This window comes from Candidatus Avelusimicrobium aviculae, assembly GCF_949292495.1.
Classification (GTDB): Bacteria; Elusimicrobiota; Elusimicrobia; order Elusimicrobiales; family Elusimicrobiaceae; genus Avelusimicrobium; species Avelusimicrobium aviculae.
Window position 1 is genome coordinate 57544 of sequence record NZ_CASEZB010000017.1, and the last position, 47847, is coordinate 105390.

Here is a 47847-nt window from a genome sequence, read left to right on the forward strand (position 1 = left end):
ACATATAATACACCGGCGGATTCTGTTTTTTAAGGGTTTTAAAATTGCGCATCAACTCATCTGACAAAATAGAAAGGGTAGAGTCTTTCTGCGCATTACACTCTGCCCCTTGGGCCGAAAAGCCGCACACACAAAGCAACAGCAATAAACAAATTTTCTTCATAAATCCCCCTTTTTTGTATTGTAGCATAATACCCTTGCGGCGTTTTGGTTGGCCTTTGACCTTAAAAATGATAAAATAATTTAAATTTATTGCGCCGAGATAGCTCAACTGGCAGAGCAACGGTTTTGTAAACCGTAGGTTGTGGGTTCGACTCCCATTCTCGGCTTTCTTCTTTTCCCGCTTCGTGGCGGGTTTTTTATTGTTTACCCCCTAAAAGCAAAGGAAAAGTTCTTTTTCCTAAATTGCTATAATATAAAAGCATCTTAACTTTTGGAGAATAATTTAATGGAACCTGTCAGCACTTCCGTTTCGGTGGCTATGTGGATTGCCTTTTGGGTAATTGTACTGGCCGCTTTATTTATTGATTTAGCCGTTTTAAACAAACACCACGGCAAAGTAACCATTAAAGAAGCCGCCGTGATGGTTTGCGCTTGGGTGTCTTTGGCCGTTTTATTCGGCGGAACCATTTGGTTGGTGGAAGGCCCCAACCACGCGCTGGAATTTTTTACCGGGTATGTGTTGGAGTACTCATTGTCCGTAGACAATATGTTTGTGTTTATTATGATTTTCGGGTACTTTGCCATACCGTCCCACTTGCAGCCTAAAGCCTTGCTGTGGGGTATTTTGGGCGCGGTGATTATGCGTTTTATCTTTATCTTTATAGGGGTAAAACTTATTTCCGCCTTTTCGTGGACGATATACGTCTTCGGCGCGCTGCTCATTTTTACCGCCGCCAAAATGCTATTGCAAAAAGAAGACGACAATTTTGACCCCAGCCAATCTTTCATATTAAAAGTATTCAAAAAAATCATGCCCATTAAGACCGATTACCACGGCGAAAACTTTTTCATCAAAGAAGCCGGTAAATGGTTTGCCACCCCGCTGTTTGCCACGGTGCTGGTAATTGAAATGTCTGACTTGATCTTCGCGGTGGACTCTATCCCCGCCGTTTTGTCCATTACGCAAGACACGTTTTTGGTGTATTCCTCCAATATTTTTGCCATTATCGGGCTGCGCTCGCTGTATTTCCTGCTGTCCGGCATGGCCACCAAATTCCCGTATTTGAAATACGGTCTTTCGGTCATTTTATTCTTTGTGGGCGTAAAAATGATAATCAGCCGCTTTTTCCATATACCCGTAGTGGCGTCTTTAGGCGTTATTGTGGGCATTTTGGTATTGTCCGTTTTGGCCAGCCGCTTCTTCCCCCCGAAAGAAGAACAAGCCGGTTGACAGGGTAGACAAAACGGCCCGGATTTAATAGAATATAAGGACCAAATTTAATTCAGTTATAAGGAAGGAAACTATGGCGTATAAATGTGCTGTGTGTGGCAAAGCCCCGGTATCCGGCGGTTCTTACAGCCACTCTAACATGAGAACAAAAAGAAGCTTTAAGCCCAACTTGCAAAAACAAAAAGTGATGTTGGACGGCAAAGCACAGACTGCGTATGTTTGCACTGTCTGCATCAAAAGCGGCCGTGCAGCCAGACCCACCAAATAGTCATACTTTTTGCGCATTCAATCAGCCCGTGCTTTCTATTAGTGCGGGCTTTTTTTGTTAAGTGAGGGAACGGTTTGATTAACTTTTATAAAACAAGCATAGCTTTAGGGGCCGCTTTGCTGCTGGTGCAGCCCGTATTTGCCGCTGAGGTCTTGGAAGAAGAAGTAGACCCCAACGGCCCGTGGATGATTTGTGAAATTGACGCAACTGGCCTTCGCAATATATCCAAAAGTACCGTTACCAAAGCCGCCAACGCCAAAAAAGGCACCCTGTACGAACGGTATACCGTTTCTGATGATATTCATGATATTTCCGCTTTAGGCAATTTTGATAAAGTGGAAGTAGACATTTCCCGCATATCCGGCACCAAAAAAGACAAACAGTTTTTTCAGGAATATCCCTGCCACCGCATTACCTACATGGTGGAAGAAAAACCCATTTTTGACCGCTTAACCTACGAAGGCAGAAAACACCTGGGCAAAGGCGCCATCACCCAGGCCATGACCTTAAAACTAAAAGACCCTTTCAACCAAGCCAAGCTGGATTTGGACCTGGAACGCATCAAAGCCAAATACGCAGAAAAGGGCTACGTCAGCGCCCAAGTAAAGTACGAGCTGACTGCCGTTGAAGACGAAAACACCGTAGAAGTAAAACTGATTATAGACGAAGGGGAACGCACCCGCGTGGAAGCCGTAAACATAAACGGGTTAAAAGAAATCCCGCTGGAAAAACTTATCAAAAAATCCTCCAACCGCCCGGGCAAAGTGTATAAACCCCAAAACCTGCCCAAGGATTACGTAAAAATGATGCTTTTCGGGCGCGATAAAGGCTACGCCCAATTTATGATGAGCCAGCCTAAGCTGGATTATAATGAAGATAAATCCCGCGTAACCATTACGTATGACGTTACCGAAGGCCCGAAGGTGGATTTTGGCAAAACCTCTTTTGAGGGCAGCAACGTATTTACCACCGAAGAACTAAACGAAAAAATCTACTACCGGGAAGGAAAACTCTACAACCAAAAAGATTTTGAAGACACCGTGGCCGCCATTCAGGAAGCCTACGCCGACAAAGGCTACCTGCAAGCCCGCGTAGAGCCCCAATATAACGTGCAGGACGGGCTGTTAAACATCCGCTTTGACATCTCCGAAGGCGGCATATTTTACATTGACAATGTAGACGTAACCGGATACGGAAAAACCAAAAAATACGTTTTTACAAGGGAGCTTTCCATTAAATCCGGCGATTTGTACGACGCGGCAAAAATACGCCGCAGCCAAACCAAAATCATGAATTTGGGCTTTATTAACGACGTACAAATAGACCTTCAACCCACGGCAGACCCGCAAAAAGTGGACCTGGGCTTTAACGTGGTGGAAGGCCGGCCGGGCATGTTCCAGGCGGGGTTGGCCATGTCCTCCATGGACGGGCTGTACGGGGAAGTATCTGTCAACCATTTGAACTTTTTAAACCGCGCCCAGCGTTTAACTTTGCGTACGCTGTTTGGGGAAGACATTTTGGACTATACCGTCAGCTGGTCTACCCCGTGGATTTATGATAAGCCCACTTCCCTAGGAGTAGATTTGTTCAGCACCCGCCGTTACCGCTCTTTTTCTACTGACGACCAAGCCTATACAGAAAAGCGCACCGGCGGCCGCTTGAGAGTAGGCCCCCGCTTTAATGACGATATCTACCAACTCAGCTTTGGTTATTCTTTTGAAAACATTGATATTTATGACATTGACGAACAATTCCAATGGGCGGAGGGCAAAAAACCGGGCAGCTATTTGGAAGAGGGAGATACCAATGTATCCACCATCAGCACAGATTTTGCCGTAGATACCCGCGATAATATTTGGGATCCCACCTCCGGCTGGCGCAACTCCGTTGGGTTGGCGTTGGCTGGCGGCCCCATCGGCGGGGATTTGGATTTATGGTACTTTAACGCCCGTTCCGTACTCAACTATACAGTGCTGAACGTGGGCGGCAATTACCCCATTGTGTTTGTATTGTCCAATAAAATAGGTTCCGTACAGCCGTACGGCCGCACGAAAGAAGTGCCCCCTTATGAAAAATTCTTCCTGGGCGGGGCCGACACCATCCGCGGTTATGACCGCGCCGGCGAAGTGGGTCCGGAATACGGCGGCGATATGTATTATGTCATGAACGCGGAGCTGCGCTTCCCCATCGCGCGGGAAGGACGGCGCAATATGGCGCAGTTTGCGTTCTTCTTTGATTTGGGCAACTCCTGGAATAAATTTGACGAAATTGACTTTAGCCTCGGCCCCGATTCGGACCAGTTTAAAGCGGGCGTAGGCGTGGGGCTGCGTTTTACCACCCCGGCCCTGCCCATACGCATAGACTGGGGCTACGGTTTAAACCACAGAGACGGGCAGGACAAGTCCCACTTCTATTTCAATATGTCTAATATGATGTAACAGGCAGAAGGCATGAATAATAAAAAGGGTGTTTTTACTTTACTGGTTTGTTTGGCGGCTTTAAACGCTTGGGCGGAGGACGACTTATCCCTCACCCCGCAGGAAGCCGCCATCGTGCAGGCCATTAAAGCGCAAAACGCCTCGGGTACGCTCTCCGCCGCGCAAGCCCCCGCGCCTGACGCGGGCACCCAGCCGGTGGATGAAGACGCCATCCAACTGCCGGAAAGCACCAAACAACAAGCCTTTGCGGAAACGCCTTCCCCCCTGCCGCCGGAACCGGAACAAGAACACGGTGCCGTACAACCAACGCCGGAAGTGGCGCCCTTCGCCGAGGAGCAGGCGGCCCCTTCTTCTATAACGGAAAACGCCGGGCTGCCCGCGCAAGAACCGCAAACGCCCGCGGAAAACGCGCCGCGGCAGCCTTTAGCCGAAGCGGAACCGGAAGAAGACCTTTCCCAATATGAAAACAAATGCCTGACGGTGGCCTATGTGGATATAGACGAGGCCTTCAACAAACACCCGCGCACGGTGGCGGTAAAAGAGCAAATCCACCTAAAAATTTTAGCCAAAGAACAAGAGGTGGAAAGCGCCAAACAAATCATCTCCGCCCTAAACGCTGAAAACAAAATGCTGGCGGCGCAGCTTTTGCAGTTAAAACCGTTTTATGAACGCATTGTGGTGCAACCGCAGGAATTTGAACCCAAAATTGAGGAAAAGGCGGACTCTTTACTGCTAGGCAATATCATCAACCGGCTGTTGTTCTCCGGGGCGGAAGTAATTACCACGTCCCCTTTAAACACGCCGGAAGAACTGGAAGACATTACCGCCCGCATATCCGCCAACAAAAGAATTATTGCGGAAAGAACCTTTTTTATTGATAATTATAAATATGCCACCCGGGAAGAAATTTTAAAGCTGGAAGAAAAAGAAGTAAAAGAAATTTTGAAAGACATTTATACCGAAATAAAATCCTTCGCCAAAAAAAGAAACATCGGCGCCGTGGTGCGTAAAGACGAAGTGCTATACGGGGAAAAACCCGTCAACGTCACTAAGGATTTTATCAACCGGTTAAAAAAATCTAAAAAGTACCGCAAAAAATAGTGCGGCCAAGAGGTATTATGGACATCACTTTAAAAGAAGCCGCCCGCATTGCCCAGTGTGAAACCGCGGGAGATGAAAATTTTGTTCTGCGCCAATTATGCGCCTTGGACGAACCGACAGAAGACGGTATTTGTTATTTAACAAATTTAGAAAAGCCGGAAGTGTTGCAAAACTTAAAAGCGGGCTGCGTGATTTTGCCGCTGGAAGCCAAAGGGCAGGACTTGCCTTTTAAAGGCAACATCTTGTACGCCAAAAACCCGGAATGGGCCTTCATCCTGCTGTTAAAATATGTGGATTCCCTGCGCGTAAAATATACGCCCGGCATTCACCCCACGGCCGTGGTAAGCCCCACGGCTAACATCGGCGCCAACGTAAGCATTGGGGCGTACAGCGTGGTGGAGGAAGATGCCGTAATCGGGGAAAACACCGTTATTTATCCGCAATGCTATATAGGCAAAAACGTAAAAATAGGCAAAAACTGCTTAATCTACCCCCAAGTGGTCATACGGGAAGACTGCGTTTTAAAAGATTTTGTTATTTTACAGGCGGGAGCCAAAATAGGGTCCGATGGGTTCGGCTTCTCTTTCCACGAAGGGCGGCACCAAAAAATACCGCAAATCGGCAATGTCATTATTGAAAGCGATGTGGAAATCCAATCCAACACCTGTATAGACCGCGCCAAAATTTCCAGCACGGTAATCGGCGCCAACACCAAAATTGACAACTTAGTGCAAGTGGGCCATAACGTAAAAGTAGGTATGAGCAGCATCATGTGCGCCCAGGTAGGCGTCGCCGGCACAACGGACATCGGCAACGGGGTGGTGTTAGCCGGCCAAGTGGGTTTGGCCGGACACATGAAAATAGGGGACCGCGCCCAAGTAGGCGCCCAATCCGGCGTGATGAACAGCATCCCCGCCGGGCAGACCTATTTTGGTTATCCGGCCATGCCGCAGAAAGAAGCCTTCCGCCAGTTGGCTATTTTGCGTAAACTGCCGGAAATGTATAAAGAGATAAAAGAATTTAAAAAGCAATTATCCCAAACCAAGAAACTTTCTCTCTTGGGTAAAATTAAAAAATTGGCAGGCAAATAATTTATGAGAAAAACACTTCAAAAATCCGTATCCGTAAGCGGCGTTGGGCTGCATACGGGCGTGCCGTCCACCATGACGTTTAACCCGGCGGAAAACGGCATTTCGTTTTTGCGCACCGATATTCCCGGCGCAGAGCCCATAGCGGCGCTGGCGGCAAACGTCAGCTCCACCCTGCGCGGCACCAATTTAAAAAACGCTACGGCCGAAGTATGGACGGTGGAACATGTACTTTCCGCCCTTAACGCTTTAGGCATAACGGACGTATTGGTGGAAATGGACGGCCCCGAACCGCCTATTATGGACGGCTCCTCTTTATTGTTTGCCAAAGCCGTGCAAGAAGCCGGCATAAAGGAACTGGAGAATAACCGCCCTACCCTGAAAATTAACCGCAAAATCACCTACTCCAGCGGCAATATTTCCTACTCGGCGGAGCCGGCGGATAAACTGACGTTGAGTTTTGAGTACATTCACAACCATCCGTTGGTGGGCCGCCAAACGTACACCTTGGAGCTTACCCCGGAAAATTACCTAAATCAAATCGCCCCTGCCCGCACATTTGGGTTTGAGGAAGAACTGGAGTTCTTAAAAAAACACGGCTTAGCCAAAGGCGGTTCTTTGGAAAACGCCGTAGTGGTGGGCAAAGACAAATTTTTAAACGAACTGCGCTTTCCGGACGAACTGGTGCGCCATAAAATTTTAGACCTGGTGGGAGACTTGAGTCTTACCGCCCAAAATTTGCCGCCTTTAAAAATTGTTTGCTCCTGCGGGGGGCACAAACACAATGTAATTTTTGCTAAACTGTTACTAGAAAACTCGGAGGACAAATGAGCGAAAGACGTGATACGCTTAAACATTTTTTAGAATTGCCTGTTATTAAAACATTAAACAAAGCAGACATTGAAGCCAGTATTCCCCACCGAGACCCGTTTTTATTGGTGGACGAGGTGCGCGTACTGGAAGAAAAAAAGAAATACTTAGGAATAAAACACGTCCGGGCGGATGAGTACTATTTTAAAGGGCACTTTCCGCAGAAGCCCGTTATGCCGGGCGTGCTGATAGTGGAAACTATTTCCCAAGCGTTTGGCGGAGCCATTATGAGCCAAATTTCCAAAGAAGGGGGAATCCCCCTGTTTTTAAGTATAGACAGCGCCAAATTCCGCGGTATGGTTGTGCCCGGGGACACGCTGGAAATGCCCATAGAAATTTTACGTCTTGGAAAGATTTCCAAAATTTATGCCGAGGCTTACGTAAAAGGCAAACTTTGCACGCAAGCCTGTTTGACTTTTATTTTAGGAGAAAACCTTCATGCCTAATATACATCCCACCGCTGTTATAGATCCTTCGGCCCAAATAGACCGCTCCACCCAAATAGGCCCTTTTACCGTAATTGGGCCCAATGTCATCATCGGAAAAGATAACATCATCGGCCCCCACTGCGTTATAGAAAACACTACTATGGGTGATAAAAACCGCATTATCGCCAGCGCGTTTATCGGCGTTATGCCGCAAGATTTATCTTATAACGGGGAAGACACCCGCGTCGTAATGGGCAACGGCAACCAAATACGCGAATGCGTCACCATTCACCGCTCCACTAAGCTGGACGTTCCCACCTCTATCGGCAACAACTGCCTGCTGATGGCAAACTCCCATGTAGCGCATGACTGCCATTTAGGCAATAATATTATTGTTGCCAACAGTACCGGCATCGCCGGACATGTTATTGTGGAAGACCGGGTGGTAATGTCGGGCATGGTGGGCATACACCAATTTGTACGCGTGGGTACTATGGCTATGCTTTCCGGCGGAGCCATGCTGCCGCTGGATATTCCCCCCTACTGCATCGCCCAAGGGGAACGCGCCCGCCTGGTGGGCCTCAATATTGTAGGCATGCGCCGCGCCGGCCTTTCGCGCGAGACCATTATGGAAATCCGCCGCGCTTTTAAAACCTTGTTCCGCGGAACCAAACGTCTGGAAGAAGCCATGGCCGAACTGGAGGCCGAGCACCCTTGCAAAGAAGTGCAGCATATGATTGATTTTTGCCGCGCCTCTTCCCGCGGGGTGGCCCTGGCCAAACGCAAAGTGAACGAAGCTGATAATGACTGAGAAAATAGGAATCATCGCGGGTGAAGGAAAAATGCCCCTCTACATAGCCCAAAAAGCCGCACAAAAAGGCTATGAGGTGGTTATTGCCGGCATTAAAGGCAACGCCCGTGAAGAGGACTTCAAACATATTACCGGCGTTTTTCGTCCGCTTAGGCTGGGGCAGTTGGGCGCCGGACTGGAATTTTTTAAATCCCACGGCGTTAAAAAAATCTTAATGGCGGGAAGAGTACAACATACCTCTATATTTGCCAATTTAATGCCGGATTTGCGGGGCGCCAAATTTTTGGCTTCCCTAAAAAATATGGGCACCCAGTATTTATTATCCCGCGTAATAGACGAGTTTAAAAAAGAAGGCATAGAATTTACCAATTCCGCCTTGTTTTTGGAAGATTTCATGCCGGGCAAAGGGGTTTTGACCAAACGCCCTCCCACCCCGCAGGAAACGCAAGCGGCCTCTTTTGGGTTTAAAATAGCCAAAACCGTGGCCGGGCTGGATATTGGGCTCACCTGCGTGGTAAGCCAAAACGCCACTATTGCGGTGGAAGGGATGGAAGGAACGGATAAATGTATTCTGCGCGCGGGGGAATTATATAAAAAATCCGCCGATAAAGAATCCGCCGTGGCCGTGGTGAAAGTGGCCCGCCCCCAGCAAGATGAACGCTTTGACTTGCCCGTCATCGGCAAAGGCACGGTGGAAAGCCTGAAAAAAGCCGGTTTTAAGATGCTGGCTTTTGAGGCCGGGAAAACCTTGGTTTTAGACTTAGAAGACGTAATACGCCTGGCGGATAAATACGGCATTACAGTGGCCGCTATTTAAGAAATAAATTTTCTCTTATCCAACCCGGCTTATATGCCGGGTTTTTTATGGTTTTTAAACTTTTTTACAGGCTTTTCAAAAAGCCCCTTATTTGATAGTATTTAATAGGATACTTCCCCCCTTTTGCGGGAGGATATTTTGCCGTATTTTATTTAAGAGGGAAAAACATGACTAAAAGAACACCTATCATCGCCGGAAATTGGAAAATGCATAACACGCTGGCGGAATCCGCCGCGCTGATTGAAGGCTTAACCAAAAATTTTGAAAATAAACAAAACGCAGAAGTAATTGTGGCCCCGTCTTACACTTCTTTGGCTAAAGTGGCCGAATTGTGCAAAGGCACGGCTATTCAAGTAGCCGCCCAAGACGTACACTGGGAAGACAAAGGCGCTTTTACCAGCGCAGTTTCCCCCGTGCAGGCTAAAGATGCCGGCGCCACCCACACCATTATCGGCCACAGCGAACGCCGCAGCGTATTTGGCGATACCGATGAAATCTTAAACAAAAAAGTAGCCGCCGCTTTGCGCCACGGCTTAACCGTTATCTTCTGCGTGGGCGAAACCTTGGAAGAACGCGAAGCCAACAAAACCCTTAGCGTAATTGAAAGCCAGCTGGAAGGCGGCTTGAAAGGTTTCAGCGAAGCGGATTTGAAAGGTTTAATTATCGCTTATGAACCGGTATGGGCTATCGGTACCGGCAAAACCGCCACGCCGGAACAAGCGCAGGAAGTACACGCCGCTATCCGCAAATATTTATCCGGTAAATACTCCGACGCTTTTGCCCAAGCCACCCGCATTTTATACGGCGGCAGCGTAAAAGATTCCAATGTGGACGAAATTATGGCAAAAGAAGACGTGGACGGCGCTTTGGTGGGCGGCCAGTCTTTAATTGCGGAAAAATTCCGCCGCATTATTAACTTTAACTAAAAGAGGCTTTATGAACTTGGCCAAAGTGATAGACCACACCCTGTTAAAACCCACGGCTTCCCTGGCGGATATAGAAAAACTTTGCCGGGAAGCGTTGGAATACGGTTTTTACAGCGTTTGCGTGAACCCCTGCTGGGTTAGCGCGGCGCACGCTTTGTTAAAAGACAGCGATGTAAAAACCTGCACGGTGATTGGTTTTCCCTTAGGGGCCAATACTACGCAGGCCAAAGTTTTTGAAGCTAAAAACGCGTTGGAAAACGGCGCCGACGAACTGGACATGGTCATCAACATCGGCGCCCTGAAAGGCAAAGATTATCAAACCGTCTCCCAAGACATACGCCAAATCCGCGGCTTGGGGGACGGCTTTATTCTAAAAGTAATTATTGAAACGTCCGAGTTAACAGACGAGGAAAAAGTAAAAGCCTGCCAGCTGGCGGCTGAAGCAGGGGCCGATTTTGTAAAAACCTCCACCGGTTTCTCCAGCGGGGGAGCCACCGTAAAAGACGTTGCTTTAATGAAGAAGTCTATCCCCGCCGCCATGCAGGTAAAAGCCTCCGGCGGCGTGCGTACGCGCGCGGATGCGGCGGCTATGCTGGCAGCGGGAGCCTCCCGTTTGGGCGCTAGCAGCGGCATTAAAATTATTGAGGGCAAATGATTAATAACTGGGATATTATCTCTCATATTGATCCGCAGACCAAGAGTTTGCTTTACAGCCTGGTAACTGACGGAACAGAGCATGACGCCCGGCTTATAGCAAAAAAGCTGGAAGGATACGCGCAGCCTCCGGTTCCGGCCGTGGCCCCGTTTGTGTATCAGTTTGATTTGCCGTCTGATATGGACGAGGGCATGTTGGATAAAATTCGCACGGCTGTGGCGGAAGGCGTTGCCCAAACCAATAAAGTAAACCAGTTTGTTCCGGGCGGCGTATTGGGGGAACCTCTCTTTAACCAAGAGGTTACCAAAGAAGACAAAGATTTTCCTACATTTTTAACCTTAGATCCCTCTGCCAGCTTTTTCCAACCGCAGGACAGCCAGTCCGACGGGAAAGAAAACAAAGAACGCCGCTCTATTAATTTAGAAAACGCGGCTGATTTAAAATTGGAACAACAAACGCTGCAAACGCCGGATGTATCTGTTAAGGATACGCCCCAACCGCCAGTTCCTTCTGCGCCCCGGCAAGAACAAACGCAAGAAGAAAAATTTCCCACTTCGCCGGAATCGGCGGAGCCTTGGCCCGCCGCTTCAGCGCCGCAACCTCCGCAACCGGCCGCCCCCGCGGAGCAAGAAGAACTCCTTCGCGAAGAAGCGCCGTCGCAAGAAGCTTTGCAAGAAGAAACGCAAACCGGAAATCCCATTAACGACAAAGACATGTTAATTAAAGACATGGAAGGGACGTTGCTTGACCAAATGCCGCTGGAAGATATTTTTGAAGCCAGAACAAAATATGATATGTTCTTGGACGTGAACGACCCGCAAGCCAATCAGCAGGCCGCCCAGCTCAGAGAACAAAGAATAGACAATCTGGCCGACGGGAAAGACAGCCTGGAAGAAACCTTTAATGTTTTTGAACAAAAACTAAGAGAAGAAACCAATTTCATGGACGTTAATGATATTTCTGAATTGGAACGCATACCGCGCAAAAAACAGGAAATTTCCCTTACGCAGATTTCATCTCATAATGTGGATCAGTCCAAAACACCCAAAGAAGTAAAACCGGAAGACAGTCTTCCGCCCGACGCCCCAGACAACGATTCCCTTAAGTTGCACGGCCGGGTTGCACAGGAAGGAGAAGGGACTATTCAAATTCCGCAAGAAATTCCCACTGTTTCCAATGTTCCTCCGGCCGCACCGCAAACCCAAACGGGAAACACTTTAAAATTAAACCGCCGGGAAGATACTTCTATGCAGTCTGTTTCGTTCAACCAAGTACAGAACGTGCCCGAACAGGGTTTTCAAGACCAACCTGGGGGGAAACAACTGCCGGATGAGGTGGAACTATTAAATACCGTTCCTCCCGTTCCGGGCGCTACGGTGCGCCATTTTAATGCCACCCAACACCCGCGTCCCCCCCAAAGCGCTCAGCCGGAAGGGGATCTGCCGGAAATTACCATACGGGAAAAAATAGATTCTTTAGACAAAACTTTTAATTTGGAAACCACCATGAATACGGAGGTTTTGCGCCGCACGTTCCAACAAACGCTAAGCGGCACGACCCCTCCTGCCGAGGCACAGGAAAAGCCGGCGCAACCCGCGCCTAAACAAACACAGGCGCCCGCGCCCGCTCCTAAGGAAATTAAACAAGAAAAAGCGGCTCCTTTGCCTGAGCAAAAAACTGCTAAACAACCGGAGAAACAAGAGAATTTACAGCAAATTCCAGTTTCTCCCAAGCAGACTTTCCGTATCCGGCTGAAAAAAGCCCCGGCGAAGGAAACCCCGACTAAAAATTTACAAAACGATAAAAAGGCGGAACAACATATGGAAGAAAATAACGAAGAAAAAACAACTTTTCGCATTCGGCGTAAAATAACGGCTCCGCAGCCGCAGGCGCCGCAAGCACCGGCGCAACCGCGTATTCCGGCCCAGCCGGCGCCCCAGCGCCCCGCTGAACAGCAACCGCGTATTCCGGCCCAGCCTCAAACGGCTCCCGCGCAACAACCGCAGCCGGGCATGTCTTTGGGACCGAATTCTTCCGGGTCAAAAATAGAAAAAACCAAAACCATTGACCATTCCATTGAACTGCCTTTATCGGAACTTAAAAAACATAACTGGCCGCTGGAAGTTCCGCTGGTGCCCACGTTTACGTTAGAGAATATGGTCATTTCCGTCAATCGTTTTGCGCACGCTACCGCCATCTCCGTTATTGATTCCCCCGGTAAGTTATACAATCCGCTTGTTTTGTACGGACCGACCGGCACCGGTAAAACCCATTTCTTAAACGCCATCGGCTACGCCATGAGCCAAAAAATGGGCCAGGAAAATATTTTTATGACCAACGGGGTGCGTTTCTCCCGCGGGATCCAGCGCTATGTAATGGAAGGGAATATTGAGAAGTTTGAGAAATTCATGGATTCCGTTCAAGTATTGCTGATTGACGATATCCATTTGGTAGCCGTCAACGAACAGAACCGGGTGTATATTTCCAAACTGCTTAACAAGTTTTTGCGGGAACAAAAACAAATTGTCATTACCTCCAAATACCCGCCTGAATCCCTCGCTAAATTAGAGGAATTAATCAATTTTAAATTAGATTCCGGCTGGATATCCGAACTCAAAACCGCTCAGGGGCCGGCGCATTTTAAAATCGTCAAAAAAATGTTGTCCGACAACGGGGTGGATTTAACGGATAACCAAGTAGAATCTTTCTTCGGCGCCCCGAATATGACGCTTAGCACCGTATCGCGCAGCATACGGCGCATCAAAGTATTGGAAAACGTCATTTTCCCCGGCTTGCCCAATGTGGACCGTTCCCAAGCCATGATTTTAGAGAAACTCCTCGCCACCAAAGGTGAAGACAAAGACAGCATGGTGTGGAAACGCGAGATAGATGAAATAACCACCCTTCCCCCGTTTGGGAAAGGCGAATGGGGAAGAATAGGGTTCTTCTACCCGCATAATAATTCCCAAATGATGAATTGGATGGTATACGCATTATCCGAACGGGCCAAAGAGCTGGGCGTAGAGGGCAGCTTTGAAATTGCCGTGCGCTCCTCATACGCTACGGAAAATATTATTTCCTCCGCCTTTAAAATCGCCAACCTGTGCGACAACAAAAAATTAAAAGGCGCGGTTATATTAGGTCCTTCCGTACAGACGTGCGACCCTTCCGTACGGGAAAATTTCTATGACATTTTAACGCATATGTTAGAGGTTATGTTAATCCGCTGCGGCATTATTAATATGGAAGACGTAAAACTGCCCAGCACATATGTCAAACTGATATCGGAATTATTGAGGTAGAACATGAAACGCATTTGTTTGTGTATCGCCGCGGCACTGGCTTTATGCGCCTGCGCAAGCGGGATGAAATCCGCCGTAAAAGACGGCAAAATAGCGCCGGAATTTAACGATACTTTGGTAGACAGCGAGTATTTATGGGTCAGAGGTTTTGGCGCCGCCAACCCGGACCACAAAACCGAATCCCAACGCCGCATCATGAGCCGCGAGGCCGCCATCGCCCACGCTTACCAACGCGCCATTGAAGTATTGTACGGCGCCAATTTAGATGCAGACGTGCAAGTGGTAGACGCGGTTTCCTCCGGGTCTACCATTCACTCCTCCGCGGAAGGTTTGGTAAACGGGATGGAACTGGTTTCCACCGAATATTTGGCCGATGACGGCTGCGCCGTTATCATGCGCCTGCCGCGCCAGCGCATCAGAGAAGCCGGTATTAACTTAAAGGAAAACAACTAATGAAACATTTTATTATTTCTTTGTTAGCCCTCAGCATTTTTACGGCCGCCTGCGGTTCCATACGCATAGGCCCCAAAGGGGAAGGGGAATACGTTATTGCGGAATCTTTGGTTCCGTATGACGAAAACAATCTGCGTCAAATGAAAAAAGACGGCGAGCTGGAAGCCCAAAAACAGGCGGTTGAAAAAGTAGCCGGCGTGTTTATCTCCTCCACCGCCACGGTAGACCAAGCCCAGCTGGTGGAAGACAAAATCACTTCTAAATCCGCCGGGTTTATCCGCCGTTATCACACTCAAAAAGCCTACCGTAAAAACGACCAATGGTACACCCGCATCAAAGCCATGGTGCTGGTAAAAGACATTGGGGACGTGATCAAACAGTCCGAATCGGACGCGTTTGCCAAAAAAACAACCATTTTGGTGGCCTCCCGTGAAACGGTGGGAGACGAAGTATCTTTAAAGCAAGACTGCAAACAAGCCGTATACCGCGCCATGAAAGAACAACCCTTCGCCTTGGTAAACGGGGATAATTTAAGCCAAAATAATTTAGAAAGCCCCAATCAAACCATAGACAAAGCCCGCCGCGACGGCGCCCGCTTTTTAATTATTGCGGACGTGGAAACCAAACCCTTAACCACGCTGGCTACCGGGCTCACCTCTCCGTTCAAAACATACCGAGCCAGCGTAAACATGAAAGCCGTTTCCACCAAAAATTATGAAGTGGTGGCGGAAGCTTCCCAACAGTTAAGCGGCTTGGACCCGCTGGAAGACATCGCGGCGCAAAAATCCATCTCCGCCGCGTGCGAAGCGGCCGCCAAGCAACTGCTGGAGCCGCTTAACGCGTCTATCAATTCCGCCTTAAAATACAATTTGCGTGTGGAAAACGTAAACAATATTGAACGCCTGCGCCAACTGCAGGACATTTTAAAAGAACTGCGCGAAATTGAAGATTTCAATTTGGTAAAGTACAGCAATTCCGCCGCGTATTTTGAAATTTCCGCCAATATTTCTTCCGGGGAAGAACTGGTGGCAAAAATTCTGCGCAAATACAACCAGAATTTCACGGTCATGGGCGTATCCCCGCAAGGAATTGTACTCAACTTTATTTAAATGCTCTCTAAGGTAAACGCTTGCGCCATTAAAGGCATAGACGGGTTTTTAGTATCGGTAGAGGTGGACATTGCCCCAGGCATGCCCACCTTGTCCGTCGTTGGGCTGCCGGACACGGAGGTAAAAGAAAGCAAAGAACGCGTGATAGCCGCGCTTCGCAACAGCGGGTTTGACTTTCCGCTCAAACGCATTACCGTAAACCTAAGCCCGGCCGAACAGCGCAAAAGCGGCACCCAGTTTGACTTGCCCATAGCCGTTGGCATTCTAGCCGCCAGCCAGCAGCTTTCCCCCGCCGCCAGCCAAACGTTAGCAAACTATCTTTTTGCCGGGGAACTGGCGTTAGACGGCGCCCTGCGCCCCTGCGCCGGGGTTCTGCCTATGCTTATTTCCACCAAAAACGCCGGTAAAACGGCGGTTATCCCCCCGCAAAACGTGCAAGAGGGGAATATATCCTCCGTCCCGTTTATTACCCCGCACACATTAAGGGAACTGGCCGATTTTTTGGAAGGAAAACTTTCGCAAGAAGCGGTGCAAATAAACTTTATTCCCCCGCTGGCGGAGCCGGAAGAACCCGTGCTGGATTTTTGCGAAGTAAAAGGCCAACCGCTGGCCAAACGCGCGTTGGAAATAGCCGCCGCCGGCGGGCATAATGTGCTGATGATTGGCTTGCCCGGAACGGGTAAAAGCATGCTGGCAAAGCGTTTCCCGGGCATACTCCCCCCGCTCACCCAACAGGAAGCGCTGGAAATTACCAAAATTTATTCCATTTGCAACTTAATGGGCAAAAGCCGCCTGATCACCAAACGTCCGTTTAGAGATCCGCACCACACCATTTCAGACGCGGCTCTTATCGGAGGCGGCACCAACCCGCGCCCGGGGGAAGTATCCCTGGCGCACAACGGCGTGCTGTTTTTGGATGAATTTGCCGAGTTTTCCCGCTCCAGCCTGGAAGTATTGCGCGAACCCTTGGAAAACGGCGTGGTGACCATTTCCCGCGCGAAAGAAAGCGTTACTTTCCCGGCGCGCTTTACGCTTTTGGCGGCCATGAACCCTTGCCCGTGCGGCAATTTGGGACACCCGCACAAAGCGTGCACCTGTTCCCCCACGCAAATCAACCGCTACCGCGCCCGCATATCCGGCCCTCTGTTAGACCGTATCGATTTAACCGTTAACTTAAACCCCGTTTCTTATGGGGACTGGAACCAAAAAACCGAAGGGGAACATTCCTCCTCCATCCTTGCGCGCGTATTGGCCGCGCGGCAGCGCCAGGCAAAGCGTTTTGCCGGTTCACCCACCACCGCCAACGCGTTTATGACACCGGCCGAAATTAAACAATTTTGCCCGCTTCCCGCCGGGGCGGACACCGTGCTGGAAGCCGCCATGCGCAAACTGGGTTTAAGCGCGCGCAGCCTGGACAAAATTTTGAAAACCGCACGCACCATTGCGGATTTGGAACAAAAAGACCAAATAGAAACCCGGCATATTATAGAAGTGCTGCAATACCGCCCGCTGGACCGGAAAGGAGTGGCAGACATTTAATGAACAATACCATTTCCGCCGCCGAAAGGCTGGCACGTATACAAGTGAACGCTTTTCCCTACTTTCGGGCGGATTGGCTGGAGCGGCTGATACGCATTTTCGGCTCCGCGCAGGAAATTTTGCGCCAAGACGCCAAAACCCTGGCCCAAGAAGCGCAAATGAACCCCGCCACCGCCCAGCGTTTTTTAAAAGAAGCCTTCTCCATAGACCCGCAGCAAGAGTGGGATCGCACCTCCCAGCTGGGCGGGCACATTTACCTGCCGGAGGACGAAGAATATCCCCAGGCGCTAAAATCCATTAAAGAACCGCCGATTGTTTTATATGTATTGGGCAAACTTCCCCCGGCCGAACAGGCCGCCGTGGGTATGGTGGGCACGCGCAAAATTACCCCCTATGGCCGGCGCGCGGCGGACAAACTGGCCACAGAACTCACCCAATGCGGGGTAACCGTCATCAGCGGGCTGGCCCGCGGGGTGGACAGCGCCTGCCATGCCGCCGCCGTACGGCTTAAAAAACCCACCGTGGCCGTCATTGGCACCGGGGTAGGGCGATGCTATCCGGCCGAAAACCGCCCCCTGGCTAAAGCCATTTTGGAATATGGCGGGGCGATTGTATCTGAACTGCCGGTAAACAGCCCGCCCAGCGCTTTTCATTTTCCGCGCAGAAACCGTATTATTGCCGCTTTGTCCCATGTGGTAACCGTGGTGGAAGGGGAAATTAAATCCGGCGCGCTCATCACCGCCAAGCTGGCCTTGGAAATGGGCAAAGACGTGTTGGCCGTACCCGGGCCGATAGACGGCCCCCAATCCGCCGGCCCCAACCAGCTGATAAAGGACGGGGCGGGGGTTGTTTCTTGCGTGCAAGATATAATAGACTATATACCGGAGCCGCTGCGCTTTGGCATCAGCGCGCACGCGTTGAAAGCCCCCCTTATCGCTAAAGAGGAAGAAGCGGGGCTGGACGATTTATCCAAGCAGGTACTGGAAATAATAGGCCCCGGGGAAGCCAGCCTGGACGCAGTGGTGGAAGCCCTGCAAATAGACGTGCCCCAAGCGGCCGGCCTGCTTTTTGAACTGGAAATAAAAGGCATACTGGCCTGCCGCAACGGCCTGTACAGCCGAAACAAATTTTAATTATTAAGGATGTGACCCCATGGCAACAACAAACGTAAAAGGAAAAAAGCTGGTTATCGTAGAATCACCCACCAAGCAAAAAACCATCAGCAAAATTCTCGGGAGCGACTTTATTGTGCGCAGCTCTTTTGGCCATGTGCGGGACTTGCCTTCCAAAGACATCGGCGTGGATATTGACCATAACTTTACCCCCACCTATGTGGCGGTGGAACGCGCCAAAAAATTAATTAAAGAGCTGGAGCCTTTAGCCAAAAACGCTAGTGAAATTTACCTGGCTACCGACCCTGACCGCGAAGGGGAAGCCATTGCCTGGCACTTGGTGGAACTGCTAAAAATTCCGCAGGACCGCTACCAGCGCATTTATTTTCACGAAATTACCCCTTCCGCCATTAAAGAATCCTTTTCCCACGCGCGTAAAATAGATTTAAACTTGGTAGACGCTCAACAAGCCCGCCGCATTTTGGACCGCATTGTAGGGTATAAACTTTCCCCCCTGCTTTGGAAAAAAATCACCTCCGGCTTATCGGCCGGGAGGGTGCAGTCCGTAGCCGTGCGGCTGCTGGCGGAACGCGCCAAAGAAATCGCCAATTTTAAAGAACAGGAATATTGGACTTTAAACGCCCAGTTTGAAAAACCCGGCGCCGCCCCTCAATTCTGGGCCCGCGTTTTAAAGTGGGAAGGCAAAAACGTGGAACAAACCACCACCTATCATTTGTTTGCCGAAGATTACAAAGTAAAAACCACCGTATTTAATAAGCCCGAAACGCTGGCCCCCGTCAGCGCGTTGTTGCGCAAAGCGCCCAGCACGGTATTAAAGGTGGAAAAGAAAGCCGTTAAACAAAAACCCAAACCGCCTTTTATCACCAGCTCCATGCAGCAAGACGCTTACAACAAGCTGGGGTTCTCTTCCCAAAAAACCATGATGACCGCCCAAAGCTTGTATGAAGGTATTGCCATTTCCGGCCAAACGGTGGGGTTGATTACTTATATGCGTACGGACTCTTTCAACGTGTCCAAGCTGTTGCAGGAACAAACCAAAAAATTTATTGCCGCCAAATACGGGGAAGACTTCGTCCCCGCCAAGCCGCCCGTATATAAAAGCAAAGTGATGGGCGCGCAGGAAGCGCACGAAGCCATTCACCCCACGGACGTAAACCGGACTCCGCAGGCTATGAAACCCTATCTGACGGCGGACCAATATAAATTGTATGAACTGATTTGGCTTCGCTTTGTGGCAAGCCAAATGGCCGACGCCGTATTCAACACCGTAACCATAGACATTGCCGGCGGCGGGGACGAAAAACAATGCGTGCTGCGCGCGACGGGAAGAACGGTAAAATTTCCGGGGTATTTGTCCATTTACAAAGACGATGAGGACGATTCCGACAAAGAAGAGGGTTCCGCCCTGCTTCCCGTGCTGGCGGAAGGGGACCGGTTGAACCTGGTGGAACTGGCCAGCAAAGACCACAAAACCACTCCGCCCCCGTGCTATAACGAAGCCAGCCTCATTAAAACGTTGGAAAAACACGGTATTGGCCGCCCGTCCACCTATGCCCCTACCATTAAAACCATTTTAGACCGCAAATACATCGCCCGCCAGCCCAAATCCAACAAACTGATTGCTACGGAACTGGGCATTACGGTAACGGAAAGCTTGAAAGGATTTTTTAAAGAAATTATGGACCTTTCCTACACCGCCGGAGTGGAAGAACAGCTGGATAAAGTGGCCGAAGGCAACGAAGGATGGGTAAGCCTGCTGAACGGTTTTTACGACAACTTTAAAAAAGAGCTGGACGAAGCAGACAAGGGCATGCAGCGTCCCGCCGCCAAAGAAACCGATGAAAAATGCCCCATATGCGGCAAAATGATGCTTTTAAAGCACAGCCGCTTTGGGCAGTATTTGGTATGCAGCGACTCCGCCTGCAAAGGCAAAATCAATTTAACCAGCGAGGGCCAAAAAGTACAGCCCGAAGCCACCAACGAAGTGTGCGACAAATGCGGAGCCCCCATGGTGATACGCACCGGGCGCCGGGGTAAATTTATGGCGTGTTCGGCCTATCCTAAATGCAAAAACACCTATTCCATAGATGCCGAAGGGCATAAAGTGGCTTCCACCGGCCCCATTGTCACCAGCGTTTTGTGCGAAAAATGCGGAAAACCCATGGTGCTAAGAAGCTCTAAACGCGGATACTTTTTAGGCTGTTCCGGGTATCCGAAATGCAAAACCATTGTGAATATTTCCGATGAAGAAATAGCCAAAATAAAAGCGGAGCACGAAAAGAAAAACTCCGCCCAGTAAACATATGGAAAAATGGGTACAGGCGTTTTTATTGCATTTGGAAAATAAAAACTTTTCACCCAATACGGTAAAAAGCTACCGGGCTGACTTGCGTGAATTTACGGACTATACAAAAAAACGCAAGGTGAACGATTTAAAATTTTTTACGTCAGCCGTTATCCGTTCTTTTTTAGCGTCGCTTCCCAAAGAAGACGCCCGCAACACGGTACTTCGTAAGATAGCGGCTTTGCGCAGTTTTGCGGCATACTTAATGCGCCAAGGGGAATTGGCGCGCAACCCGTTTAAATTGTTGCCGGCACCCAAACGCCAGAAGCTGTTGCCCAAGTTTTTAACCCAGGAAGAAGTGGAACGTTTATTGGGCACCGCCGCCAACAGTCATTTAGCCGCGCGCGATAAAGCGCTGTTTGAGCTGATGTATTCCAGCGGATTAAGACGCAGCGAAATCACCGGGCTTAAAATAAAAGACGTGGACTTTTTTAACGGGCTGGTAAAAGTTTTTGGTAAAGGGAGCAAAGAACGCCTGGTGCCCGTAACGGACGAAGCATTAAAAGCGTTAAAAAATTATCTGTCCTGCCGGGTGAACCCAGCGCCGGAGGACGCGCTCTTTTTAAACAACCGCGGGACCCCGCTTACCGGGGACGGGCTGGCCTATATTTTTAAAAATACGGCCATCAGCGCCCATTTGGCCCGGCGGGTTACCCCGCACAGTTTGCGGCATTCATTTGCCACGCATCTTTTAAATAACGGGTGCGATTTGCGCAGCCTGCAGGAAATGCTGGGGCATAAAAGCTTAGCGGCTACGCAGGTATACACACATGTGTCACTGGATAAATTAAAAAGCGTATACCAAAGCGCCCACCCTAAAAACAAGGAGAACTGATTTTATGATTGGTATCGGCGTAGATATTGGAGGAACCTTTGTAAAAGTGTTTGTGATGAACGAACACGGGGAAATTTTCCGCCAAGAAAAAATGGAAACGGATTACAGCAAAGGACCAAAATTTTTTCTGCAGCAAATAGCGGATTATATTAACAAAATCCAAAAAGAATTTGCCGACCAAAGAGTAGCGGTGGGAATCGGCGCGCCGGGAGACGTGGATAACCAAAAAGGGATTTTGCGCTATAACCCCAATTTAAAATTTAAAGACGTGAGCGACTGGCCCATCGCCCGTATTATTAAAGATTTAACCGGCATCACCCCCTCCGTAGCCAATGACGCCACCCTAGCCGCCTGGGGCGTATATGAAAAAGAATTGAACCGCCAAGGAACCAATGTGCTGGTAGTTACTTTGGGCACGGGCGTAGGCGGCGGAATGATTGTAAACAGGGAGCTCTTTCAAGGTTCCAACGGCACCGCCGGAGAAATAGGCCACACCAAAATAGCGGACGTACATAACGGCCCGCTATGCGGCTGCGGAGCCAGGGGATGCCTGGAAGCGTTCGTGGGCACCATTGGCATTAAACGCCGGGTTATGGAAGCGGTAATGGACGCGCCTGAATCCGAACTGGCCAAAATGGTGGAAGCGGAAAAAGATTTTAAAATAGAACTGGTTTCCCGCGCCGCCAAAAAAGGCTGCCCCGCCGCTAAAAAAGTGTGGGAAGACACCGGCTTTTATTTGGGCATCGGGTTGGCCAACTTCTGCCTGATGCTGGACGTGGATACTATTGTGCTGGCGGGAGGCGTGTCCGGCGCGTCTGAATATTTTATGCCTTCCTTAAAACGCGTGTTGGAACAACAACAAATACAAACCCCGTTTAAAAAACTAAAATTGATTACTTCCTCCAACCCCAATATTGGAGGCATCGGCGCGGCGATGTATGCGATCCACCAGGCTTTAGTGCACCCATGAAAAGAATAATCGCTTTTTTGTTTGCCTGCATACTATCCTGTGCGGCTTACGCGCAAGAAAAGAAATTGCCCGCCCCTCCCGGGGAGGACGGGTTTGTGTATTTCACCGCGGATAACGCCAATGTAGATCCTGTTGCCAAAACAGTCAACCTGGAAGGCAACGTAACCATTGTGCAGGAAACAAAAGATAAACAACGCCGCGTAGTAACGGGTGAAAGTATTACCTTGGACCAAGCCAGAACGGAAATTTCTTCCGTAGGGCCTATGACGGTAAAATCCTCCGGCGCCACACTGCAAGGGGAAAACATGTCCGTCAATTATACGACCAAAGATTATTGGGCGGAAAATATTACCACGGAATATCCCCCGCTGCGGGTTATCAGCGCCAAAGAAATATCTTCCGTAGGCGGAAAAGAAACCCTGCGGGACGCCACCCTGACTTGCTGCGACAATCCGGACCCGCACTACACCCTGTCCGTAGGGAAATTGACCGTATCTCCCAAGAAACGCGTTTTCGGCACCAACGCCGTCATGCGGCTGGACGGTTTCCCGGTAATGTATTTGCCGGTTTTTTGGCGTTCTTTAAAAACGGAAAAGCCCTTTGCCACTCATGTGGATTTTTCTCAAAGCAACAAAGTCGGGTTTGCTATTTTGACTTCCACCGTTTTTGACCCCGTGCTGGGATTTAGACCCAAATTAAATTTAGACTATTACACCAAATCCGGCCTGGGTATCGGCACGGAAATTACAGCCATCACCACCCCTACTTTAAAAGGCAGCGGAGAGTTTTATTATATTCATGATAAAGCCAGTCCCATTGAACTAGGTAAAGAGGAAATAAACCGCTGGGGCCTGCGCGGCGGATATTGGTGGGAAATTGCGGATTCTTCTGACCAATTAAATAATGAAACAGGCTCTTTATACCAGTTGCAGACGCAGTTTCGCATGGTGTCTGACCCGTATTTTAACGACTCTTTCTTCCGCGGCAACCCGTATATTTTTATGCCGGACCAACAAACCAGCTTGTCTGTGTCGCGCCAAACGCGCCACTCTACCTTGCGTGTCAATTATGACCAGCAAGACATCTACAACCGCAACCAAAATAAATTTATTGCCAAAACCCGCACATTACCGGAAATAAAATACATTATGCACCCGGTAAATTTTTTGGGGTTGGCTAACCGCATAGAAGCCAATTTCAGCAACACTTCCTATATGGAAGAAGAATTCCGCCAAAGCGGAAACGCCCGCTGGACCGGGGAAAGAGCTTTCCGCCTGGCCCGCGGATTAACCATCACCCCGGCCGTGTTTTATGACCAAACCATTACTTTCGCGGACCCGCAATACCAAGATAAAGACGCCTGGGTGGGCCGCATAGGGACGGATTTTAACGTACAGACGGAAACCTTCCTGGGCACGACAGACTTTGGATATCGTTTTACCAAACGCCTTTCCACCGGAACGCTTACTTCAGACCAGGACTCCTTAGATAAAGGCATTGAAGAAAATATTTTGTATTTAACCAATTATTACCGCCCCACGTTTGACACGTACGTTCGTTTTGGTACCGGGTTTAACCTTTCCAACACTAAGCTAAACCTGCAAACCGGGCAGCTGCAACAAGTAAACTGGGACCACCTAAAAAGCCGCATTGAACCTTTACTGTTGGAAGCGGGTTATAACTCCCCCGGCGGGGCGTTCCGCTTCTTTGTGCAGGACTTATATGATTTGGAAGAAAAGAACCAAGCGTTTATTACACAGATGGACTTTATTTATAAACGACAGATTTTCGGCATCGGCTTCAATAATTTTGCCGATCACCAGGACCCTAACTCCCGTTACCGCACATATTCGGACGAATACACATTTACCACTTCGTTGGGAATTCGCCCCAATAGCACCAAATGGCTTATGGACGCGGGGATAGATTTCCGCATTAAAGACGACAGTTTAATAGGTTTTAACAAAATGCTGCGTTTCTCTTATACATTTCACGACGCGAGGGCCGAATTTACCGTGCGGGACCGCAATGACAACCTCTCTTTCGCCTTCCGCATTAATATCCTGTGCGGAGGAGACCCCCGCAAACAAAAAGCCCTGCCGGAAGATAACTACTGGTATCCTTGGCGCGGCGCCAACGATTTAAGAGATATGTAAAAGGACGATTACTATGGCAAACCCATTGATGTACCACAAACAAGGGTGGATAGAAGTAATTTGCGGCTGTATGTTTTCCGGAAAGACGGAAGAACTCATCCGCCGCGTGCGCACGGCGCTGATCGCCAAGCAAAAAGTGCAGCTGTTTAATTCTAAAATAGATACCCGCTACGGCATAGACAGCATTACCAGCCACAACCAAAACAAAGTGGCCGCCACGTGCGTAAAAACAGCGGCGGAAATACTTCCTTTGGTACAAAAAGACACGCAAGTGGTGGCGATAGATGAAGTAAACTTTTTTGATAAAGCCATTGTGGAAGTATGTGAGAAATTGGCAAAATCCGGCAAACGCGTTATTGTGGCCGGCCTGGATACGGACTACCGCGCCGAACCATTTGAGGTTACCGCCGCTTTAATGGCTAAGGCGGAATATGTAACCAAAAACTTGGCCGTATGCACCAAATGCGGCAACCCGGCCAGTTTCACCCAACGTATCACTAAAGACACCAAGCGTATAGTGGTAGGCACTACGGACGCCTATCAGGCCCGTTGCCGCCGCTGTTATAAAAAACCGGCAAAATAACCCCTTTTAAAACAAGGAAAAATGCGGTTTTTATGTATAATAAATAAAAATTTTAAAAAAATTACAGGAGACTTCCTTATGCAAAACCCGTATGCAAACTTTTGGCGCCGTGTGGCGGCGTTTTTAATAGACAATATTGTTTTGGCCATTCCCATGTGGATGTTAACCGGATTTTTTTATATGTATTATATGCCGCAGGTTATGCTTAATAAAACAGAGGAAGAGATGGCAGCGGTTTTCCCGTTATTTTTTTTATTTACCATACTGTCCAATTTATTCTTTTTTGTTTTATTTATACTCTATACTTCCATTATGGAAAGCAGTTCCAAACAAGCTACCTTGGGCAAAATGGCCCTGGGCATCAAAGTGGTGGACAAAAACGGGCAGCGCCTGCGTTTTTGGCACGCCGTAGGGCGCAACTTGGGGAAAGTGGTCTCCTACTTTATTATGTATTTTGGGTTTTTTATGGCCGCTTTCACACGCCGCCGTCAGGGCCTGCACGATATGATGGCCTCCACCTTTGTGGTAAATGAGGCCTATCAGCCCGGCCAGCCGCTGCCGGAAGAGCCCTTCCGCACCGGCTGTTTAGTCAGCACAATAGCGGTTATTCTTCTCCCGTTTGTCTTGGGAATCATCGCCGTTATAATGATTCCTTTCTTGGTGGAAACCGCCAACACTCAAACAGCCTACGTACGTTTATTGCAGACGCAAATGGACGCGCTGCGCGGAGAGGATATAACCCAAGACAATCCGCTGCAAATTAATAACATTTCTTTTTATATACAAGACGGGGACGTATACGCCGCACAAACACAGCCGGAAGCTTTCACCGTACGTCTGCCCTTGGGAGAAAAACACATTTGCTGCGTGGAAGAGGAGGGGAATTTCTGCCAGCTTAATGAAATTAAACCTTGTATGTAAAATTCCTTTTATAAATACAAAAACCCCGCTTAAACAGCGGGGTTTTTATTTTCTTCGCAAAAAATCTACCAACAAGCCTCCACACAAGATTGTGTTGTATGAACCGTTTTGCGGCAAACGGGTAAACCCTCGCCATACATTGCTATCTGCCCCCCTCAGCGCGCGCCATTTCGGCATAACAAAAACCCCGCCTGATGAAAACAAGCGGGGTTGTAAAAATATACACTATGTTTTAAAAACTCCAATGCGGGGTGTAGGAATTCCCCTTTAAATCCGCTATCAGGTGCGGGGCGCTGCCGTCCGCGTCCATCACATACAGTTGGCGTTTGCCGCCGTTGCGCGTAGTGGTAAAGGCGATAAAGCGCCCGTCAGGAGACCAGGTAGGGTCTTCGTTAGTGCCGGCGTCCGTCGTTAAACGGCGGATTTGTGTACCCGTTAAATCCACCAGGAAAATATCCATGGGGTGGAACGGAGCCTCCCTCCCGGCAAAAACAATCCATTCCCCGGTGGGAGACCATTGGGGAGTATCGGACCAGTTAAAACTGCGCGTTAAGGGGCGGGTTTCGCCCGTTTCCAAATTCATAACATAAATTTGCGGGTTTCCCGCGCGGTTAGACACAAAGGTAATGTACTTTCCGTCCGGTGAATAGGAGGGAGAACCATCTACCGAAGTTTTATTGGTCAAACGCGTCTTTTTATGGGTTTCCAAATTATAGACATAAATGCTGGGGTTTTTGCCGCCGGAACTGGTAAATACCAGGGCTTTGCCGTCCGGAGAAACCCCGCCGATGAGCGACAGTCCCCCGCGTATAATTACCGGGGCTATTTTCCCTAAACGCATATCAATGGCAAAAATATCCGGGTTATCATACTTATAGGTGGTGTAGTAAATACGCCCGTCTTTAGACCAGCGGGGCAAAATGGCAATGTTCTTGTCATTGGTTAATTTTTGCAGGTTATGGCCGTCATAATCCACCACATAAATTTCTTTATGTTTGGTGGCGTCATTAGCGAAAGCTATTTTGGTATCCGCAATACCCCGCTTGCCAATAAGGGCAGACACTATCTGGTCCGCCGCCACATGCGCCAAACGCCGCAGGCTGGCTTCCGTTCCTTTATACGCTTTGGCAAAAACAGCGGTACGGGTGCTTACGTCATATACATACAAGCGAATAGTATAATTGGGGGCTTCATAAGAGACACTGCCGGAAAGCACATAAGCCGCGCCTTGTTTTCCCCAGGAGCTTACACTGTCAGTAATATGTTTGTTATCAAAAGCCGGGCCGTTTTCCTGCACGTCAAAATAACGCATATACATTAAATCGGCGCGAAGCACTTCCTGCACTTCCTGCGCGGCTTGCTGGGCTTCCAGCCCCTGCGCTTCAAAAGCGGGAAGGCCAAACCCCGGCACTTTTTGGCTTCCGTAAGAAGTAATGCCTATATACACATCGGCATTGGGCCGCCCATAGGCGGCGGAAAAAGCTCCGGCGGCGCATACCGCCAGCAATAACAATTTGGCAAGATTTCTCATAAATGGGTTAGTTTAATTTAGCAAGTTCCGCCTGCGCCTGGGAAGCTTCCGCCGTGCCGGGGAATTCCTGCACCACGGAGGCTAAATAGCGCTTGGCTTCATCCGTCTTACCCAAGGGCACAATGCTGCGCGCATATTTTACGCGCGCTTGGGCGGTTAACTTGCTTTTAGGAAATTTTTGCAGCAGCGTGGCATAAGCCACAGCGGCCGGTTTGGCTTCGGAAAGGCCGGTGTAAGCATCTCCTAAATAAATATAGGCCTGCTCGGCACTTTCACCCGTAGGATATTTGCTGATGTATAATTTAAAACCGGTTACGGCGGCGGAATAGGATTGTTTATCTAAATGATTTTTGGCTTCCGCAAATAAATCTGACGGAAGCATGGACACGCCCTGGCTGGCCGTTTGCTGCGCGCCCGAAACAGAGGAGACAGAAGCCCCCGGGCGTACCACGGCGGACAAATCATCTAATTTAGTGGAAAGGCGCACCATTTGCGCGTCCATCTGGGCCAGATTTTCACTGGATACAGATAGGTTGCGGTTTAAATCTTCCATTTTGGTGGCCAATTCCGCCTGATTGGCCTGCAGAACAGAGATAGAATTATTTAATTCTTTTAGCTGCAGTTTCAGCGTGCCCATATCGCGCTCGCTGGCTAAGCAGCCGGACAAAAGAAAGCCCGAACCTCCTATAAAAATAAGTTTAAAAACGTTTTTCATAGTGGTTCGGGCTCCTTTTGTGTAAAATTACTTATTTTACGATCAGCACAGTGTCAGCGCGGCGGTTTTTGGCCCAGCAGCTCTGAGTGGCTTCGTAGCAGACCGGTTTTTCTTCACCGTAGGAAACGGTGGTGATTTTGTCGGCCGCAATGCCCAAGCGGACATAGTAATCTTTTACTTCATTGGCTCTCTTTTCGCCCAAAGCAATATTGTAGGCGATGGTGCCTCTGTCGTCGCAGTTACCTTCCACAACCAATTTCACATTGGGGGCTTTTTCTTTGATCAACTTGGCGTTGAGTTCCAAGATTTTGCGGTTTTCAAGGGTCAAGTTATACTTGTCCAGCGCAAAATGTACAGAACCCAAGTTCAGTTCCGCGGCGGGAATTACTTCGGTTACGGTTTCTTCCAGTACCATTTCGGCAGAAGAACCGGCGGTCAAGTCGGCGTTGGCATCGTCTTTAACATTTTTTTTGCAGGCGCTTAAGCCGGCGGCTAAAGACAAAACCAGAACAACTTTCAACAAGTTTTTCATTTGTTTCTCCATATTAAATATTTTGAAGCTACCCATAAATGATAGCAGACTTTTTGCCCGCGGGTCAATGCGCCGCAAGCGTTTTTATTAATTACTTAATAAAAGCTTGTACGGGGCCCGGCTGGCGGCCCAGCTATTTATCCAACAAACGCGCCAGGGTTTTGCTAAGCAAAGCCGGGTTGGCCTTGCCTTTGCTTTTGCGCATAACGGCCCCCACCAACGCGCCAATGGCTGCTTTATTTCCTTTTTTATAGTCGGCCACGGCTTTGGGGGCGGCGGCTATGGCCTCTTGGGCCCAGGCTTCCAGCTGGCCTTCATCACTCACCTGCACCATGCCGGAAGCTTCCACAATGGCTTTGGGGCTTCCGCCGTCGGCCCAAATTTTATCAAACACTTCGCGGCCTTGGCGGCGGGTAATTTTGCCGCTTTCCACCATTTCCAATATTTCCGCCAAAACGGGGGCGGAGATGGGGCTTTGGGAAATTTCCTTCTTTTCCGCGTTAAGCATACCCAGCAAATCGGTTTGTATCCAGTTGGAAGCCGTTTTTACCGATATGGCTTTATTAGAGGTAACCTCTTCAAAATAACGGGCTATATCTAAAGAAGAAGTCAACACGCCCGCGTCATACGCGTTTAAACCGGCCGCCATAAACTTGGCTTCTTTTTGGGCGGGCAGTTCCGGCATTTGCGCTTTCACGCGTTCCAGCCAGTCATGCTTAAGCACCAGAGGCGGCAGGTCCGGCTCCGGGAAGTAGCGGTAATCCAGCGCGTCTTCTTTAGAGCGCATGGGGCGGGTAATGTTTTTCTCTTTATCCCAAAGGCGGGTTTCCTGCACCACGTGCCCGCCGGCGTTTAACAGCTCCGTTTGGCGGGTGATTTCATAATGCAAGGCATCTTTTACCGCTTTGAAAGAGTTTAAATTTTTAATCTCACAGCGCGTGCCGAATTTTTCCTGCCCGACCGGGCGCAAAGAAACGTTCACATCCACACGCAGTTCGCCTTTTTCCATATCGCAGTTGGAAGCGTCCACCCATTTCATCAGGCGTTTGATTTCAGTCAAATACGCGTAGGCTTCTTCCGGGCTGCGCAAGTCCGGCATGGACACAATTTCCAAAAGCGGGCAGCCGGAACGGTTAAAATCAATTAAAGAATACCCGTCAAAATGGGACGATTTGCTGGCGTCTTCTTCCAAATGGGCATGGTGAATGCCTATTTTCTTTTTTTGTAAATTTTCCTTAGGGCCAAAAGTAATTTCTATACTTCCGGCGCCGTTGATGGGCTTGTCGTACTGGGTGATTTGGTAGCCTTTGGGCAAATCCGGGTAGAAATAATGTTTGCGGGAAAAAGTGGAATATTCGTTTACTTGGCACCCCAAGGCCAAGCCGGCTTTTACGGCCAGTTCCACCGCGCCTTCCGTCAGTACGGGAAGCACGCCCGGCTGCCCGGTGCAGCGGGGGCAAATGGCGGTATTGGGTTTGGTTTCATCCCCCACACCGTTGGGGCAAGAGCAAAACAATTTGGTTTTGCTGGCTAGCTGGACATGGATTTCCAGCCCGATAACAGGTTCAAATTGGGTAGTCACGTTTATATATCTCCTAAATTATTATAATATCAAATATGGCAAACCTTTTTCAGCCCGTTTCTTACCGTAAAGGGGCGGTGTGGGCGGTAGGCTCAACGGCCGCGTGGAAAATATGCTCGTTTATCAACGGCATATTAATTGCCCTCTATTTTGGCGCCCACACCCAAACGGATATTTATTTTTACCTTATTATGATATGCGGCATGGGAGTAAACTTTTTGCAGCATATCAACGCCGCCGTATTTATACCCGAAGCCATCTGCGCGCAAAAACAATCCCCCCTCTCCGCCATGCGGCTGCTTAACGCGGTGCTGGTTTTTTACGTTTTATTGGGAGCGCTGTGCATTGTTACGGGGGCATTATATCCACAGTATCTAGCGGGGGCGGTATCCCGTTTTTCTCAGGCGCAATTAAACCAAAACCTGCATATGGTAAGTTGGGTGTGCGTGCTGTTTGCTTTTCAAATGTGGGCTTCTTTTCTGTGCAATATTTTGGAAATGCGAAAACTGTTCGGCTCCGCCTGGTTGATGCCCGCCAATGCCCTGCTGCCGCTTATATTGCTCCTAGGCGGCGCGCAAAAATGGGGCATTATGTGTATGGTATACGGCTTTTTAGCCGCCAATGTTTTGCAAACCGGGGTGTTTTTGTATTTGCTTAAAACAAAGTGCGCTTGGCAGTTTACGTTAGGGATGGAAGGCTTCCACGCGCGGCTTAAAAAAAATTTGCTGACCAGCCAGGCGCTTGAATTAATCAGCCTGGTCAATACTTGGATACCCGCCTATTTGATAAGCGGGCTGGGAAGCGGGCTGGTCAGCGCGCTCAATTACGCCAAGCAGTTATCTGATTCCCCCACCGAAATACTCACCTGGCGCGTATGCGCGGTAAATAAAATTGAACTAAGCGAAGACTCCGCCCAAAAAAACGAGCAAGCCCTTAACGTGCACTTCCTGCGCACCAACCGCCTGCTTCTTTTTATGCTTACGCCGCTGGCTGTATTCAGCTGTTTTTACGCGCTGGATATTATCCGATTGTTCTTTGAAAGAGGAAACTTTACCCCGCAGGCCGCGCGCAATGCGGCGGCGTTTTTGCAGCCGCTGCTTATTATGATGCTTTTATTCATACCCATTACCATGCAAAGCAATTTATTTTCGGCGGAGCGTAAATTAAAAGAAGCGTTTCCCTATTTGCTTGTATCCAATCTGATTTTTACAGGGGCGGTTATTTGGGGCGTTAAACAATGGGGCGCTTTTGCCTATCCCTATGTGCAAGTAGTTTGTTGCTTGATTGGTTTTGGCATAAACAAATTTTTATTTAATAAACATTTCCCGCATATCCAATATGGGCGGGCCATGCTGGACATGGCGCGTTTGGCCGCCCTGAACGTACTGGCTTTGCTTCCGGCCGCCGTATGCACCTGTTTGTGCGGGTGTAAAACCCCGTTTTTTACACTGCTTAGCGGCGGGATTGTTTTTTTGTCCGCCTTATACGGCTTAACCAAATACAGCGGGGACTGGCAAATTTTTATAAACGCCGCCCGCCAAAGCCGACTCCCCGCCCCTTTTAAATAATTGGTCTCCACCCTGCATTGTTCCAATAAAAACCCCGGGCACACAACCCGGGGAGCATGAAATATTTTTTATTTTTCTTTAAAAAGCCACCGCCGGCTGCGGCGCACCTGCCGCATACACCGCGCGTATGAAATGCCGGTACGCAAACACCATTTTAATAACTTCACCCGGGCGCGGAAGCGGAGATTTCTCTTTTTAAATAATCTGGCGGGCAACAGCAGGCTGGAACGGTGTTGGGCCAATAATTTTTCTTCCGGGGCCGACAGGCCGTACATCTCCATAAAACTAAGCAAACACACCAAACGCACGTATTCAAACCCGGGCGCATAGGCGGCGTATTGCCCGGACTGTATTAAATAGTCGCGCGCGCCTAAAAAACCGTGGAACAATCCGCCAAAACGTTCTTTGGAACTGGTACTAAGAGACCCCTCCCGCGCTTGGCGGTAAAAATATACCGCCTCTTTTACGGGGGCTATTTTCTTGGCGCAGGCAATGAGCTGTATAGAAGGGCAAATATCTTCCCCCGCCGGATAGGAAGAAAAAGTTAAGGGGGTGCTATCCCATAATTCCCGGCGGATTAATTTGCCGCACAGCGCCATAACGGCCGGGAAATTGCTAAATAAAAGCGTTTTTTCCTCTCCCTCCAAACAAAGGCGGGAAAAGGCCTCCATGTCTTCCGGCACGGCTTGGCGGGTATCGGTATAATAACGCACCCAGGGGCCTACGGCAATGTCCACCCCGTTTGCCTGCAAGGCGTTATATAAACGCTCGCAATAAGTGGAAGGAACAAAATCATCCGCGTCTATAAATAAAACGGTTTCTCCCTCCGAATGGGCCAGCCCGTTTCGGCGCGCGGCAGAAACGCCTTGGTTGCTTTGGGATAAACAAATAAAATGGGAATAACGCTGTTTAAACTCTTCTATGATGCGGGGGCTTTGGTCGGTAGAGCCGTCATCCACCACAATCACTTCCGTTTCTTTCAGCGTCTGCCCGGCCACGCTGTTTAAACAGGTTTCCAGGTATTTTTCCACATTATAAACGGGAATGATAATGCTTACTTTCGGGCGGCTGTACATAAGTCCTCGTAAGACTGGATATATTTTTCCAGGGAGAAACGCTCGCACACTTGCGGGGCCTGCCTGGCCAGACGCTGGCGGAAATCTTCGTCTTTCATTAAACGCGCCAAACTTTTGGCAAAAAGCTCGCTGTACCCGGGTTTAACCAACAGGCCGTCCACGCCGTCGCGCACTATCACGTCCGGCCCGTTGCACGCGAAACTAACCACCGGCAGGCCGGAAGCCATGGCTTCCAACAACACCATAGGAAACCCTTCAGTGCGAGATGTCATGGCATAAATATCACTGTATCGGTAAAACGCCGCCAGACTTTCCTGCGGGGGCAAAAAGCGTACGCTGTGCTGCACGTCCAGAACTTCGGCCAAGTCTTTCAGTTCCGCTTCCAGCGGCCCGGAGCCGATAATACACAAACACCAAGAAGGAAACTCCTCACACACCCGCCGCCAGGCTTCCAACAAATAATCAAAACCTTTTTGTTTCACCAAGCGCCCTACCGCCAGCACATAACGCTGATCCTGCGCCAAGACATCCGGGCGGGGCAAATCACCCGACGGGGCGGACAGAGCCGGGTTATAAATGATGGAAGTTTTCCATTGGGGATAATAAAACGCCAAATATTTGCGGTCCCGCTCCGAAAGTACGGTTACCCGGCTGGCAAAACGCAGCAAAACGCGGCGTAAAAATTGCCACTTGGGGCTCCACGGACAGGTGCGTACGTCTAGATGGTCGGCATAAATATAGGGAATTCTTAGCAGCAGGGCCGCCCCCAGAATACTGACCGTCATAAAGCTTATCAGCACGTCTGGCTTTAAACGGCGCAAAGCCTTTATCATCAGCCACAAACGCCAAAACCCGCCCCAAAAACCGGCCTTGGCAAACGCAGGCAAATCCAAGCGCACCCGCTCCACCCCTTCCGGCACCGCGTAAAAATCAGCCACGGCGTTGGAAAGAGTCAACAAAGTCACCTGATGTCCGCGCGCGGCCAAACCGCCGCACAAATAGGTCATTACGCGTTCCGCGCCGCCAGGCCCCAAATTAGCCACCACACAGGTAATTTTCATGGAAGGCAACTCCGTAAATAAAAACCCCGCGCCAAAACGCGGGGCAAAACTTAGCTCAGCAAGTCTTCAAAAGCCCGGGCAAAATCTTCAAACGCATAGCGGTCTTTTAATTTGGAGGCTTCCACCGCTATCTCCACGCGTTTGCCCCAGTTTACCATTAGTTCGTCCAAAGCAATGGTAAAAGGTTCCTCTTCCCCGGCGTTTACAATCAGGCCGTTAATGCCGTTGGACACCAAAGCCACCACCGGTGCCGATTCACACGCCACACAAGGCAGTTTGCTGGCCATAGCGTCCAGCAAAATATCCGCATTTTGCGGGTTTAAAGCCGGGTAGGCAAAAATATCCGCGTTGCGAAGCAGGCTGTATACATCCACATCGCCGGAAACAATTTCCGTGCTTTCTTCCAACCCGTTTTTGGCAATAAATTTTTTAAGCGCGGTTTTACCGGTTCCGTCCCCCACAATCGTCAAATGCCAAGAGGAGTGCGCCGGCGCCAGGCGCGCCCAGGTTTTAAGCAGATTGTCAAAACCGCTTTCCTTCACCAATTGGCCCACCGCTATGATATTGTTTTCTTTTTTGAAACAATCCGGCTTATTGTAATTGTAATGTTCCACCCATACGGCGGGGTTAGTGACTTCCTGCACTTTTAAACCGGCATAGGGCTTTTTATTAAGCGGATCTTCAGACGTGCGGATAACCAATATTTTTTGGGCTTTCTTTAAGATGGCTTTTTTATCTTTTACGGCCTTGTCTTCTTTAAAACCTTCATTTTCCACGTATATAAACGGAATTTCCGCCTGTATAGCCGTTTGGCAGGCGGTTAAGTTCATAAAAGAAATAACAAATTGGGCTTCTTGCTTCTTGAGCAATCCCTCCAAGGTTTTGGGTTTGGCGATAGCGGCATACTCCACCAACGGAATTTGCGCTTTGTTTTTTATTTTGCCCTTCACGGCAAAAACAACGGCCTCGTGGCCTTGTCCTCTCAGCGTTTCAGCCAGTTTAACGGCTAAACGAGAGGCCGTAAACGTTTTGTTTCCCCCGGCAAAAATAGCTATGTTCATTGGTAAATCCTCCTGCATAAACCCTTATAATCTATTCTTTTGTATTTTACATAAAAACGCCCGTTAAATAAACTAAATTTACAAAATAGTTTTTCTTTTTCCCAAAAGGCATAAAAAAACCGCCCTTTCAGGCGGTAAATAATGGGAAAACTTGCGGGGACTGGATTTGAACCAGTGATCTCAAGGTTATGGGCCTTGCGAGATACCAGGCTTCTCTACCCCGCAATATTATTATACCACATTAAACCGCAAAAAACAATGCCGCCGGTTGTTTAAAACCGGCGGCATATCCGCAAAAACATTTAATTATTTATACATCGGGTAAAAATAAATACCCATATACACCGGATTATCCACAAAACCTTTTACTCGGTCCTGCATGGCCCATAAGCCGGTGGGATGGACGGTATAAATCTGCATAGCGTCCTCATACATCAAATTATGCGCTTTTTTATAGAGTTCCCGGCGTTTGGCGGAGTTCGTCTGCGCGACGGCTTTTTCTATAATTTTATCCACTTGCGGGTTGCGATAACCTTGCGCCAACGCATAACGCCCGTTGCTGTGCAAAAACGGAAAATAAAAATTATGGGCGTCTGCGTAATCGGCAATCCAGCCGCGCGTCCATAAAGGCATTTGGCGGTTGGCTGTTTTTTCCAAGAAAGCGGCCCAAGTAACCCCGCGCAAATCTATTTTAAATTTGGGGTTAATGCTTTCCACATTGCGTTTTAAAATCTCACTGGCAATTTGGCGCATATCCCCGCTGGTGTTGTAGGTTAAAGTAAATTTAAAACCTTTTTCCCATACTTGGCCGCCCCAGGCTTTTTTAAAGTATTTCCGGGCTTTTTCCAAATCAAAAGAATAGCTTTTGAAACTGGCGTCATAATCCATTAAACCCGTAGGGGCGGGGCCGATGGCCCTTTCACCGCGGCCTTCCATGGATTCTTTTAAAAACGCGTCATAATCAAAAGCGTAAATAAAGGCTTTGCGCAAATCTTTGTCTTCAAAGAAATTAGAAGGGATGCCTTCCCCGTCCAACTTGCCGGAGCCTACATCCGGGTTAGCCTGCATATTGATATTGAGCGTAAAGAAAATAACCGGATCCGTACGCAAACGCGGCAAATTATCGTACACCACCACCCCGGGACGGTTTTGCAGCTGGGCAATGAATTTGGGGGAAATTTCCGCCACGTCCACATCCCCCGCTTCCAGCATTAAACGCACGGTGCTGGCTTCATCTACCGTCATCATGTGGATGTTTTTTAATTTTGCCGGGCCGGCCCAATAATCTTCATGCGCGGCCAGCTGCAAACGTCTGCCCGCAATATTCCAACGCACCAGTTTAAAAGGGCCCGTCCCGTTTGCGGCATTAAAAAACGGAGAAGATTCTTTGGCAAAATTATTAAATTTTTTCCAAGTTTCGGCAGTGCCGTCCCAAGCGCCGTGCTCCACTGCCCATTTTTTATTTACTACATACCCCCAACGGGCCAAAATACTCAAGAAAGGAGCAAAGGGGCGCTTTAACGTAATAACCACATTATCCCCGTCTACACGCACCGCTTTGGCGGCTTCTTCAAAAGTTACGGTATATTTCCCATCATTGGCGCGGGTGGAAGATACCCCCAAAATAGGTTCCAAAAGCAAACTGGAAGGCCCGCTGGAAACATCAGACAGCATAAAACGCAATAAAGAGTATTGCACGTCTTGCGGGGTAAGCGTTTCCCCATTGTGAAATTTTACCCCTTTGCGAATAGGAAAAGTATAGGTTAATCCATCGGCGGATAAAAGGCCGTTTTCCACGCTGGGAACTGCGGTAGACAAAGAGGGCTCCAGCTCTGTCATGGAAGAGCCTTTAAATTTTAACAGCGTATCGTACATATTTAACATCATGCCCTGGGTTACTCCGTCATAAGAGTAAACTGGATCCAAAGACTGCATTTCCCCTTTATGGGCCACCAGCAAGGAAGAGGCGTCCCTTTGCGGCGCACAGGCCGTGGTTAGTAAAATAAGACCTAATACAGCAATTAACCCTTTTTTCATTTTTTCCTCACAATATAAGACACGCCCCTTTTGTTCTTTAACCACACGCGGGAAAATTCCCGCGCGTCATAAGGGCGAATAACTTTTCCGTCCGTTGCGGCGGCCGGATCCGCCGTCCAAATTTTTCCGTCTTCATACCCGGTAATTAACACCAAATGCCCGGGCGTGGCGGCTATGGCCGCGTTGGACAGTTCCCCTTTTTTATATCCCACGCTGGCCAACACCAAACTATTTTGATTGACAAATTCCGGCAGTTCCCGCAAAGAGGCAAAGCGACGAACAAAACTTTCCATCCCGTATCTTGCCGCACACGCCGTATTAAAGATCCAATTTCCGTAAATGCCGGAGGCGGGATCAAAAACTTCTTTCATCACGCGCAACACGTCTGTTTTGGCACCAAAATAATTAAGCGCCATGGTCAGCGCGGCCGGGCTGCAAATCCGACGCCGATCTTTATGTTTCACACAGAGCTGGGAAACGGGTTCTACACGCGCGTTAAAACAGCCTTGCGCTTCTCCCCCCAAAGGTTCATCTAACCGGGAATTAGTGATGCTGGAAGCCAATAAATCCACTTCCATATCCCCATACAGACTCAACCGGTAGCGGAAAGCCTCCGCCTCGGGCTCCAGCACCAAACAATCCGTGTCTACGTGCCCAAAAGCATCCTGCTGGGCGGGGAAGCTGCTTTGAAAATCCCTAGAAAATAAACCCAGTTTATAAAAGCGGCTCCATTTCCTGCCCCGACGCACCTGCGCTTCCAACAATAAAAGTCCGTCCGTCCGCGTATGGTAATTGACAGATAAAACAAGCGTGTTAAATGGGAAGGGCGTTTTTATCTCGTTTGACAGGGCTGTTTTTACGCCATCCACCCATTTTACATCTTTGGTTTCCGACGCATTGTGCAGCAAATTAAAAACAGGCGGAGGTGTCTTGGCTGTAATCATGCGTGCACCTAAAATAAAATCGGGGCACCCGGGCTCGAACCGGGAACCTCTCGGTCCCAAACCGAGCACTCTACCATTGAGCCATGCCCCGAAATCTGTTTATATCCTATCAGTTTTTAAACGCTCTTGCCAAGTACCGCCAAAAAAATGCTGACAAAAAAATTTTGTCAGCATCTACTATACAAATGGTTCCGGGACTAGGACTCGAACCTAGAATTAATGCTCCAGAGGCATCCGTGTTACCATTACACCATCCCGGATTAACAAATATATTTTAGCACATTTGCCCGTAAAGAGTAAAATTTTATTCTTCCAGGGGAATTTTTCCCCCAACCCAAATATTAATTTGTTATAATAATTGTATAAATTTAGCGCCTATAGCTCAATTGGTTAGAGCAACCGACTCATAATCGGTGGGTTCCAGGTTCAAGTCCTGGTGGGCGCAGTTTTTAAAACCCGCGCCTTGGCGTGGGTTTTTTTGCGCCGCCACTACCCCTAAAACACGGCCCCAAAACGCGCCTAACCCTCTTTTTGCCTTTTTGCCGCGCCAGCTCTTTCGCAAGGCCGCCCAAACTGTTTTTCTTAGGTCTAAAAACCCGGTAAAATAGATCCAAAGACTCATGTGCGCATCTTCAACAAAAGATACAATACATAATATATGAAAGGTATTTTTTCTCTAGCGCTAGTATTATTATTTATCAGCGGTGCTGTCTCTCATGCACAGGCTAGACCGCCAATTAAAAAAATCCTACAAAGCATTGGGCGCAGCTGTGAAACAAAACTTTACCCATGGTCTAAGCAAATCAAAAATTCTTTATTGCGTAAAGCCAAACGGGCCATGCCTCTCTCCTCCGCGCCAAAGGCTCCCTTTCTTTTTACTTCTTTAGAAACCGTCAGCGCTTATTATGGCCGCTTACACCGTTTGCCGCCGTTTCCGCTGCCGCAACAAGACAATGAGCTTTACCGTGGCATGACGTTGGACGCCTCCGGCAAAGAACTACGCTATATTTTGAAAAAAGGGTTGGATGTATCCAAAAGCCACTCCCTCAATTTCGCCGCCTACAACGGCCGCCAATACCCGGACTATCAAAAAGCCATTTACACCACCCCGGAAATAGATCTGGCTGTGAGCTTTGCGTTTAATGATACCCGCTTTGATAAACATATTCCTGTTATCCTTCATTTAAAAAGAGTCAGCAACACCCGCATTGTTTCCATTCCTCACGATGTTCCCGCCCACTGGATACACCGCGTAAGTGCCCTGTTAACTATCAACGGCCGCAGCCAATGGGGAGAAATCCGCCTCACCGAAGAAGACCATTTCATTTTTATCCCTTATCCCCCGCCCACGGGCAAATAAAAGCTTGGCAAAAAAGCCGCTTCTTATTATACTGTTAGTATGGATAATAAAAAAACCTTTTTATCTTTGTTTATTATGGGCGCGGCGGGTATACTCACCGCGGAAGGGGCGCTTTTTGCCCAAGCGTATATTCCCCAGCTTCCGGCTAACACGCAAGTAACCCAAACCATTACTATTAAGAATGTAGACAATCAGCCAGCCCCTGCTGACGAGGAAGACTTCCCTGATGATGAAATGAGTGATGAAGAATTTGAAAAAGAATTGGCCAAATACTTGGAAGTGTACGAAAAACAAGAACAAGCCAAACAACAAGAAAAAGAGCCCAAAGCCGACCCGAAAGAAGAAGCCAAAAAACCCGCAACGTCCAAAGCAAAACAGCAAACCGTCACCCAGCCGGGTAAATTTGTGCCGTTTTTCCAAGCGGGAGGAACGCAGTCTTCCGGTTCCAATTTGCTGGCAGGCCCCCAGCTGGCGCCCCGCCCCTCCGGGTATGCTAAACCCCGCAGTAGGCCGGGCAGGAAACCAGGCAAACCGAGAGGAAATTCCTCTTTCAAGCCAATGAATCCTCCCCCGCACGCAAAGCCCGTAATGGTTCCCGGCGGCAACGCCGGCGCCAACCCCGGTTCAGACCCGCGCCTGTATATGCCCCCCACCGGCATGAAACCCCCGCCCCCGCCTGCAAAACGCCGGAGCCGGCCGCACGCCCGCGAGGGAATAAGCCCGCCAAATAAGGCCTAATGCCGCTTGGGCCCAAAGACCCTGGCAAAGAAACTCAAAATCCCTTATATTATTAGTATGAAAAAACTATTTGGGGTGTGCAAGCTGTTGGGCGCGTTATGTTTCATAAGCGCTTTGCTTGTGGGAAGCGCTGAGCCGGTATATGCCCAATGGCAGCCTGCGGCAAAAAAATCCGCCCAAAAAATCACTAAAAACGCCGCCCAAGCCGCCCGCCCGGAACCCCGAAATGTCCCGGCCGCCGTTTAAAAACCCCTCAGTGAAGACAACAAACGCCTTTATTATTCCCTAATGACCAAAGTGGGCATATCCCAAAGAAAAGCATTAAACTATTTATATAAACACGGCGCCCAGCCTACCCGCTATTCCGCGCCGCGCGTAAGCGCAACGGAAATACGATTAAAAACTTTGCCCGCCGCTGTATACAACCAAGAAGTGCCTCCCTATCCTTTCACGAACCCCAAACGGGTATTTTACCGCGGCATAAGCGTTGACGAAGAAGGACTGCGCAATATTTTATACAATGGATTACGGGCCCAAGACTCCGGCACCCATCACAGCGATTTTGCCATTTTCACCTATCAAAACAAAACCCTGCTGGATATGGCAAACCAAATGATAGGGGAAAACAAAAACATTTGTCTTATTTCAGACCCGCAGCGCGCGCAAGCCTACGCGCTGCGCCGAGCAGAAACGGACGGCAAAACCCCCGTTGTTATTCAAGTAAAAAACACCATTCCGGTCATTATTAACCCGGTAGGGGCGGGAGTCCTGGCTACCGGCAATATTTCCGCCAGCCAAATTATACGCGTCAGCGCGCTTATCCCAGTAAACGGAACGCTGATGTGGGGAGATATTCATATCACGCCAGCGGGAGATTTTGCTTTTAAACCCTATGAAACCAAATAACTATGCTTATTTTACACGCTTTGTTTGGAAGACCATACCGCTCTTGCTATGCGCCGGAAGCCTGTTTCTCTTCCCGACACCCGCAAACGCCCAAAAAAACGTTTTAAAACAACTGTTTAAAAAACAAATTTCCGCCCAAACGCAAGAGCCGGTACGCCGGTTTGTACCGTCCGCGGTGGAAAGCAAACGCATGCGCCAGGAACTGGCGCGGCAAAAGAGGGCGGGCGGGAATACCCAAAAATATTCCGCCGCCAAAGCCGCCGGGCTGACGCAGCAGGAAATGGCTTTCTTGGCGCCACTTTCTCACGTACCTAAGCTGCAAAAAGTCCCCCCGGTAGTGATAAACGATTTTACTGATTATCTCCCCCCCGTTAAACTGCCCGCGCCGTATCCCCTTTCGCTTTACCCCGGGGATTTAGCCCGCGGCATGCTGCTTTTGCACCCCAAAGAAGACTTGCAAACCATTTTTTCCAAAGGGTTGCTAACGGCCCGCAGCGCGGTAGACGGCTGGACGAAAAAGCGGCTTATTTTTATGACCAACGTTCCGCAAATCGCCCATATTTACACCTATTTGCAAGAACCGGGCGTGCCCGTTATCGTGCATATCGCCGGATTTAAAGGCGAAAACAAGCATATTTGGACAACCAGCCACGACATCCCCGCCAAAAACATCGTGAGGGTAAGCGCTTATTTAAAAATAAAAGGCAAAGAACGATGGGGGCAAATTGTCCCTAGGCAGGACGGCTCTTTTGCGTTTTATCCATACCAATTGTCTTTTTCCCAAAAAGTAAAACTAAACTTGCTTAGGGCCTTGCAAAACCCCCAAGAATAAACCCCTTTTGCAATAAAAAAATCCCGGGTCAACACCCGGGATTTTTGTTTTAACAACACGCTATTTGTTTAAAGGCTTAAGCAGATAAAGCACCAACATCGCTTGGCGGTAATCCGTTTTTTCCTGGTCGGTAAGCTGGGGGTTTTCCTGCAAATATTCGGCTACGGTTTTACCTTGGGCGTCTTTGGCTTGGCTGTCCCCCCCGCCGCGCAATAAAACCGCCAACACCTCTTTGTTGTTTTTTTGGGCCGCCAACATAAGCGGGGTAACCCCGTTTTTATCAGACAAATTAATTTGCGCGCCGGACGTAATTAAAAATTCCGCCACCTGGGGAGAGCCGTTCTGCCCCGCCGCCACAAAAAGCGGGGTCTGCCCGGCCTTATCGGCGGCGTTAACGTCCGCCCCTTCTTTCACTAATTTAGCCAGTAACTCCGGATTTTTACTGTGAAGCACCGCATAAAAAAGCGCGGTGCGACCGGAATTATCCTCTACATTTAAATCATTGGAGCGGGCGATTAATTTTTCCGTTTCCAACGCGTCGGTTCCCTTTTCTATGGAACGCATCAGCCGCGTGGCGCCGCGCTCATCGCGCCGGTCCGCCCCGAAACGCATCAGCATGCCGCCCGCAAAAATAATAACGATAATGAGTAAAGGTCCTATCAATTTCTTCATAAATCCCCCGTTTGTAATTATTTTACCATTTCCGCCGCCGCTTATTAATTTGATAAAATAAAAGTAATATCATTTACGAGGTATTTATGCCGGAAACGAAAGAGCACACCAAAGAACAGGGCAACGCCCTGCAAGAAATTATCGCCCAACGCTACGCGGAAGTAAAGGAAATCCGCTCCTTGGGCGTGGAACCCTATCCTACCCGCTGCGAGAAAAAACACTCCTGCCTGGAAGCCAAAAACTCCCCCGAAGGGGCCGAAGTGGTAACCGCCGGGCGCATTATGCAGCTGCGCAGCATGGGAAAAGCCGCCTTCGCCCACTTGCGCGATTTTACGGGCCGCGTACAACTTTATGTAGCCAAAGACAACTTGGGCGATGAAGCCTACCAATTTTTTAAAAAACACGTAGCCGTGGGGGATTTTGTTTCCGTTACCGGGCATATGTTTGTAACCAAAACGGGCGAAAGCACCATTAAAGTCACCAAGCTTACCTTAATTTCCAAAGCCATACGCCCCATGCCGGAAAAATACCACGGCCTGCAAGACGTAGAGGTGCGCTTTCGCAAACGTCATTTAGACTTAATCGCCAATGAAGAAGTAAAAGATATTTTTATTAAACGCGCCAAAATCATTTCTTCCATACGCAAAACCTTGGATTCTAAAGGCTATTTGGAGGTGGAAACCCCCATTTTAAACCCGTCTTCCGGCGGGGCCATCGCACGGCCTTTTGAAACCTATCACAACGCGCTGAAAATGCCGCTGTACCTGCGCATCGCGCTGGAGCTGCACCACAAACGTTTGATTATGGGCGGCATGGACAAGATTTATGAAATCGGGCATATGTTTCGCAACGAAGGCATAGACACCACCCATAACCCGGAATTTACCATGATGGAACTTTATCAAGCTTACGGGGACGTATACACCATGGCGGACTTGTTTGAAGAAATCCTGGGCAACGCCGCCAAAGCCATCGGGGCGGAAACGGTGCACTTCCGCGGGTATGACGTGGATTTGCGCCCGCCCTATAAACGCCTTTACATTCCGCAGGCCTGGCAGGAAAAATTCGGCCATGATATTCATGAAGTGTTAGACGGCCGCAAATTCAACCGCGCCAAACTGGAAGAAGTAGCCAAAGAACAGGGCATTAAGTTCGGGCCGGACGATTCCGACGGTTCCATCTTTGACGAACTGTTTGAAGGCAAACTATTGGCCGATTACCACAACCCCGTCATCGCGCTGGATTATCCCACCGCCGTCAGCCCGTTCAGCAAAACCAAACCGGGCGACCCGGAAATTGTGGAACGCTTTGAAGTCTTTGTAAACGGGCAGGAACTGGCCAACGCCTATACGGAGCTTAACGACCCGGCCGACCAGTTGCAGCGCCTGAAAGACCAAGCGGCCGAAAAAGCCTCCGCCAAAGGCGAAGACGCCGAAAATGCCGACATTCTGGACGCGGATTATATCGAAGCCATGGAAAACGGCATGCCGCCTACTGGAGGCATGGGCATTGGGATAGACCGTATTGTAATGATGTTAACCGGGCAAGACTCTATTCGCGAGATTATCTTATTCCCCACCCTTAAAAAACTGGAAGAGTAAGATATTTCTAACTCTTTATTAAAAAACCCCGCCTCATTAACTGGCGGGGTTTTTTAATATGTCAGGAACAGGCTTCTTCCGGCAAAAGGAAATACCTTTTACCATACACATTTCGTTTTAATGTACCTGAAAAAAACTTTTGGCAAAAGTCCCCGGTTTTAAACGTATTTTCCACGCAAACAATACAATTTTGTACTCCCAAAGCACGGCTCATATGCACATATGTAAAGCCACTGCCGGCATATGGGCCGCTGCGAAACAACACGTTGGAAAAAGTTAAAGAATAATTATCATTACTTATACTGGCTTCCAGTTCTCCATTTTCCGGAAATCCCAAATCCAAATCCTGTAAATCTGTGGCATAACTGCCATTTGCCAAACGATATACTTCCTGTGCGTCCACCAGTCCTTTAAGCATTACTTTCATATTAGCCGCACGGCTTTTCCACACTGCTTTCTCGTATTGCGGCACCGCCACCGCCGCCAAAATACCAATAATTAATACTACTACCAAAAGCTCAATAAGCGTAAAGCCTCCTAATTCCTTCATATACGCATTTTTCATTTTTCCCCTCTTTTTTGACTAAATTTTGTTTCCAACAAAATTTATCAAAAAAAAAAAACAAATCAAGCTCTTCTTGCATATTCCCGGCCGACAAACGGCCCCACAAAACACGCTGGGGTGTTTTCTACAAATAAAGTACAATATACATATGAAATTTGAACGTTTTGTAGCGCTTCGCTATCTTACCCGCCGCAAAGGCTTATTTGCCATTATCACCACGCTTATTGGCGTGGCGGGCGTAAGCGTGGGGGTGGCGGCACTGATTACCACGCTGTCCGTGATGAACGGCTTTCAAACGGACATTAAAGAAAAAGTCATCGGCGCGCAAAGCCATATTTTGGTGTTTGGCCGCATGCCGGCTGGCGCATATGAAGAACACATCAAACAAATTGAGCAAATCCCTTTGGTAGAGGCCGCCGCCCCGCATATTTACGGGCAGGCCATTTTGTCTTATGACGGGCAGAGCGTGGGCCTGGTGGTGCGCGGGCTGGACCCGGAAAAAGAAAAAAACATTAACAATTTAAACGACTCTTTAACCGAAGGCTCCTTTACGCCCGATTGGGCGGAAGATGCCCCCGCCCCTCTAGTATTAGGCACGGAACTGGCTTACAGCCTGGGCGCCCAAGTGGGCGATGACGTGGTGCTTATTTCTCCGCAGTCCATTTCCACATCGGCCGGCATGTTCCCCAAGATGAAAAAGTTCCGCGTAAGCGGCCTTTTGCGCACCGGATATTATGAGTTTGACAATACCATTGCCTACACCACCCTTCCCCACGCCAGTGATTTTTTAGGCCTTAAAGGCGGCGTAACGGGGGTTGCCGTTAAACTGCACAATTTAAACCAAGCGGACCAAGCCGCCGAACAAATCCGCCAGGCCATTGGCTACGGCTACACCGTGCGCACATTCGCCCAGTTAAACAGCACGCTTTATGCGGCGTTAAAGCTGGAAAAAGCCGTGATGTTTATTATTCTGTTCTTAATCATCATTGTGGCTTCTTTAAACATTGCCGGCAATTTGATTTTGCTGGGAACGGAAAAATTAAGAGACATCGGCCTCATGCGCGCCATGGGGGCCAGCCCTAAAATGATACGCAAAGTATTTATGTGGGAAGCCATGGCCATTGCCACCTTGGGCATTTTTCTAGGCATCGCGCTGGCGTGCCTATTGTGCTGGATTATCGCCACATTCAATATTGTGGAACTGCCCGGAGACATTTACTACTTAACCAAAGTGCCTGTACGCATGGAGTGGACGGACCTGTTGGCCGTAGTGGGCGGAAGTTATTTAATTTGTTTCTTTGCGGGGTTGTACCCGGCGGCAAAAGCCTCCCGCGTAAACCCGACGGACGCTATACGTTATGGATAATATCATAGAAATCACCCATTTAACCAAAATTTACAGCCAGCAGGACGAAAATTTATGCGTGCTGGAAGATGTTTCTTTGTCCGTAGCCAAAGGCAGTTTTACCGTACTTTTGGGCCCCAGCGGAAGCGGCAAAAGCACGCTGTTAAATTTAATCGCCATGTTGGATAAACCCACCAGCGGCCAAATCTTTTTTGAAGGCAAAGAACTGACCAAAATGCGCAAAGAGGCGGCCCGCTCCGCCCTGCGTTTAAACAAAATGGGTTTTGTTTTTCAGTTTGACGGGCTATTGCCGGAATTTTCCCTCCTGGAAAACGTAGAACTGCCCGCCATTATGCAAGGAAAACCCAACCCGCAAAAAGCGCAGGAACTGTTGGAAAATTTAGGGTTGGGGGCCATATCCCATAAATTCCCCAGTGAACTTTCCGGCGGGGAAAAGCAACGCGCCAGCATTGCGCGCGCGCTTCGCAACAGCCCGGTGCTGCTGCTGGCGGACGAACCCACCGGTAATTTGGACGCTTCGCGCAAAGAACAAGTGTTTCGGGATTTTGCCCGCATGGCGCGACAAGGTTTAACCGTGCTTATGGTTACGCATGATGTGCACGCCGTTAATTACGCCACGGACGTTTATAATTTGGAAAACCGCAAACTGCTAAAAACCAAATAATATCCGTTTCAGCCAAAATAGAATAACAGGATTTTTTATGGACAGCCAAACCTTACTTATCACCGCCGTTTGCTTTATAGGGGGTTTATTAGCCGCCCGGGGATTTACGGGGCTTAAACGCCGCCGCCTGCAAACGTTGGAAGCCAAAGTCCGCCAAGGGGACGCGGCCTCCATGGTTGCTTTGGGGCGCAAATATTACGAGGGCAAAGGCGTACCCCAAAACAAAGAAACCGCTTTTGCCTACTTTAAACAAGCCGCCAAAGCGGGGTTGGCGGAAGCCCAGGTGCTTACCGCCGCCATGTGCCGTGGGGGAGACGGCTGCCCGCAGAACGACAGGGAAACCTTCCACTGGTACCAGGCCGCGGCCCAGCAAGGCAATTATGAAGGGAAAATCAATTTAATTATGTGCCATTTGAAAGGAATAGGTACCAAAGCGGACCCGCAAAAAGCGTTTTCTTTGGCTTTGGAGGCAGCCGAAGCAGGCAGCCCTTTTGCCCAAGTGATGACCGGGGATTTTTACGCCAACGGCACCGGCACCCAGCAAGACCCGCAAAAAGCCCGCCACTATTACCTGCTGGCCGCCGTTAAGGGGGAGCCGCAGGCAAAAAAACGCTTGGTAAAACTGGAACCCCTCTTGCAACACCACGACGCTATGATACAGTAGCCGGGCCCTCCATTGGGCCCGGCAAACGGCTTCTAAACAACCCTAGCACACGTTGAATCCCCGGCCCAACCGGGGTTTTTCTTTGCCCAACAAAAAAATATCCCCCGGCGTAGCCGGGGGTTTTTCACAATACGGGCATAGCCCTCACTCTACTAGCTACTACTTTAAGTAGTTTCCACTACCTGTCATTTGCGCCCCCTGACATCTAACGGGTTCGTGTCAAACGGAAGCA

The 47847-nt window shown here is 49.1% G+C and carries 44 protein-coding genes and 5 tRNA genes (1 of these 49 only partly in view); 34 read left to right on the plus strand and 15 right to left on the minus strand.

Translation table 11 applies throughout. The features are described 5' to 3' along the window. Positions 1-163: the 5' end (the start) of a TldD/PmbA family protein gene (locus ACQY33_RS04160; RefSeq protein WP_428074234.1), read on the minus strand. 1541 nt of this gene lie to the left of the window's left edge; only the first 163 of its 1704 coding nucleotides appear in the window; its start codon is at positions 161-163; the stop codon falls past the left edge of the window. Between the two features lie 93 nt (positions 164-256). Here ACQY33_RS04160 and ACQY33_RS04165 point away from each other — a divergent pair. The 23 genes from ACQY33_RS04165 to ACQY33_RS04275 all read left to right on the plus strand — a co-directional run bounded on the left by ACQY33_RS04165 (position 257) and on the right by ACQY33_RS04275 (position 26140). Continuing rightward, a tRNA-Thr gene (locus ACQY33_RS04165) sits at positions 257-329 on the plus strand. Positions 330-448: 119 nt separating this feature from the next. Next, positions 449-1393 carry a TerC family protein gene (locus ACQY33_RS04170; RefSeq protein ID WP_428074236.1) on the plus strand — a complete coding sequence of 315 codons (945 nt, stop codon included), beginning with the start codon at positions 449-451 and terminating at the stop codon, positions 1391-1393. A 73-nt stretch (positions 1394-1466) separates the two neighbouring features. Further along, positions 1467-1661: a 50S ribosomal protein L28 gene (gene rpmB, locus ACQY33_RS04175; protein WP_428074238.1), complete on the plus strand. Its 195-nt coding sequence runs from the start codon at positions 1467-1469 to the stop codon at positions 1659-1661. 74 nt (positions 1662-1735) lie between these two features. Continuing rightward, positions 1736-4099: an outer membrane protein assembly factor BamA gene (gene bamA, locus ACQY33_RS04180; protein ID WP_428074240.1), complete on the plus strand. Its 2364-nt coding sequence runs from the start codon at positions 1736-1738 to the stop codon at positions 4097-4099. A 12-nt stretch (positions 4100-4111) separates the two neighbouring features. After that, a complete protein-coding gene (locus tag ACQY33_RS04185) occupies positions 4112-5200 on the plus strand; it encodes a hypothetical protein (RefSeq protein WP_428074242.1) in 1089 nt (362 codons plus the stop codon). Between the two features lie 17 nt (positions 5201-5217). After that, positions 5218-6291 (plus strand): UDP-3-O-(3-hydroxymyristoyl)glucosamine N-acyltransferase, encoded by a 1074-nt coding sequence (lpxD, locus tag ACQY33_RS04190; protein WP_428074244.1) that lies wholly within the window; start codon positions 5218-5220, stop codon positions 6289-6291. Between the two features lie 3 nt (positions 6292-6294). Next, entirely contained in the window at positions 6295-7119 is an 825-nt protein-coding gene (gene lpxC, locus ACQY33_RS04195) for a UDP-3-O-acyl-N-acetylglucosamine deacetylase (RefSeq protein ID WP_428074246.1), read from the plus strand. Then, complete coding sequence (fabZ, locus tag ACQY33_RS04200; protein ID WP_428074248.1) at positions 7116-7604, plus strand: 3-hydroxyacyl-ACP dehydratase FabZ; 489 nt, start codon at positions 7116-7118, stop codon at positions 7602-7604. The genes lpxC and fabZ overlap by 4 nt, the downstream gene beginning before the upstream one ends. Continuing rightward, positions 7597-8397, plus strand: coding sequence for an acyl-ACP--UDP-N-acetylglucosamine O-acyltransferase (gene lpxA / locus ACQY33_RS04205; protein ID WP_428074250.1), 801 nt, complete (start codon positions 7597-7599; stop codon positions 8395-8397). Before fabZ ends, lpxA begins: the two co-directional genes overlap by 8 nt. After that, on the plus strand, positions 8390-9214 hold the full coding sequence (locus ACQY33_RS04210) for an LpxI family protein (RefSeq protein WP_428074252.1): 825 nt from the start codon (positions 8390-8392) through the stop codon (positions 9212-9214). Before lpxA ends, ACQY33_RS04210 begins: the two co-directional genes overlap by 8 nt. Before the next feature lie 167 nt (positions 9215-9381). Next, positions 9382-10140: a triose-phosphate isomerase gene (gene tpiA / locus ACQY33_RS04215; RefSeq protein WP_428074253.1), complete on the plus strand. Its 759-nt coding sequence runs from the start codon at positions 9382-9384 to the stop codon at positions 10138-10140. Between the two features lie 10 nt (positions 10141-10150). Continuing rightward, positions 10151-10795, plus strand: coding sequence for a deoxyribose-phosphate aldolase (deoC, locus tag ACQY33_RS04220; RefSeq protein ID WP_428074255.1), 645 nt, complete (start codon positions 10151-10153; stop codon positions 10793-10795). Next, complete coding sequence (locus ACQY33_RS04225) at positions 10792-14097, plus strand: DnaA ATPase domain-containing protein (RefSeq protein ID WP_428074257.1); 3306 nt, start codon at positions 10792-10794, stop codon at positions 14095-14097. The genes deoC and ACQY33_RS04225 overlap by 4 nt, the downstream gene beginning before the upstream one ends. Before the next feature lie 3 nt (positions 14098-14100). Next, a complete protein-coding gene (locus ACQY33_RS04230) occupies positions 14101-14550 on the plus strand; it encodes a hypothetical protein (RefSeq protein WP_428074259.1) in 450 nt (149 codons plus the stop codon). Further along, complete coding sequence (locus ACQY33_RS04235) at positions 14550-15659, plus strand: hypothetical protein (protein WP_428074261.1); 1110 nt, start codon at positions 14550-14552, stop codon at positions 15657-15659. Before ACQY33_RS04230 ends, ACQY33_RS04235 begins: the two co-directional genes overlap by 1 nt. Beyond that, positions 15660-17198 carry a YifB family Mg chelatase-like AAA ATPase gene (locus ACQY33_RS04240; protein WP_428074263.1) on the plus strand — a complete coding sequence of 513 codons (1539 nt, stop codon included), beginning with the start codon at positions 15660-15662 and terminating at the stop codon, positions 17196-17198. After that, the gene (gene dprA / locus ACQY33_RS04245) at positions 17198-18331 is read left to right on the plus strand and encodes a DNA-processing protein DprA (RefSeq protein WP_428074265.1); all 1134 of its coding nucleotides are present in this window, start codon (positions 17198-17200) and stop codon (positions 18329-18331) included. Before ACQY33_RS04240 ends, dprA begins: the two co-directional genes overlap by 1 nt. Before the next feature lie 19 nt (positions 18332-18350). After that, positions 18351-20630, plus strand: coding sequence for a type I DNA topoisomerase (gene topA, locus ACQY33_RS04250; protein WP_428074267.1), 2280 nt, complete (start codon positions 18351-18353; stop codon positions 20628-20630). Between the two features lie 4 nt (positions 20631-20634). After that, positions 20635-21510 (plus strand): site-specific tyrosine recombinase/integron integrase, encoded by an 876-nt coding sequence (xerA, locus tag ACQY33_RS04255; RefSeq protein ID WP_428074269.1) that lies wholly within the window; start codon positions 20635-20637, stop codon positions 21508-21510. A 4-nt stretch (positions 21511-21514) separates the two neighbouring features. Then, positions 21515-22480: an ROK family protein gene (locus ACQY33_RS04260; RefSeq protein ID WP_428074271.1), complete on the plus strand. Its 966-nt coding sequence runs from the start codon at positions 21515-21517 to the stop codon at positions 22478-22480. Further along, complete coding sequence (gene lptC, locus ACQY33_RS04265) at positions 22477-24636, plus strand: LPS export ABC transporter periplasmic protein LptC (protein WP_428074273.1); 2160 nt, start codon at positions 22477-22479, stop codon at positions 24634-24636. The genes ACQY33_RS04260 and lptC overlap by 4 nt, the downstream gene beginning before the upstream one ends. A gap of 13 nt (positions 24637-24649) precedes the next feature. Further along, the gene (locus tag ACQY33_RS04270; RefSeq protein WP_428074275.1) at positions 24650-25219 is read left to right on the plus strand and encodes a thymidine kinase; all 570 of its coding nucleotides are present in this window, start codon (positions 24650-24652) and stop codon (positions 25217-25219) included. Between the two features lie 78 nt (positions 25220-25297). Next, positions 25298-26140 (plus strand): RDD family protein, encoded by an 843-nt coding sequence (locus ACQY33_RS04275; protein ID WP_428074277.1) that lies wholly within the window; start codon positions 25298-25300, stop codon positions 26138-26140. 232 nt (positions 26141-26372) lie between these two features. On the opposite strand, the gene ACQY33_RS04280 is transcribed toward ACQY33_RS04275, so the two are convergent. The 4 genes from ACQY33_RS04280 to gatB form a co-directional block, all read right to left on the minus strand. After that, positions 26373-27671: a DPP IV N-terminal domain-containing protein gene (locus ACQY33_RS04280; RefSeq protein ID WP_428074279.1), complete on the minus strand. Its 1299-nt coding sequence runs from the start codon at positions 27669-27671 to the stop codon at positions 26373-26375. Positions 27672-27678: 7 nt separating this feature from the next. Beyond that, positions 27679-28386 (minus strand): tetratricopeptide repeat protein, encoded by a 708-nt coding sequence (locus tag ACQY33_RS04285; protein ID WP_428074280.1) that lies wholly within the window; start codon positions 28384-28386, stop codon positions 27679-27681. A gap of 31 nt (positions 28387-28417) precedes the next feature. Next, positions 28418-28918 carry an OmpA family protein gene (locus ACQY33_RS04290; protein ID WP_428074282.1) on the minus strand — a complete coding sequence of 167 codons (501 nt, stop codon included), beginning with the start codon at positions 28916-28918 and terminating at the stop codon, positions 28418-28420. A gap of 133 nt (positions 28919-29051) precedes the next feature. Continuing rightward, positions 29052-30500: an Asp-tRNA(Asn)/Glu-tRNA(Gln) amidotransferase subunit GatB gene (gene gatB, locus ACQY33_RS04295; RefSeq protein ID WP_428074284.1), complete on the minus strand. Its 1449-nt coding sequence runs from the start codon at positions 30498-30500 to the stop codon at positions 29052-29054. 35 nt (positions 30501-30535) lie between these two features. Between gatB and ACQY33_RS04300 the strand changes: the two genes are divergently transcribed. Then, on the plus strand, positions 30536-32068 hold the full coding sequence (locus ACQY33_RS04300) for a lipid II flippase MurJ (RefSeq protein WP_428074286.1): 1533 nt from the start codon (positions 30536-30538) through the stop codon (positions 32066-32068). Between the two features lie 68 nt (positions 32069-32136). Here ACQY33_RS04300 and ACQY33_RS04305 read toward each other — a convergent pair whose 3' ends face one another. From ACQY33_RS04305 to ACQY33_RS04340, 8 genes are all read right to left on the minus strand, one after another. Then, positions 32137-33144, minus strand: coding sequence for a glycosyltransferase family 2 protein (locus ACQY33_RS04305; RefSeq protein WP_428074288.1), 1008 nt, complete (start codon positions 33142-33144; stop codon positions 32137-32139). After that, entirely contained in the window at positions 33123-34205 is a 1083-nt protein-coding gene (locus ACQY33_RS04310; protein WP_428074290.1) for a glycosyltransferase family 4 protein, read from the minus strand. Before ACQY33_RS04310 ends, ACQY33_RS04305 begins: the two co-directional genes overlap by 22 nt. A 50-nt stretch (positions 34206-34255) precedes the next feature. Then, complete coding sequence (locus ACQY33_RS04315) at positions 34256-35266, minus strand: glycosyltransferase (RefSeq protein ID WP_428074292.1); 1011 nt, start codon at positions 35264-35266, stop codon at positions 34256-34258. Between the two features lie 151 nt (positions 35267-35417). Further along, a tRNA-Met gene (locus tag ACQY33_RS04320) sits at positions 35418-35491 on the minus strand. Between the two features lie 81 nt (positions 35492-35572). Beyond that, positions 35573-37303 (minus strand): ABC transporter substrate-binding protein, encoded by a 1731-nt coding sequence (locus tag ACQY33_RS04325; protein ID WP_428074294.1) that lies wholly within the window; start codon positions 37301-37303, stop codon positions 35573-35575. Further along, positions 37300-38247 carry a C39 family peptidase gene (locus tag ACQY33_RS04330; RefSeq protein WP_428074296.1) on the minus strand — a complete coding sequence of 316 codons (948 nt, stop codon included), beginning with the start codon at positions 38245-38247 and terminating at the stop codon, positions 37300-37302. Before ACQY33_RS04330 ends, ACQY33_RS04325 begins: the two co-directional genes overlap by 4 nt. Before the next feature lie 19 nt (positions 38248-38266). Further along, positions 38267-38338: transfer RNA gene (locus ACQY33_RS04335), tRNA-Pro, on the minus strand. A gap of 95 nt (positions 38339-38433) precedes the next feature. After that, positions 38434-38507 (minus strand) — tRNA-Gln (locus ACQY33_RS04340). 111 nt (positions 38508-38618) lie between these two features. On the opposite strand from ACQY33_RS04340, the gene ACQY33_RS04345 reads away from it, so the two are divergent. The 6 genes from ACQY33_RS04345 (at position 38619) to ACQY33_RS04370 (ending at position 42083) form a co-directional block, all read left to right on the plus strand. Continuing rightward, positions 38619-38692: transfer RNA gene (locus ACQY33_RS04345), tRNA-Ile, on the plus strand. Between the two features lie 213 nt (positions 38693-38905). Next, positions 38906-39607, plus strand: coding sequence for a hypothetical protein (locus ACQY33_RS04350; RefSeq protein ID WP_428074298.1), 702 nt, complete (start codon positions 38906-38908; stop codon positions 39605-39607). Positions 39608-39646: 39 nt separating this feature from the next. Further along, positions 39647-40345, plus strand: a complete 699-nt coding sequence (locus tag ACQY33_RS04355) for a hypothetical protein (RefSeq protein WP_428074299.1) — start codon at positions 39647-39649, stop codon at positions 40343-40345. Between the two features lie 57 nt (positions 40346-40402). Further along, positions 40403-40591 (plus strand): hypothetical protein, encoded by a 189-nt coding sequence (locus ACQY33_RS04360; RefSeq protein ID WP_428074301.1) that lies wholly within the window; start codon positions 40403-40405, stop codon positions 40589-40591. A gap of 42 nt (positions 40592-40633) precedes the next feature. Then, entirely contained in the window at positions 40634-41251 is a 618-nt protein-coding gene (locus tag ACQY33_RS04365) for a hypothetical protein (protein ID WP_428074303.1), read from the plus strand. Further along, positions 41238-42083 carry a hypothetical protein gene (locus tag ACQY33_RS04370; protein ID WP_428074305.1) on the plus strand — a complete coding sequence of 282 codons (846 nt, stop codon included), beginning with the start codon at positions 41238-41240 and terminating at the stop codon, positions 42081-42083. Before ACQY33_RS04365 ends, ACQY33_RS04370 begins: the two co-directional genes overlap by 14 nt. Positions 42084-42143: 60 nt before the next feature. Here ACQY33_RS04370 and ACQY33_RS04375 read toward each other — a convergent pair whose 3' ends face one another. Further along, positions 42144-42755 (minus strand): ankyrin repeat domain-containing protein, encoded by a 612-nt coding sequence (locus ACQY33_RS04375; protein WP_428074307.1) that lies wholly within the window; start codon positions 42753-42755, stop codon positions 42144-42146. Positions 42756-42841: 86 nt separating this feature from the next. Here ACQY33_RS04375 and lysS point away from each other — a divergent pair, with 86 nt between their 5' ends. After that, positions 42842-44356 (plus strand): lysine--tRNA ligase, encoded by a 1515-nt coding sequence (gene lysS / locus ACQY33_RS04380; RefSeq protein ID WP_428074309.1) that lies wholly within the window; start codon positions 42842-42844, stop codon positions 44354-44356. A gap of 61 nt (positions 44357-44417) precedes the next feature. Here lysS and ACQY33_RS04385 read toward each other — a convergent pair whose 3' ends face one another. Further along, entirely contained in the window at positions 44418-44921 is a 504-nt protein-coding gene (locus tag ACQY33_RS04385) for a type IV pilin protein (RefSeq protein ID WP_428074311.1), read from the minus strand. A 148-nt stretch (positions 44922-45069) separates the two neighbouring features. Between ACQY33_RS04385 and ACQY33_RS04390 the strand changes: the two genes are divergently transcribed. Genes ACQY33_RS04390 through ACQY33_RS04400 form a run of 3 tightly spaced genes read left to right on the plus strand, consistent with a single transcriptional unit; the run spans position 45070 to position 47615 of the window. Beyond that, the gene (locus ACQY33_RS04390) at positions 45070-46287 is read left to right on the plus strand and encodes an ABC transporter permease (RefSeq protein ID WP_428074313.1); all 1218 of its coding nucleotides are present in this window, start codon (positions 45070-45072) and stop codon (positions 46285-46287) included. Further along, positions 46280-46951 carry an ABC transporter ATP-binding protein gene (locus tag ACQY33_RS04395; protein WP_428074315.1) on the plus strand — a complete coding sequence of 224 codons (672 nt, stop codon included), beginning with the start codon at positions 46280-46282 and terminating at the stop codon, positions 46949-46951. The genes ACQY33_RS04390 and ACQY33_RS04395 overlap by 8 nt, the downstream gene beginning before the upstream one ends. A gap of 37 nt (positions 46952-46988) precedes the next feature. After that, positions 46989-47615 carry a tetratricopeptide repeat protein gene (locus ACQY33_RS04400; protein WP_428074317.1) on the plus strand — a complete coding sequence of 209 codons (627 nt, stop codon included), beginning with the start codon at positions 46989-46991 and terminating at the stop codon, positions 47613-47615. Positions 47616-47847 lie beyond the last annotated feature (232 nt).

Coding starts and splice junctions, on each gene's coding strand:
- ACQY33_RS04325 (WP_428074294.1), bottom strand. CDS start 37,303: ATGAAAAAAGGGTTAATTGCTGTATTAGGTCTTATTTTACTAACCACG.
- ACQY33_RS04395 (WP_428074315.1), top strand. CDS start 46,280: ATGGATAATATCATAGAAATCACCCATTTAACCAAAATTTACAGCCAG.
- deoC (WP_428074255.1), top strand. CDS start 10,151: ATGAACTTGGCCAAAGTGATAGACCACACCCTGTTAAAACCCACGGCT.
- fabZ (WP_428074248.1), top strand. CDS start 7,116: ATGAGCGAAAGACGTGATACGCTTAAACATTTTTTAGAATTGCCTGTT.
- ACQY33_RS04350 (WP_428074298.1), top strand. CDS start 38,906: ATGAAAGGTATTTTTTCTCTAGCGCTAGTATTATTATTTATCAGCGGT.
- ACQY33_RS04225 (WP_428074257.1), top strand. CDS start 10,792: ATGATTAATAACTGGGATATTATCTCTCATATTGATCCGCAGACCAAG.
- tpiA (WP_428074253.1), top strand. CDS start 9,382: ATGACTAAAAGAACACCTATCATCGCCGGAAATTGGAAAATGCATAAC.
- ACQY33_RS04185 (WP_428074242.1), top strand. CDS start 4,112: ATGAATAATAAAAAGGGTGTTTTTACTTTACTGGTTTGTTTGGCGGCT.
- ACQY33_RS04360 (WP_428074301.1), top strand. CDS start 40,403: ATGAAAAAACTATTTGGGGTGTGCAAGCTGTTGGGCGCGTTATGTTTC.
- ACQY33_RS04210 (WP_428074252.1), top strand. CDS start 8,390: ATGACTGAGAAAATAGGAATCATCGCGGGTGAAGGAAAAATGCCCCTC.
- dprA (WP_428074265.1), top strand. CDS start 17,198: ATGAACAATACCATTTCCGCCGCCGAAAGGCTGGCACGTATACAAGTG.
- ACQY33_RS04270 (WP_428074275.1), top strand. CDS start 24,650: ATGGCAAACCCATTGATGTACCACAAACAAGGGTGGATAGAAGTAATT.
- rpmB (WP_428074238.1), top strand. CDS start 1,467: ATGGCGTATAAATGTGCTGTGTGTGGCAAAGCCCCGGTATCCGGCGGT.
- ACQY33_RS04170 (WP_428074236.1), top strand. CDS start 449: ATGGAACCTGTCAGCACTTCCGTTTCGGTGGCTATGTGGATTGCCTTT.
- ACQY33_RS04275 (WP_428074277.1), top strand. CDS start 25,298: ATGCAAAACCCGTATGCAAACTTTTGGCGCCGTGTGGCGGCGTTTTTA.
- xerA (WP_428074269.1), top strand. CDS start 20,635: ATGGAAAAATGGGTACAGGCGTTTTTATTGCATTTGGAAAATAAAAAC.
- topA (WP_428074267.1), top strand. CDS start 18,351: ATGGCAACAACAAACGTAAAAGGAAAAAAGCTGGTTATCGTAGAATCA.
- ACQY33_RS04330 (WP_428074296.1), bottom strand. CDS start 38,247: ATGATTACAGCCAAGACACCTCCGCCTGTTTTTAATTTGCTGCACAAT.
- ACQY33_RS04305 (WP_428074288.1), bottom strand. CDS start 33,144: ATGTACAGCCGCCCGAAAGTAAGCATTATCATTCCCGTTTATAATGTG.
- ACQY33_RS04315 (WP_428074292.1), bottom strand. CDS start 35,266: ATGAACATAGCTATTTTTGCCGGGGGAAACAAAACGTTTACGGCCTCT.
- ACQY33_RS04355 (WP_428074299.1), top strand. CDS start 39,647: ATGGATAATAAAAAAACCTTTTTATCTTTGTTTATTATGGGCGCGGCG.
- lptC (WP_428074273.1), top strand. CDS start 22,477: ATGAAAAGAATAATCGCTTTTTTGTTTGCCTGCATACTATCCTGTGCG.
- lpxA (WP_428074250.1), top strand. CDS start 7,597: ATGCCTAATATACATCCCACCGCTGTTATAGATCCTTCGGCCCAAATA.
- lpxC (WP_428074246.1), top strand. CDS start 6,295: ATGAGAAAAACACTTCAAAAATCCGTATCCGTAAGCGGCGTTGGGCTG.
- ACQY33_RS04300 (WP_428074286.1), top strand. CDS start 30,536: ATGGCAAACCTTTTTCAGCCCGTTTCTTACCGTAAAGGGGCGGTGTGG.
- ACQY33_RS04280 (WP_428074279.1), bottom strand. CDS start 27,671: ATGAGAAATCTTGCCAAATTGTTATTGCTGGCGGTATGCGCCGCCGGA.
- ACQY33_RS04365 (WP_428074303.1), top strand. CDS start 40,634: ATGACCAAAGTGGGCATATCCCAAAGAAAAGCATTAAACTATTTATAT.
- ACQY33_RS04385 (WP_428074311.1), bottom strand. CDS start 44,921: ATGAAAAATGCGTATATGAAGGAATTAGGAGGCTTTACGCTTATTGAG.
- lpxD (WP_428074244.1), top strand. CDS start 5,218: ATGGACATCACTTTAAAAGAAGCCGCCCGCATTGCCCAGTGTGAAACC.
- ACQY33_RS04240 (WP_428074263.1), top strand. CDS start 15,660: ATGCTCTCTAAGGTAAACGCTTGCGCCATTAAAGGCATAGACGGGTTT.
- ACQY33_RS04310 (WP_428074290.1), bottom strand. CDS start 34,205: ATGAAAATTACCTGTGTGGTGGCTAATTTGGGGCCTGGCGGCGCGGAA.
- ACQY33_RS04375 (WP_428074307.1), bottom strand. CDS start 42,755: ATGAAGAAATTGATAGGACCTTTACTCATTATCGTTATTATTTTTGCG.
- ACQY33_RS04390 (WP_428074313.1), top strand. CDS start 45,070: ATGAAATTTGAACGTTTTGTAGCGCTTCGCTATCTTACCCGCCGCAAA.
- ACQY33_RS04285 (WP_428074280.1), bottom strand. CDS start 28,386: ATGAAAAACGTTTTTAAACTTATTTTTATAGGAGGTTCGGGCTTTCTT.
- ACQY33_RS04230 (WP_428074259.1), top strand. CDS start 14,101: ATGAAACGCATTTGTTTGTGTATCGCCGCGGCACTGGCTTTATGCGCC.
- ACQY33_RS04290 (WP_428074282.1), bottom strand. CDS start 28,918: ATGAAAAACTTGTTGAAAGTTGTTCTGGTTTTGTCTTTAGCCGCCGGC.
- ACQY33_RS04370 (WP_428074305.1), top strand. CDS start 41,238: ATGAAACCAAATAACTATGCTTATTTTACACGCTTTGTTTGGAAGACC.
- ACQY33_RS04260 (WP_428074271.1), top strand. CDS start 21,515: ATGATTGGTATCGGCGTAGATATTGGAGGAACCTTTGTAAAAGTGTTT.
- ACQY33_RS04235 (WP_428074261.1), top strand. CDS start 14,550: ATGAAACATTTTATTATTTCTTTGTTAGCCCTCAGCATTTTTACGGCC.
- ACQY33_RS04400 (WP_428074317.1), top strand. CDS start 46,989: ATGGACAGCCAAACCTTACTTATCACCGCCGTTTGCTTTATAGGGGGT.
- lysS (WP_428074309.1), top strand. CDS start 42,842: ATGCCGGAAACGAAAGAGCACACCAAAGAACAGGGCAACGCCCTGCAA.